Here is a 57671-nt window from a genome sequence, read left to right as displayed (position 1 = left end):
TGACCTCGGAGACGAAGCGCAGCAGCCGCCGCCGGTCGTAGGACTCGGGGAAGCCCTTGCGGTTCATCAGCCCGCGGCGGTTGAGCACCTCGTTGGGGTAGAGGAAGCCGTCGGTGGTGATGAGCTCCACATTGGGGGTGTCCGGCCAGCGGCGCAGCATCTCCTGCAGCACGCGGGCGGTGGTGGACTTGCCGACCGCCACCGAGCCGGCGACGCCGATCACGAACGGCGTGCGCTGGGTGCTCTCCCCGAGGAAGGTGTTGGTGGCCTGGTGGAGCTGGCCCGCGCCTTGGACGTAGAGGTTCAGCAGCCGGGACAGGGGGAGGTAGACGTCGCTGATCTCCGCCAGATCCAGCTGTTCGCCGAGCCCGCTGAGGCGCGCGAGGTCCTCCTCGTCCAGCGGCTGCTCGATTTCGTTGGCCAGCCGCGCCCACGTCTGCCGGTCCAGCTCGACATAAGGTGAGACTCCGGTGTCGTTTACCTTGTGTCCGTTCACCCATGCATTCTGTCAACACCGCGGCGCGTTTCCCAAAACCCCGGCGGGGATCGCGTGTCACGGGTCACACCATGTCAGGCGCGAGCGCACGGTAACCTTGGGCGTATGTGTGGAATCGTTGGCTATGTAGGCCGTCAGAACAAGACCTCGGGCGCGCACGGTGCCCTCGACGTCGTCCTCGAGGGATTGCGCCGCCTGGAGTACCGCGGCTACGACTCCGCCGGCGTCGCCGTCCTCACCGACACCGGCGTCGAGTCCCGCAAGAAGGCGGGCAAGCTGACCAACCTCATCGACGTGCTGCAGGCGGACCCGCTGCCCGAGTCGCTGACCGGCATCGGCCACACCCGCTGGGCCACCCACGGCGGCCCGACGGACCGCAACGCGCACCCGCACCTGGCCGACGGCGGCAACCTCGCCGTGATCCACAACGGCATCATCGAGAACTTCGCGGAGATCAAGAAGGAGCTGCTGGCCAAGGGCCACACGTTCCTGTCGGAGACGGACACCGAGGTCGCCGCCGCGCTGCTCGGCGACATCTTCCGCACCACCGGCCGCGGCGACCTGACCCTGAGCATGCAGGAGGCCGCCCGCCGCCTCGAGGGCGCGTTCACGCTCCTCGCCATCCACCGGGACCAGCCCGGCGTCGTGGTGGCCGCGCGCCGCAACTCGCCGCTCGTCGTCGGACTCGGCGACGGGGAGAACTTCCTCGGCTCGGACGTCTCCGGCTTCATCGACTTCACGCGCCGCGCCGTCGAGCTCGGGCAGGACCAGATCGTCACGATCACCCCCGAGTCCCACGAGATCACCGACTTCTTCGGGAACCCGGCCGAGGGCAAGGAGTTCCACGTCGACTGGGACGCCGCCGCGGCCGAGAAGGGCGGCTACCCGTCCTTCATGGAGAAGGAGATCCACGACCAGCCCGCCGCCGTCGCCGACACCCTGCTGGGCCGCGCCGACGCCCAGGGCCGCCTGACGCTCGACGAGCTGCGCATCGACGCCGCCGAGCTGAAGGACGTCACGAAGATCATCGTCCTGGCGTGCGGCACGTCGGCCTACGCCGGGTCCGTGGCCAAGTACGCGATCGAGCACTGGTGCCGCATCCCGGTGGAGGTCGAGCTCTCCCACGAGTTCCGCTACCGCGACCCGATCGTGGACGCCAACACCCTGATCGTCTCCATCTCCCAGTCCGGCGAGACCATGGACACGCTGATGGCCGTGCGCTACGCCAAGGAGCAGGGCGCCAAGACGCTCTCCATCTGCAACACCAACGGGTCCACCATCCCGCGCGAGTCCGACGCCGTGCTCTACACGCACGCCGGCCCGGAGATCGCGGTCGCGTCCACGAAGGCGTTCCTGGCGCAGATCACCGCCACCTACCTGCTGGGGCTCTACCTCGCCCAGCTGCGCGGGAACCTGTTCACCGGCCAGATCAAGGACATCCTCGCGGACCTGCACGAGATCCCGGCGCAGATCCAGGAGGTGCTGGACCGCGAGGGCGAGATCAAGGACCTCGCGCGGTCGATGTCCGACGCCGAGTCCGTGCTGTTCCTGGGCCGCCACGTGGGCTACCCGGTGGCGATGGAGGGCGCGCTGAAGCTCAAGGAGATCGCCTACATCCACGCCGAGGGCTTCGCCGCCGGCGAGCTCAAGCACGGGCCGATCGCCCTGATCGACGACGGCCAGCCGGTCTTCGTCGTGGTCCCGTCCCCGCGCGGGCGCCACTCGCTGCACTCCAAGGTGGTCTCCAACATCCAGGAGGTCCGCGCCCGCGGCGCCAAGACCCTGGTCATCGCCGAGGCCGGGGACGACGCCGTGCGCGACTACGCGGAGTTCGTCTTCTACGTGCCGCAGACCCCGACGCTGCTGATGCCGCTGCTGGCCACCGTGCCGCTGCAGATCTTCGCCTGCGAGCTGGCCACGGCCAAGGGCTTCGACGTCGACCAGCCGCGCAACCTGGCGAAGTCCGTCACGGTCGAGTAGTACCCCGGGGTCTCGACAGGCTCGACCGGCGAAGGCTGGTCGAGCCCGTCGAGACCCCCATCGTTGGTCGAGCCTGTCGAGACCCCGCTAAGCTATGGGCAATTGTTAGCAATCTCCACCCGAGAGGACGGCGGTGAGTCCCATGAGCCCGGACCAGTCCACCGCGCGCGTGGCGTCGGCGCGCGAGGTCGCCGACCGCATCCGCGAGGCGATCGTCCAGGGCGAGCTGGTTCCGCGCCAGCGGCTCGTGGAGGCGGACCTCGCCGACGACTACGGGTCCAGCCGCGGCAACGTCCGCGCCGCGCTGTCCGAGCTGACCGTCGAGGGCCTGATCGAACGGATCCAGAACCGCGGCGCCCGCGTGCGCGCGGTGTCGGTCGACGAGGCCGTGGAGATCACCGAGGTGCGGTCCGCGCTCGAGGCCCTCTGCGCGCGCAAGGCCGCCGAGCGCATCGGCGACCGCGACGTCGACGAACTGCGCGGCCTCGCGCGGCGCATGGAGGACGCCGTCCTGCGCGGCGACCGGGACGCCTACGCGCAGGGAAACAAGCGCCTGCACGCGCGCATCATCGAGATCAGCGGCCAGCACACGGCGGCGGCCATGATCGACCGCCTGCACGGCCAGGTCATCAGCCACCAGTTCCGGCTCTCCCGGCAGCCCGGGCGGCCCGCGGTCTCGCTCCCCGAGCACCTGGCTATCATCGACGCCGTCTGCCGGCACGATCCCGACGAAGCCGCCGAGGCCATGCGCCGGCACCTGGAGAGCGTCGCCGGGGCCATCCGCGCCGCGTCGGGCACCGCGGCGGACGCCGAGGACGACGGCGCCGCACTCTAGGCGCGCCGCGGTGGCGTCCGCGCCTCCACCGTTGACACCCACCTGAGATATTGCTAACAATCTAACTAGCAATAGATCAGGAGAGTGCCATGGCGCAACACCCCCAACCGTCCGAGCGGGCACGCGACCTTGTCCGCGGGGCGTACGACGTCCACGTCCACATCGCCCCGGACGTGATGAAGCGCCGGATCGACGACGTCGGGCTCGCCGCCCGCTTCGCCGAGCTGGGCATGGCGGGCTTCGTCATCAAGTCCCACTACGTGCCGACCGCCGAGCGCGCCGAGATCGTGCGGAAGCTCCAGCCCGGCGTCGACGCGCTCGGAGCCATCACCCTCAACGCCTCTGTCGGCGGCCTGAACCCCGTGGCGGTGGAAATCGCGGCCCGCGGCGGCGCGCAATTCGTCTGGCTGCCCACCGTGGACAGCACCAATCAGCGCAGCTGCCTGGCGGAGGAGCCCGAGGGCGCCGCGCCCCCGATGTGGGCGCAACTGCAGGAGGACCTGCGGGACGCCGGCATGGAGGCCCGCGCCGTCGACCTGTTCGACGCCGAAGGCGCCCTGCTGGCGCCGGCCCGCCAGGTGCTGGAGGTCGTCGCGAAGCACGACATGACGCTGGCGACCGGCCACCTGCACGCCGACGAGTCCGCGAACCTCATCCCGCACGCCGCGGACGCCGGGGTGCGCCGGATGGTCATCACGCATCCGGAGTTCACCTCGCAGCGCATGGTCCTGGACCAGCAGCGGGAGCTGGCCGCCCGCGGGGCCCTGCTGGAGCGGTGCCTCACCACGCCGCTCACCGGGAAGGTCGCCTGGGACGTGTGGTTCGGGCACATCCGCGACGCGGGCCCGGAGAACTCGGTGGTCAGCTCCGACCTGGGCCAGCCGTTCAACCCGCCCGTCGAGGACGGGATGGCCATCGCCGCGGACCTGCTGCTCGGACGCGGCTTCACCGAGGAGGAGGTCCGGCTCATGACCGTCCACAACAGCCGGTGGCTGGCCGGCGCCGAGCCGCTCGACGGCGCGCCGGCCCACCAAGCGGCCAAGCGCCCCGCCGTCGTCGGGGGGAAGGCGTGAGCGCCCCCGGCCAGCGGCTGCTGGTGGTCGGCGCGCATAGTGCCGACTTCGTCTGGCGCAGCGCCGGCGCGGTGGCCAAGTTCGTCCGGGGCGGTGGCGAGGCGCTCGTCGTCGCGCTGACCTATGGCGAGCGCGGGGAGTCCGGCGAGCTCTGGAAGGAGCCGGGACAGACGGAGGAGAAGGTCAAGGAGATCCGGCACGGCGAGGCGTCGCGGGCCGCGGAGATCCTCGGCGCGGGCTTCCGGGCGTTCGACCTCGGCGACTATCCGCTGGAGCCCACGGGTGCGGACACGGCCCGCCTGGCCGAGCTGATGCGCGACTTCGCCCCGACGGTGGTCCTGACGCACCCGGAGAAGGATCCGTTCAACCCGGACCACCCCGTCGCGTACCAGATGGTCCAGAAGGCGCGGCTCATGACCTCCGGCGCCGGCGTCGAGAGCGGGTTCAAGACCGCCCCGCCGTCGGAGTTCCTGGTGTTCGAGCCGCACCAGCCGGAGCTGTGCGGGTTCGTGCCGAGCGTGTTCGTGGACATCACCGACGTCTTCGAGCTGAAGAAGGCGGCCATGGCGGAGATGCGGGCGCAGCGCTACCTGCAGGGCTACTACGCCGAGCGGGCCGAGCACCGCGGCAACCACGCGCGCAAGGTCACGGCCAACAAGGACATCCGGCAGGCCGAGGCGTTCATGCGGCTGGTGCCGAACGTCGTCGGGTCGCTGTGACGGCCGCGGGGGAGTCCGTCGTCCCGGCGGAGCCCGGCGCCCCCGAGGACGACGCCGCGGCGGACCTGGTGCGCCGCCTCGCCGCGCTGCCCACCCCGAACATTGGCGACGCGATGGAGCGGCTCAACGTGGTCGACGGCGACATCCACCCGGTGTGGCGCGGGGCCCGGATGGCGGGCCGCGCGTTCACGGTCTACGTCGCCGGCGGGGACAACCGCGGCATCCACGAGGCCATCCCGCGGCTGGCGCCGGGGGACGTCCTGGTGGTCAACGGGCAGGGGATCGCCAACCGCGCGCTCATCGGGGAGCTGATCGCCGGCCGCGCGGCGGCCCGCGGCTGCGCCGGGTTCGTGATCGACGGCGCGGTGCGCGACGTCCGCGACCTGGAGGCGATGGGCTTCCCCGTCTTCGCGCGCGGGCTCAGCCCCGCGGGGCCGTACCGGAACGGACCCGCCCGGCTCGGTGTCCCGGTGGCGGTCGGCTCGGTCGTCGTCCGGCCGGGCGACATCGTCGTGGGGGACGACGACGGCGTCGTGGTGGTCCCGTTCGAGGAGGCGGCGGCCGTCGCGCGCGCCGCCGAGGACAAGCGCGACGCCGAGGCCAAGCAGAGGGCGGACATCGGCTCTTGACAGGTGGTTGAGCTTGTCGAAACCGAGCCTGTCGAAACCGGGCCTCGACAAGCTCGACCAGCGGCAGGCCGACCAGCTCGACCAGCGATAGCCCGACCCGCTTCCACCACCCAACCCGCACCACCGAAGGAAGGACCATCATGGAACCGAGCAACCTGCAGGAGATCCTGGACGCCGCGCCGCGCGGGCCGGTCGACCTGCTCCGCAACTCCCGGATCGGCGCCTACATCTACCCCGTCGTGGCGTCGGAGTTCACCAACTGGCGCACGGAGGTGCGCGCCTGGCGAGAGACCGCCGTCCTGTTCGACCAGTCGCACCACATGGACAACCTGTTCCTCAAGGGGCCCGGCGCGCTGAAGCTGATCTCCGACACCGCCATCAACTCGGTGGCCAACTTCCCGGTGAACCGGGCCAAGCAATACGTCCCGACGACGCCGTCGGGCCACGTGATCGGCGACGGCATCCTGTTCCGCGAGGCGGAGGAGGAGTTCGTGTACGTGGGGCGCGCCCCGGCGGCCAACTGGCTGCGCTTCCACGCCGAGACCGGGGGCTACGACGTCGAGGTGGAGGTCGACCGGCGCTCGCCGTCCCGCCCCATGGGCAAGCCCGTCAGCCGCAAGTACTGGCGGCTCCAGATCCAGGGGCCCAACGCCTGGCAGGTCATCGAGAAGGTCAACGGCGGCCCGGTGGACCAGCTGAGGTTCTTCCACATGTCCACCCTCGACGTCGGCGGCGAGACCGTGCGCACGCTCCGGCACGGCATGGCCGGCGCGCCCGGGCTGGAGCTGTGGGGCCCCTACGAGTCCTACGACCGGGTGCGGGAGACGATCCTCGCGGCCGGTGCCGAGTTCGGCCTGGAGCCCGTGGGGGCGCGCGCGTACTCCTCCAACACGCTGGAGTCCGGCTGGATCCCGTCGCCGCTCCCGGCGATCTACTCCGGCGAGGAGCTGCGCCCCTACCGCGAGTGGCTGGGCACCGACAGCTACGAGGCCAACAACGCCGTGGCCGGAAGCTTCGCCTCCGCGAACATCGAGGACTACTACACGACGCCGCACGCGCTGGGGTACGGCGGCTTCATCAAGGACGACCACGACTTCATCGGCCGCGACGCGCTGCTGGCGATGGATCCGGCGGCGCAGCGGCACAAGGTCACGCTGGCCTGGGACGACGCCGACATGGCCCGGATCCACGCGTCGATGTACGACCGCGCGAACCTGCCGTACAAGTTCTTCGACCTCCCGAACGCGAACTACGGCTCGTCGAACTTCGACTCCGTCATCGACGACGACGGCAAGGTCGTGGGGCTGTCCATGTTCACCGGCTACAGCGCCAACGAGCGCCGCGCGCTGTCCCTTGCGGTCGTGGACCCGGGCATCGAGGCCGGCCGCCGCCTGCGGGTGGTCTGGGGGGAGCCCGACGGCGGCACGCGCAAGACCACGGTCGAGCCGCACCGCCAGCTCGCCGTCGGCGTGGAGGTGTCCCCGGTGCCGTACTCCTCCGAGGTCCGGCACAACTACGAGGGCGCCTGGCGCCACGCGGGGTCGGTCTAACCGGGCCGGTCGCGGAGGGAAACGCCTCGGGCGCCCCGGTCCTCGCCGGGGCGCCGACCGGTTCGGGCGGGCGCGATGCAAAGGAGAACCCGCGCCCGCCCGCTTGGGGCGGCGGGCGCGGGCTCCCCGGTCCCTAGTGCCGCGGCTGCTCCTGCAGGATGCCGACGGTGTGCGTGTCCATGAACTCGCGCAGGCCCTCGAGCCCCATCTCGCGGCCGAACCCGGAGGACTTCACGCCGCCGAACGGGGCGCGTTGGTCCAGGTGCGCGGCGCCGTGGGTGTTGTGGAAGACGTACCCGGCGCGGAGCCGCGAGCCCACCGCGTGCGCCGTCGCGGGGTCCGCGGTCCACACGGACGCGCAGAGCCCGGCCCACGTGTCGTTGGCCGCCTCCACCGCCTCGTCCACGTCGTCGAACGCGATGATCGGGATGGCCGGACCGAACTGCTCCTCTGTGACGATCCTCAGCGCCGGATCTGGATCGAGCACCAGCGCGGGCCGCACGAAGTTCCCCGACGCCAGCTCCCCGTCGGGCAGCTCGCCGAACTCGCGGACCTCGGCGCCGGCCGCGCGGGCCTCCTCGATGAGGTCCACGACGTAGCGGGCCTGGTCCGGGGAGTTCAGCGGGCCCATCGTGGTGCCTGGGTCGGTGCCGCGGCCCAGGACCACCTTCTTCAGCCGCGCGGAAAGGCCCGCGACGAGCTCGTCGCGCCGGGAGCGGTGGACGTAGATCCGCTTGGCGTTCATGCAGATCTGGCCAGTCGTGTCGAAGACGCCGTGGAAGATGTTGTCCAGAGAGTCGTCGTCCATCGGGGCGTCGGGCAGGAACACGGCCGGGTCGTTGCCGCCGAGTTCGAGCGTCACGCGCGTGAGGTTCCGCGCGGCCATCCCCATGATGCGCCGGCCGCCGCCCACGCTGCCGGTGAAGCAGACCTTGTCGACGTCGGGGTTGTCCACGAGCGCCTCGCCGATGTCCGCGTCGCGCCCGGTGACCACGTTCACGACGCCGGGCGGCAGCTTCTCCGCGAAGCGCCGCACCATGCGCGCCGTCGCCAGCGGGGCGCTGGGCGGCGGCTTGACGACCGTGGTGTTCCCCGCAACGAGGGCGTAGGGGAGCGAGGCGCCGAGGATCGCGGCGGGCCAGTTGAACGGGACGATGATGCTGACCACGCCCAGCGGCTGGTACCGGACGGTGGACTCGACGGGCGGTCCCTCCAGAACGGTCGCCTCGTCCACCTGCGCGGCCAGGTCGCAGGCGAGACCGACCCGGTGGGCGAAGACGAAGAGGTCGATCGCGCACTCCTGCACGATCTTGCCGTTCTCGGCGGACAGCACGGCCGCGTCCTCCTCGACGGAGGCCAGGACCGCGGCGGCCGCTTCCCGGAGCAGCGCCGCCCGCTCGGCGGCGGGACGGGCGGACCAGGCGGGGAACGCCTCCCGCGCCGCGGTGACGGCGTCGAGCGCCTGCTCGCGGGTGGCTGCCGCCGCCCGGCCGGCCAGCGCGCCGGCGCGGGAGGGGTCCGGGACGTCGAACGTCTCCCCGGCGTCGTGGTCCGCGCCGCCGTAGTACAGGCCGGTGGTGGTCGCGGTGTCGGTGGGCGCTTGCTTGGTCATGACTGCTCCTTGTGGTGGATGGCGGTGGACCCCATGGCTTTAGCGCCGCGCGCCGTCGGGGACGGCGGCGGTGCTTTCCGAGGACGCGTCGTAGCCGCCGACCCGCAGCATCAGGATGGCGCCGAGGCTCAGCGCGCCGAGCGCCATCACGTAGACGGAGATCGGCGTCGAGGACCCGTACTGGGCGTAGAGGCTGGTGGCGATCAACGGGGCGAACCCGCCGCCGGCGATGGCCCCGATCTGGTAGGCGACGGACGTCCCGGAGTAGCGCACGTTGGTGGGGAACAGCTCGGCGATGAGGGCGGCCTGCGGGCCGGCCATCAGCGACTGTCCCAGCAGCACCAGCCCGAAGGCGAGCAGGATCAGCTCGCCGCTCCCGGTGTTGACGAGCCAGAAGAACGGGAAGGCGGAGAGCACCACCACCGCGGCTCCCGCGGCGAAGACCGGCTTCTGCGCGTACCGGTCCGCCAGCAGCGCGCCCATCAGCACGGTGACCAGGTGGATGATGGCGCCCCCGACGATGAGCCAGAGCATGGTCGGCTGCGGGATCCCCAGCACGCGGGTGCCGTAGGAGAGCATGTAGACGGAGTAGAGGTAGCCGATGGCGGGCGGGGCCACGGAGGCGAGCCCGGCCAGGACCACCGGCTTCCAGTGCCGCCGGAACAGCGTGCCCAGCGGGAAGCGTTCGACGGCGGCGGAGTCCCGTGCTGCTTCGAAGACCGGCGAGTCCTCCACACGCAGCCGCAGGTACAGCGCGACGACGATCAGCACCGCCGAGAACAGGAACGGGACCCGCCAGCCCCAGGAACGGAACGCGTCGGGGGCGAGGGTCGCGGTGACCGCGATGAAGACGAGGTTGGAGACGATGATGCCGACCGGCAGGCCCATCTGCGGGAACGAGCCGTAGAAGGCACGTTGCCGGCGGGGTGCGTACTCGACGGCCATGAGGACGGCGCCTCCCCACTCGCCGCCGACGCCCAGGCCCTGCAGAAACCGGAAGACCACCAGCAGCAGGGGCGCCCAGAAGCCGATCGCCGCGTAGTTCGGCAGCAGGCCGATCGCGACCGTGGCGCCGCCCATGACGAGCATCGTCAGGAGCAGCATCTTCTTGCGGCCCAGCCGGTCGCCGAAGTGCCCGGTCAGGAGTCCGCCGATGGGCCGGGCGATGAATCCCACCGCGAACGTGGCGAAGGCCGCGAGCGTCCCCGCGAGCGGATCCTCCGTCGGGAAGAACTGCGGGCCGAAGATCAGCGCCGCGGCCGCGCCGTAGATGAAGAAGTCGTACCATTCGATCGCGGTGCCGACGAAGCTGGCGCCGAGGACCTTGCGGCGCTCCGCCGCGGTCGGGATCCGGCCCCCGGGGGACGCGGGGGATTCGGGCGAGGCCTCCATGGCAAACCACCTTCCGCAGGAATCGCGATCAACGTATCTCCGCCCCCGGTGATTGTCAACAACTTTGATGGCAATCTGGCGGGCGGTGCGGGCTGGTGGGCTCCGGCGTCGTACCGGGTCCTAGTCCACCGGCGGGGTGCCGTGCGTGTGGAAGGTCTCGATGGTCTTCATGCCCCAGGCCTGGCCCTTGGCGCGCTCGGCCTCCGACCATTCGATGGGCCGCCAGTCGGGCGCCAGGATGAGCCGCGCGCCGGGGTTGCAGAACTCGATCCGATTGCCGCCGGGCTCGTAGACGTAGAGGAAGAACGTCTGCTGGATGGCGTGCTTGTGCGGGCCGGACTCGATGTGGATGCCGTTCTCGAGGAAGATGTCCGCCGCCTTGAGGATGTCCTCCCGGGTGTCCGTGGCCAGCGCGATGTGGTGCAGGCGGCCGCGGCTGCCGGTCCGGTCAGCCGAGTAGACCAGGTCGTAGCTCTTGTTCGTGAAGTTGAACCAGTGCCCGGCGATGTCCCCGCTGTCCAGCCGGATGTACTCCGTGGTCCGGGCGCCGAGCGTCTCCTGGGCGAAGGCGGCGATCCCCTCCATGTCGGAGGCCAGGTAGTTGACGTGGTCCAGCCGGCGGGCGTTGACGCCGCGCCCCGGGAACCTGTCCGCCTGGTTCTTCAGGGCCGGCCTGGCGTCGGGGTCCGGCTCGAACCACGCGGTGTCGTAGTAGAGGTCCATGGGATGGCCGTCGGGGTCCGTGAACGCGTAGGTGCGCCCGCGGCCGAGCTCGCCGTCGCGCCAGCCCTCGCCCAGGCCGGTGGCCTCGATGGCCGCGACGCGGCGCTGCAGCGCCTCCTCGCTGGCGGCGCGGAAGGCCACGCGGCCGACGCCGGCCTTCTCGCGCGCGGTGATCTTCAGCGTGTAGGGCTCATAGTCGTCCCAGGAGTGGACGTAGACGGAGTCGCCGGTGCGCCCCACCTCCCGCATGGCCAGCAGCTCCGTGAAGAACCAAAGCGTCTTTTCCGGCACCGGTGTGAAGAGCTCGATGGTGGAGAGGTGGGCGATGTCGCGCGGGTGCTCGGTCATGGTGACTCCTCGTCGAGATAGGTAGCTCGATTGCTAACCAAATCATAGACAATGCCCGGATCGGGTCACTAGAGGGGATTGGGCTCGTCGAGCGGGGAGGCGAGTTGAGCTTGTCGAAACCGAGCTTGTCGAAACCGAGCTTGTCGAAACCGGGTCTCGACAAGCTCGACCAGCAGTAGGTGGTTGAGCCTGTCGAAACCGAGCCTGCCGAAACCGGGTCTCGACAAGCTCGACCAGCGGATCGGCGCGGGTCTCGACCAGCTCGACCGGCATTAGGTGGTTGAGCCTGTCGAAACCGGGTCTCGACCAGCTCGACCAACGAGCGGGGTCTCGACCTGCCGGAGGGTTAGCCCATCAACGCGTCGAGCCCCGGGCCGTCGGACGGCGGCAGGATCGAGGCGTAGCGGTCGTAGATCGCCTGACGCGCTCGTCGGCCCGCCTCGGCGGCTTCCCCGGCGGCGATGGCTTCGAAGATCCCGCGGTCCAGCGCGGCCGATTCGGCCTCGGTGCGCTCGGTGGCGCCGGAGTCCTTGAGTTGCCTGGTGATCAGTTCCAGAATGGCCCCGGCCACGGCCCGCCCGCACATGGCCAGGAGGGCGTTGCCGCTGGCCTCCCACACCGTCAGGTGGAAGTCCATATCGGCGCGCGCGAAGGCCTCCGCGTCCTTGCCGACCTCGGCCTCCATGCGTTCCACGCAGGAGCGCATCTGTTCCAGCTGCTCGGCGGTGTGCAGCGTGGAGGCCAGGCGGCAGGCGGAGGAATCGAGGACCAGCCGGAACTGGACCAGCTCGGTCATCGACAGCGAGTCGAGCCGCACCATGGTGGCGAACGAGCGCGTCAGGGAGGCCGGCGAGGGCTCCAGGACCTTGGGCCCGCCGCGCCCGCCCGGCTTGGACTCGACGAGTCCCATGGACTGCAGGACACGCAGCGCCTCGCGGATGGTGGGGCGGGACACCGAGAATTGGACCATGAGTTCGCGTTCGGAGGGCAGGTGTTCGCCGGGCCGCACGGTGCCGGAGGTGATGGCGGACTCGATCTGCTCCACGACCCGCTCGTAGGTGCGGACCGGGACGGCCGGGGTGAACTGAGTCGTCAAGGTGCTCCCTCGGGATGGGGCTGATGCGGCTTTAGCCCACAGCATACGCGCCCGCAATTCGGTGCACTGGTCTTACCATCCCACTTGGTAGAAATATGCTCGCCTTTTGCTGTCGCATGAATCACAATGGGACGAGCGGTGGCCGGCATGTGAACGGAAACCCCGACAATGCAGCACTTGGACTTCGTACGAGCAAAGGACCGGACATGCCACTGGGAAGCCTCAGCAAGAAGAAACTGACTGTCCCGGCACTCGCCGCGGCCGCCGCGCTGGCGCTTGCCGGCTGCAACGCCGGCGCGGGAGCGGAGCCCGGCGCCGCCGAGGGCGAGGCCCAGACCGACATCGTCGTGGCCCTCACCGGCGAGCCGGTGAACCTCGACTTCACGACGACGGCCGGCGCCGCGATTCCGCAGGCCCTGATGTCGAATGTCTACGAGGGACTCGTGGAGGTCGACCAGGAGGGCGAGATCCAGCCGCTGCTCGCGGAGTCCTGGGAGCAGTCCGAGGACCGCAAGGACTACACGTTCAAGCTGCGCGAGGGCGTGACGTTCTCCAACGGCGAGGCCTTCGACGCCGAGGACGTCAAGTTCTCGATCGAACGCGTCCAGTCCGATGCGTGGGTCTCCGGCATGAAGGCCAAGATGGACATCGTCGACAAGGTCACGGTGGAATCACCCACGTCCGTCACGGTGTCCCTCAAGCAGCCGTCCAACGCCTGGCTGTTCAACATGACCACGCTCGTGGGAGCGATGTTCGACCCCTCCGGCGTGGAGGACCTGGCCAACGAGGCGATCGGGACCGGGCCGTTCAGCCTCGAGTCGTGGACCCGCGGCGACTCCATCAAGTTCGCGGCGCGCGACGACTACTGGGGCACGGCCCCGAAGGTGCAGAACGCGACGCTGCGGTACTTCGGCGACGCCGTGGCGACCACCAACGCGCTCCGCTCCGGCGACGTGGACGTCGTCTACAACATGCAGGCTCCCGAGCTGGTCAACTCCTTCCAGTCCGACGACGCGTTCCAGGTGCTCGAGGGCACGTCGAACGGCGAGATCGTCCTCTCGATGAACAACAAGGCCGCACCCTTCGACGACGTGCGGGTTCGCCAGGCGGTCATGCACGCCATCGACCGCCAGGCCGTCGTCGACACGGCCTGGAACGGCCTGGGCACCGTGGTCGGAGGACCGGTCCCGCCGACCGACCCGTACTACGAGGACCTCAACGGCGTGTACCCGTACGATCCGGAGAAGGCGAAGTCCCTCCTGAAGGAGGCCGGCGTCGAGAACCTCGACATCACCTTCACCGTCCCCACGCGCCCCTACGCCTCGGCCATCTCGGAGATCGTCGTTTCGCAGCTGAGCGACGTGGGCATCAACGCGACGATCGAAACCGCGGAGTTCCCGGCGGTCTGGCTGGACAAGGTGTTCACGCAGCACGACTACCAGATGTCCGTGGTGCTGGCCGTGGAGGCCCGCGACGTGCTGACCATGTTCAACAACCCCGACTACTACCTGGGATTCGACAACGAGGCCATCGCACCGCTGGCCGCCGAGGCCGACCGCGCCGACGAGGACGGCTACGTGGAGGGGATGCAGGAGGTCGTGCGCACCATCGTCGACGAGGCCGGGGCCGACACGCTCTTCATCTTCCCGAACGTCGTCGTCGCGAAGGCCGGCGTGACCGGCATCCCGGAGAACTCCGTGACGGAAGCCCTGGACCTGACCGACATCGGCTGGCAATAGGCGCACGGGAGGACCGCCCGCATGATTCCCAGAATCCTTAACAACGTGCTCAGGTTCGTCGTGACCTTCGTCGTCGCGACGGTCATGGTCTTCCTGCTGCTGCGGGCCGTGCCCGGCGACCCGGCGAAGATCGCCCTCGGCGAGCATGCGACGCCGGAGCTCCTGGCACAGATGCAGCGGGAATTCGGCACCGACAGGCCGCTGATCGTCCAGTACTTCGAATGGGCGGCGGGCCTGCCGTTCGGCGACTTCGGGATCTCCTACGTCACCCGCAGCGACATTTCCCCGCTCATCGCCGACCGCGTCCAGGTGTCGCTGATCCTGGTCGTGCTGGCGATGCTCCTGGCGCTGGTCATCTCCATCCCCTTCGGAACGCTGGCGGCGGTGCGCCACCGCCGCGCTTCCGGCGCCATCATCAGCGCCGTCAGCCAGCTGGGGATCGCGATCCCCGGGTTCCTGGCCGGCATCATGCTGGTGGTCGTCTTCGCCCTGGGGCTGGGGTGGTTCCCGGCCAACGGCTGGACACCGCCCGGACGGGACTTCGCCGACTTCCTGTCGCGCGTCACGCTCCCGGTCGTGGCCCTGGCATCCGTCCAATCGGCCATCCTCACGCGGTACGTCCGGTCCGCGGTCCTGGAGGTGATGAGCGAGGACTACCTGCGCACCGCGCGCGCCAAGGGCCTGTCTCCGATGAAGGCGCTGGTCAAGCACGGGCTGCGGAACGCGGCGATCCCGGTCATCACCGTCACGTCCGTGCAGCTCGCCGCGCTGATCATCGGCGCCGTGGTGATCGAGAAGGTCTTCGCGATCCCGGGCCTCGGCTCGATGCTGCTCGACTCGGTCGCCAACCGGGACATGCTCGCCGTCCAGTCGATCGTCATGGTGCTGGTCGGCATCACCTTGATCATCAACCTATTCGTCGACGTGCTCTACACGGTCGTTGACCCGCGTATCCGGAAATCGGCCTAGGGGGAAAGCTCGTGACGACTACGTCCACGCAAGCGATACCGACGAAGAAACGACGCCCCTGGGGCGGCAGCATGATCGCGGGCGCGGTCCTGGTGGGACTGGTGGTCGTGGCCGCCATCGTGTCCGTGTTCTGGACGCCGTTCGATCCGGTCCAGGCGATGCCGGCCGACCGGCTCCAGGGATCCAGCCCCGAGCACCTCATGGGCACGGACAAGTTCGGCCGCGACACGTTCTCCGCGATCCTCGCCGGCGCTCAGATCACGCTGCTCGTCGGGATCGTCGCCGTCGCCATCGCCCTCCTGGTCGGCACCCCGCTGGGCATCCTGGCCGGGATGAAGCGCGGCGCCACGGAAGAGGTCACCATGCGGTTCGCCGACGTCCTGCTGGCGTTCCCCGCGCTGCTGGTGGCCATCGTCTTCTCGGCCGTGTTCGGCGCCAGCACCGTGACCGCCATGGTGGCCATCGGCATCGGCTCGATTCCCGGGTTCGCCCGGGTGGCGCGCTCCGGCACCCTGCAGGTGATGAGCACCGAATACGTGCAGGCGGCGCGCGCCTCCTCGCAGCCCGGGCTGCGCATCGCGCTGCGCCACGTCATGCCCAACATCGTCGGGATGGTGGTCGTCCAGTGCTCCGTGACGTTCGGCCTGGCCGTCCTGGCCGAGGCGGCGCTCTCGTTCCTCGGCCTCGGCACCCCGCCGCCGATCCCCTCCTGGGGACGCATGCTGCAGACCTCGCAGGAGTTCTGGGGCACGCACCCCATGCTGGCCGTCTGGCCCGGCCTGGCCATCGCCGTCGCCGTCATGGGCTTCAACATGCTGGGCGACGGCCTGCGCGACCGGTTCGACCCGAAACTGAATGGAGAAGGCCGATGAGCACGCCATCGAGCGCCCCCGGCGAAAACCCGCCGAGTGGCGAGAACCTGCTCAGCGTCGAGAATCTGAGCATCGGCACCCGTGGATTCACCCTGGTCGAGGACGTGAACTTCGCGATGGCCAAGGGCGAGCGGATCGGACTGATCGGTGAATCCGGTTCCGGCAAGTCGCTGACCAGCACGGCGGTCATGGGCCTGTTGCCCGAGGGGCTGGAGGCCACCGGGTCGGTGACGCTCGCCGGGCACGACGCGAACTTCATCGGCGCGCCGGATGCGACGCTGCGGAAGATCCGGGGCCGGGACATGGCCATGGTCTTCCAGGAGCCGCTGACCGCGCTGAACCCGCTCATGCGCGCCGGCGCCCAGGTTGCGGAGATCATGCTGCAGCACAAGACGGTCGCCTCGCGCCGCGAGGCGCACGCGAAGGCCGTCGCCATGCTGGCCTCCGTGAAGCTGCCGGATCCCGCCGAGGCCGCGCGCGCCTACCCCCACCAGCTGTCCGGCGGGCAGCGCCAGCGCGTGATGCTGGCCATGGCGCTCGCGAACGATCCGTCCCTGCTGCTCTGTGACGAGCCGACCACGGCCCTCGACGTCACCGTTCAGCGCCAGGTCCTGGACCTCGTCCTGGAGTCGGTGATCCTGCGCGGCACCGGGCTCCTGTTCATCACGCACGATCTGGCCGTCGTGGCCAACATGTGCACGCGCGTCCTGGTGATGAACCACGGGCGCATCGTCGAGGAGGGGTCCACCGAGGACATCTTCTCCCGGCCGCAGCACGCCTACACCCGCGGGCTCCTGGCCGCGAGCGACCTGGAGGCCACGGACCGCGAGGGCAGGCTCTTCACCGTCGCCTCCTCGGCCGCGTACATCCCCCCGACGGTCGAGGAGGCCCGCGAACGGGCCGCCGCCGACGCGGCGACCGCGGCCGCGGCGCCGCCGGAGAACACGGGACCGGCCGTCATCAGCGTGCGCAACCTGGACCGGACCTACACGCGCGGCCGGGCATCGCTCTTCGGCAAGCCCACCGAGGTGCACGCGCTCAAGGACGTGACCTTCGAGGTCCCGGCCGGCGGACGCCTGGGCGTCGTCGGGGAGTCGGGGTCCGGCAAGACGACGCTGCTGCGGATCCTTGCGGGCCTGGACCGGCCGACGGACGGGTCCGTGGTCGTGGCCGGCAACGAGGTCGCCGGGGCGCGCGAGGCCGATCTCGTCCAGCTGCGCCAGGAACTGCAGATCGTGTTCCAGGACCCGATGGGTTCGCTGGATCCGCGCATGAAGGTCCTGGACATCGTGACCGAGCCCCTCCTGGTGCCGGGCCGCAGGGAGACCGCGGCGCAGCGCCGGCAGATGGCGGTCGAGATGCTGGAGGCCGTGGGGTTGGGCGCGGAGACCCTGGAACGGTACCCCCACCAGTTCTCGGGCGGGCAGCGGCAGCGCATCTCGATCGCCCGTGCGCTCATCTGCCGTCCCCGCGTCCTGGTCGCCGACGAGCCCGTCTCCGCGCTGGACGTCTCGGTGCGCGCTCAGGTGCTCAATCTCCTGGCCGACCTCGTCGAGCAGTACCAGCTGACCCTGGTGTTCGTCTCACACGACCTCGCCGTCGTCCGGCACCTGTGCGACCGCGTCGTCGTCATGCGCAGCGGCGAGATCGTGGAGGAGGGCGACACGGAAAGCGTCTACGCCGACCCGCAGCACCCGTACACCCAGAAGCTCGTCGCCAGTTCGCTGAACCTGCGCACGGAGGTTCTCGCCAAGGAATTGGTCGCCAACCGGCCAGAATGACCCGCGCCGCAGGGCGCACGAAGGAGTTCCCATGACCAAGCAGACGCTTGACCTTCCCGCGGCGGCCCTGGCCGAGCGCTTCGGCCACGGGCTCGACCCGCGCGAAGTCGCCGAGACGGCGCTTGCGAGGATCGCCGAGCGCGAACCCGTGCTCAACGCGCTCTACCACCACGACCCGGAGCAGGTGCGCCGCGACGCCGAGGCCTCCGCCCAGCGCTGGGCGTCCGGCACGCAGCTCTCGCCGTGCGACGGGATTCCGGTCACGGTGAAGGAGAACATCCCCCGCGCCGGCATACCCGTCCCCTCCGGAACCGCGGTGCCGAACCCGCCCGTCGCGGCCTCCAACGCGCCGGTCACGGACCGCTTGCTGGAGGCGGGAATGGTCATCCTCGGCTCCACGACGATGCCCGACTGGGGCATGCTCTCGTCCGGCGTCTCCTCGCTGCACGGCATCACGCGCAACGCCTGGGACCCCAGGCTCACGACCGGCGGATCGAGCGCGGGCGCCGGTGCCGCCGCCGCCGCGGGCTACGGACCGCTCCACGTGGGGACGGACATCGGCGGATCCATCCGCCTGCCCGGCACGTGGGCCGGCCTGGCCACCCTCAAGCCCAGCGTGGGGCTCGTGCCGCTGCACGCCCCGTACACGGGGCGCGCCGCCGGCCCGCTGGCGCGCTCGGTCGCCGACGCCGCGCTCCTGATGAGCGTCATCGCCCGTCCGGACGCCCGCGACTACACCGCCCGCCCCTATCCGGCCATGGACTGGTTCTCCGGACCGGCCGACCCCGCGGGGCTGCGCGTCGGCCTGCAGCTCGACGCCGGTTCCGGCGCCCCGGTGGATCCGGAGGTGGCCGCGGCCGTCGAGCGGGCCGCCGGACTCTTCGCCCAGGGGGGCGCCGCCGTCGTTCCCCTGGCCCCGTTCATGACCGCGGAGCAGCTGGCGGGCATCGACGCCTTCTGGCGCACCCGCTCGTGGGCCGACTACAGCGCCCTCGACGAGGCGGCGCGGGCCCTCGTGCTGCCGTACATCGCGCGCTGGTGCGCGGGGGGCAAGGACTACGACGGGATCCAGACCGTGCGGCACTTCCACCGCTTCGCCGAGGTGCAGGAGGCCACGCGCGCCGCCACCGAGCCCTTCGACCTGGTGCTGTCGCCGGTCGCGCCCATGGCGGCCTTCCCGGCGGAGGACCCGATGCCGGTCAACGACCCCGACCTGCCGATGGCGCACATCTCCTTCACCGTGCCCTACAACATGTCGGGTCAGCCGGCGGCGACCGTCAACTGCGGGTTCACGGGCGACGGGCGCACGATCGGGCTGCAGATCGCGGGCCGGATCGGCGAGGACGACCGCGTGCTGGCGGCCGCCGCATGGTTCGAGTCGGTCCGCGGGGACGCGGCGCCGGACTGGTCGCAGGTGGCGTAACCGGCGCGCCGGACGTATCGCGGGTGGCGTAGCGGGCTACGCCGCCCGCGCTAGGCCGGCGGCGTGAAGCGTCCGTCGATGGCGGTCCAGCCGCCGTCCACGGTCAGCGTCGAGCCCGTGACGAAGCTGGAGGCGTCCGAGCACAGGTAGACGACGGCGCCGGCGAGCTCCTCGGGGCGCGACCACCGGCCGAGCGCGCTCTTGCTGGCGTAGGCCTGGTACCACTCGGGGTCCGACTTGATCTGGGCCGTCAGCGGCGTCTCGACGACGCCCGGGGCGATCGCGTTCACCCGCACCCCCTGCGGGCCGAACTCCGCGGCCGCGGTCTTCAGGAGCTGCACGAGGCCCGCCTTGGTCGCGGCGTACACCCCCTGGCCGGGTTCCACCACCGTGGCGCGGATCGAGGCGAACCCCGTGATCGTGCCGCCGCCGCGCGCCGCCATCGCGGGGGCGAACGCGCGGATCAGGCTGAAGGAGGCCCGCAGGTTCAGGTTCACGACCCGGTCGAACTCCTCCATGGTGTAGTCCGCGATGCGCTTGCGCACGTTCGTCGCGGCGGTGAAGACCAGGGAATCGAGGTCGGTGTTCGCCGCGGCCGCTGCGGCGACCGATTCGACGTCGGTGACGTCGAGCCCATAGGCGCTGGCCAGGGAGCCGGCCAGCCGCGCGGTCTCGGCGGCGGCGTCGACGTTGCGGTCCGCGCACACGACGGCCGCGCCGTGCGCGGCCAGGGCCAGGGCCGATTCCCGGCCGATCCCGCTGCCGGCGCCGATGACCATGATCTTGCGTCCGTCGAGGCGGAACAGTGTGCTGTAGTCGATGCCGGTGTCCACGGCGGTCCTTTCCAGGGGTTGGGTGCTCTGCGTGCGCCGGGTCAGGCCGGGCGGATCATGGCCATGCGCGAGACGGTGAATTCCTCGATGGCCCAGCGGGGGCCTTCGCGGCCGACGCCGGAGTCCTTGACGCCGCCGTAGGGCATGATGTCGGACCTGAAGCCCGGGATCTCGTTCACGACGACCCCGCCCACGTCGAGGCGGTTGACGGCGGCGAACGCGTTGGCCAGCGATCGCGTGTAGACCGCGGCCTGGAGCCCGTAGCGGGAATCGTTGACCAGGTCGATCGCCTCGTCCATGTCGGCGACCGTGTCCAGGCAGACAACGGGTCCGAAGATCTCCTCGCACCAGAGCGGGGACTGGCGCGACACGCCCGTGAGTACCGTCGGGCGCACCAGCGCGTCCTCCCGTCCGGCCGGATCCCCGGGGACCCCGCCGGCCAGCTCGCGCGCGCCGTCGGCCAGCGCCTCGTCGACCCAGGCGTTGATCCGCGCGGCGGAGGCGGCGTTGATGACCGGGGCCACGCGGGTGGCCGGGTCGCGGGGGTCCCCGACGACCACTTCGGGGAGACGGGCGGCGAGTTTCTCGGCGAATTCGCCGGCGATGGCCTCCACGAGGACGACCCGCTGCACCGAGATGCATGCCTGGCCGTTGGCGTAGAACGCGCCGCGGATCACGGCGTCGACCGCGGCGTCGAGGTCCGCGTCGGCGTCCACGATCAGCCCGGTGTTGGAGCCGAGCTCCAGCACGGCCTTCCGCGGCGCCGCCGCGCGCGCGATCCGGTGACCGACGGCGGCCGAGCCGGTGAAGGAGACGACGGCCGTGCGGGGATCGTCGACGAGCGCCTCGCCCACCTCCGTGTCCCCGTTGACCAGCTGCACCGCCGCGCGGGGCAGGCCGTGCGCCGCCAGCACGTCGCGGATGACGTCGACCATCCACAGCGTGGCCAGGGGGGTGTCGGGGGAGGGCTTGAGGACGATCGGGCAGCCCGCGGCCAGGGCCGGCGCGATCTTGTGGCTGGCCAGCAGGACGGGGTAGTTGAACCCCGCGATGCCCACGACGACGCCGGCCGGGCGTCGGGTGAAGTAGCCCAGCATGCCGGTGCCCAGCGGCTGCAGGTCCAGCGGGACGGTCTCCCCGGTCATGCGGGTGACCTCGTCCGCGGCGGCCTGCCACGTGGTGAGCGTGCGCGCCACCTCGACCGCGCAGTCCACGGCCGGCTTTCCGGTCTCGAGCACCAGGAGCTCCTGGAGGCCGGCGGAGCGTTCGGCCAGGGCGGCCTGGATGTCGGTCAGGACCGCGCGACGCGTTCCGCTGCTGGCCGCCGCCACCGCGGGAGCCGCCGCGGCGGCGGCGTCCAGGGCCCGGCGGGCCATGGCCGCGTCGGCCACGGGGGCCCGGCCAATGACCGATCCGTCATAGGGGAAGAAGACATCCGACTGGGCCACGCACGGGGCGCCCGATTCGCCGACCGGCAGCGTCTCGGCCAGGTGGGCGGGAAAGGGGGAGCTGCTGCCCATCGGGCTTCTCCTGTTCCGGGCGCTGCCTTGGGCCCCTGTTGAACGAGTGGTCTTACCAGTAATATAAGCAGACTACTAGCGAATCAATCGTGGAGGCAATGACCATGACTATCCCCGACGGCTCCGCGTCGAAACGGCGAACCTATGCCCTGGGCATCGTGCCCGGGGACGGGATTGGCCCCGAGGTCACGGCCTGCGCCGTCGGGGTGCTGGACGCGGCCGAACGGCTCTTCGGTTTCTCCACCACCCGCGAGACGATCCCCGCCGGCGCGCGGCACTACCTGGCCACGGGGGAGCTCTTCGAGGGTGCGGTTCGCGAGAAGCTCCAGGCGAAGGACGCGATCCTCTTCGGGGCGATGGGCGACCCGGCGGTGGCGCCCGGGATCCTGGAACGCGGCTTCATCCTGGCGATGCGCCAGGCCTTCGACCAGGCGGTGAACCTGCGGCCCGTTCGGCTGTATCCGGGGGTGAGGACACCGATCGCCGACCTGGAACCCGAGCGCTGCGATCTGGTGATCGTTCGCGAGAACACCGAAGGCGCCTACGTGGGGCGCGGCTCCACGGTGCACGCCGGCACGGCGAACGCGGTGGCGGTGCAGGAGTCCGTCAACACGCGCGCCGGCGTCGAACGCGTGGTCGACTACGCCTTCAGGCTGGCCGCAGGGCGCCGGAACAAGGTCACGCTGTGCCATAAGACCAACATCCTGGTGGAAGCCGGGAAACTGTGGCAGGAAACCTTCGACGCCGTGGCGGCGCGGTACCCCGGCGTCGAGACGGACTATGTGCACGTGGACGCCATGTGCTTCCACCTGCCCGTGTCGCCGGAACGCTTCGACGTCGTCGTGACGGACAACCTCTTCGGCGACATCATCACCGACCTGGGCGCGGTGATCCAGGGCGGACTCGGCGTGGCCGCGAGCGCGAACCTCAACCTCGACGGGAGCGCGCCGAGCATGTTCGAGGCGATCCACGGCTCGGCCCCGGACATCGCCGGCCGCGGCCTGGCGAACCCGGCCGGGGCGGTGCTCTCGCTCGCGATGTGCCTGGCCCATCTCGGGGAAGCGGCCGCCGCGAAGGCCGTGGAGACCGCGGTTGTCGCCGTCCTGGGGCAGATGGACGGACTCAGCGGCGCGGACATGGGCGGATCCACGGACGAGGTGGGACGCCGCATCGTCGACGCCTTGGAGAGCGCCGCCAGCGGTTCGCTTCCCCCGCTGGCGGGACGGTCGGTCATGGACGCGATGGCCGCCGCGGAGCGCTGAGTTCCGGAAGTTGGTTGAGCCTGTCGAAACCGTGTCTCGACAAGCTCGACCAACTAGACATGCTCGACCGGCGGGAAAAGGTCGAGCCTGCCGAAACCCCCGCGGGGTCTCGACAGGCTCGACCAACTCGTCGGGTCTCGACAGGCTCGACCAACTCGTCGGGTCTCGACGAGCTCGACCTACTCAGGGTGCGTCGACGAAGCCGTCCGCCACGTCCAGCGCCCGGTCCAGGATCGCCAGGCCCTCGCGCAGGTCCTCCTCGCTGATGTTCAGCGCCGGCACCACGTGCAGGCGGTTGAAGTTCGCGAACGGCAGCAGTCCGTTCTCCTTGCAGAACGCGACGACGGCGTCCATCGCCTGGCTGGACGACCCGTACGGGGCCAGCGGCTCGCGCGTCCCGCGGTCCTTGACCAGCTCGATCGCCCAGAACATCCCGACGCCGCGGACCTCGCCGACGGACGGATGCCGGGCCGCGAAATCCTCGAGCGCGGGCCGGACCACGCGCTCGCCGAGATCGGCGGCGTTCTCGATCATGCCCTCGTCGGCCATGGCGTTGATCGTCGCCACCGCCGCCGCGCACGCCAGCGGGTGCCCCGAGTACGTCAGCCCGCCCGGGTACGCGCGCTCGCGGAAGGTGTCGAACACCGCGCCGGAGATCGCCACGCCTCCGAGCGGCACGTAGCCCGAGTTCACGCCCTTCGCGAAGGCCAGCAGGTCCGGGACCACGTCCCAGTGGTCGACGGCGAACCACTTGCCCGTGCGCCCGAAGCCGGCCATGACCTCGTCGGCGATGTACATGATCCCGTACTTGCGGGTCAGCTCCCGCACCCCGGCCATGTACCCGGCGGGCGGGACCATGATGCCGGCCGTGCCCGGCACCGACTCGAGGAGCAGTGCCGCGATGTTGGCCGCGCCCTCCAGCTGGATGACGTCCTCGAGGTGGCGCAGCGCCCGCTCCGTCTCCTCGGCCTCCGTGGCCGCGTGGAAGTACGAGCGGTAGAGGAACGGCGCGAAGAAGTGCACGACGCCGGAATCGCCGTAGTCGTTGGGGATGCGCCGCGGGTCGCCGGTCGCGTTGATGGCCAGGTGCGTGCCGCCGTGGTAGCTGCGGTACGCCGAGAGCACCTTCTTGCGCCCGGTGTGCAGGCGCGCCATGCGGATCGCGTGCTCGACGGCGTCCGCCCCGCCGTTGGTGAAGAACACGTGGTCCAGGTCCCCGGGGGTCAGCCCGGCGATCAGCCGCGCGGCCTCGGAGCGGGCGTCGTTCGCGTGCTGCGGCGCGATCGTGCACAGCTTCCCGGCCTGCTCCTGGATCGCCGCGACGACCTTCGGGTGCTGGTGGCCGATGTTCGTGTTCACCAGCTGCGAGGAGAAGTCCAGCAGGCGCCGGCCCTCGCCGTCCCAGAGGCGCGTGCCCTCCGCCTTGACCACGGTCATCGGGTTGATCTTGTCCTGGGCGGACCAGGAGTGGAACACGTGCGCGCGGTCCAGCTCGTGGGCGCGGCGCCCGGCGGCCAGCTCCGCCTCGGTGGGCGCGGTGCCGGCACCCGCCCCGGAGGCGCCCGAGGGCCCGGGGTTGCCGGCGGTGCCGGTGGTGGAGGTCAGTGTCTCGGTCATGGTGCTCCTTCGGGGCGCGGTGTCGGTGGTCGCGGTGTCGGTGGGCGTGGTGGCGGTGCGACGGCTAGTCGTTCTGCGGGAAGCCCAGGTTCAGGCCGCCGTGGCTGGGGTCCTGCCAGCGCGTGGTGACGACCTTGCCGCGGGTGAAGAAGTGCACGCCCTCGGTGCCGTGGGCGTGGGTGTCGCCGAAGAGCGAGTTCTTCCAGCCGCCGAAGGAGTAGTACGCCATGGGCACCGGCACGGGCACGTTGATGCCGACCATGCCCACCTGGATCTCGTTCTGGTAGCGCCGGGCGGCGCCGCCGTCGTTCGTGAAGATCGCGGTGCCGTTGCCGTACGGGCTGTCGTTGACCAGCTGCACGGCGTCGTCGTACGCGTCCACGCGCAGGACCGAGAGCACCGGGCCGAAGATCTCGTCCGTGTAGATCGGCATCTCCGTGGTGACGTGGTCGAACAGCGTGGGGCCGAGGAAGAAGCCCGACGGGCCCTCGGGGGTGGACTCGGCGTCGAACTGGTCGGTCGCCGAGGTGTTCACGCGGCCGTCGAGGACCACCGTGGCCCCGGCGGCCTCGCCGGCGTCGATGTAGCCGGCCACGCGGTCGCGGTGCGCCGCGGTGACCAACGGGCCCATATCGCAGCCGCGCAGGCCGTCGCCGGTGCGCAGGGAGCGGGTGCGGTCGGCGATCTTGGAGACCAGCTCGTCGGCGATGTCGCCCACGGCGACCAGCGCGGAGACGGCCATGCAGCGCTCGCCCGCGGAGCCGAAGCCGGCGTTGACCGCGGCGTCGGCGGCGAGGTCCAGGTCGGCGTCGGGCAGCACCACCATGTGGTTCTTGGCGCCGCCGAGGGCCTGCACGCGCTTGCCGTTGGCGGTGCCGCGGGAGTAGACGTACTGGGCGATCGGGGTGGAGCCGACGAAGGAGACGGCCTTGATGGACGGGTTGTCCAGCAGTGCGTCGACGGCCTCCTTGTCGCCGTTCACGACGTTGAAGACGCCGTCCGGCAGTCCGGCTTCCTTCCACAGCTCGGCCATCCACACGGTGGCGGTGGGGACCTTCTCGCTGGGCTTGACGACGACGGTGTTGCCGGCCGCGATCGCCAGCGGGAAGAACCACATGGGCACCATGGCCGGGAAGTTGAAGGGGGAGATGATGGCCACCGGGCCCAGCGGCTGGCGCATGGAGTGCACGTCGACCTTGGTGGACGCGCCCTCGCTGAAGCCGCCCTTGAGCAGGTGCGGCATGCCGCAGGCGAACTCGACGACCTCCTGGCCGCGGGTGACCTCGCCGAGCGCGTCGTCGAGGACCTTGCCGTGCTCGGCCGTGATGATGGCCGCGAGCTCGTGCTTGCGGGAGTTCAGCAGCTCGCGGAAGGAGAAGAGGACCTGCGCGCGGCGGGCCAGCGAGGTGTCGCGCCAGGCCGGGAAGGCGGCGGCCGCGGCGGCGACGGCGGCGTCCACGTCCTGGGTGCGGGCCAGCGCCACGCGGCCGGAGACCTCTCCGGTGGCCGGGTTGGTGACGGGCGCGGTGCGCTCGGAGCCGGCCGCGGTGGACTCGCCGCCGATCCAGTGGAGGATGGTGGGCTCGCCGGAGGCGGACTCGGGGCGGGCGGACTGCTGGGTGATGGTCATCGTCACTCCTGATGGGTCGGGGGAGGGTTTCGGCCGTGGGGCCCTGCACCCATCCTGCCCCCGGGTCCCCAGCCGCACAACGGGCAACCTGTCGGAAATCCATCCCGAATGATTACACTGTGTCAATGCACCTCAGCGTCCGCACCCTCCTCGCCCTCCCCGAGCTCCGGGCCGCGGACCCCGAGCTCCTCGCCGGGGCCGAGGGCCTCGACGCCCCTGTGCGCTGGGTCCACGTCTCCGAGCAGGCCGGCGCGTCTGTCCTCCTGCAGGGCGGGGAGTTCGTCCTCAGCACCGGTCAGGCGTTCGACGGCGGCGCCCCGCTGGGCGCGGACGCGGTGGCCGCGCACCTGCGCGGCTTCCGCGAGGCCGGGGCGGCGGGCATCGCCTTCGAGATCCTCGGGGACCGGCCGGCGACGGCGGCGCTGCTGCGCGGCGTCGCGGACGCGGCCGGCCTGCCCGTGGTGCTCCTGCGCCGCCGGATCAGGTTCGTCGGCGTCACCGAGACCGTCCACCGCATGATCGTCGCGGACCAGGTGCGCCAGCTGGAGGCCTCGCGCCGGGTGCACGAGGCCTTCACCGCGCTCAGCGTGGAGAACGCCGGGGCCCAGGAGATCGTCGCCGCCGCGGCCGGGCTGGCCGGGCGGACCGTGCTGTTCGAGTCCCCGGATGGCACGGTGCTGCACGCGGGGACAGGGCTGCACGCGGGGGCAGGGCCGCACGCCGGGGAGGGGCCGCGCGCGGGGGAGGGCTCCGGTGCGCTGGCCGCAGACTGGGCGCGCCGCCGCGCCGGGACCGCCGCGGAGGACACGCTGACCGCGCCGGTCGCGGGGGCCGGCCAGGACTGGGGCCGCCTCGCCGCCCCCGGGACCCCGCCGGACGACGACGCCGCGGCCATGGTCCTCCAGCGCGCCGCGCAGGCCCTGGCCATCCACCACATGGCCGAGCGGGACCAGCGCGAGGTGGCCCGCCAGGCCGAGGCCGTGCTGGTCAACGAGCTGCGCCAGCCCGGGACGCTGACCGAGGAGCAGGCGCTGGACCGCGCCGCGGCCATGGGGTTCGACGCCGGGGTCGCGTACGTCCCGGTGGTGCTGGCCCTCGACGCCGGACGCGGAGGCCCGCTCGACGCGCAGCGCCGCGGGCGGCTGGTCATGGACGCGCTCGCCCGGGTGGTGTCCGCCGCGCGGGCCTCGGCGCTGGTCGCCCGGCTGCACTCGGACCAGGTCGGTTTGCTGCTGGCCCTGCCGGCCCGGCAGCTCGAGGACCCGCTGCTGGCCCGCGTCTGCGCCGGCCTGGCGCGGACCGCCCTCGACGGAGGCAGCACGCAGTCCGGCACGGGGCAGTCCGGAACCGCGCCCGGAACTCCGACGTCCGGAACCGCGCCCGGAACTGCGACATCCGGATCGGCGCCCTGGTGGACCGTGGGCGTGGGCCGCGCCCAGGCCTCGCTGCTGGACGCGGCCCTCGGGCTCGACGAGGCCGGGCACGTCGCGCAGGGTGCCGCCTCGCTGCCCGCCGCCGAGCGCGCCCGCCGCCCGTACCACCGCTCCGCCGACGTGCGGCTGCGCGGGCTGCTCGCCGTCCTGCGGGAGGACCCGCGCGTGCGGGCGTTCGCCGACTCCGAGCTCGCCGGACTGGCCCCGGTCGAGCTGGGCCTGCTCGAGCGGTTCCTGGCCGCCGGCGGCAACAAGGCGGCGCTGGCGCGCGGCGAGCTGGTCAGCCGCCCGGCGCTCTACGCCCGCCTGGACCGGCTGGAGCGCCGGCTCGGCGTGCCCCTGGACGACGCCGAGTCCCGCGCCTCCCTGCACGTCGCCGTCCTCGTGTGGCGGCTCGGCGCGCGGTGACGGGCACAATGGGGGAGTGACCAAGCCCTTCACGCTCGTCCAGCTCCGCTACTTCGCCGCCGTCGCCGAGACGCAGAACATGACCGAGGCCGCGGTGCGCCTGAACGTCACCCAGTCCACGCTGTCCTCCGCGATCGCGCAGCTCGAGGGCGAGGTGGGCGCGTCCCTGTTCGTGCGGATGCCGCGGCGCGGGCTGCGCCTGACCGACGCCGGCCGGCGGCTGGCCCGCGAGCTCGGCCCGTTCCTCGAGGAGGCCGACCGGATCAACGCGCTGGTCGCGGGGGAGGCGGACGCGCTCGACGGCGAGCTGCGCGTGGGCCTGTTCGCCCCGCTGGCGCCGTTCCGCGCCCCGGTGATCCTCTCCGCGTTCGAGCGCAGCCATCCAAAGGTGCACGTCTCCTTCCTCGAGGGCGACCAGCAGTTCGTCCAGCGGGCCCTCGCCGAGGGGCGCTGCGACGTCGCGCTGATGTACGACATCGGGCTGGAGGCGGGGTTCACCACGCACGTCGTCGAGCGCGTCCCGCCGCACGTGATCGTCCACGCCGGTCACCCGCTGGCCGCCGCCGCGGACCGCGAGGTGTGGCTGGCCGAGCTGGCCGCCGAGCCGCTGATCCTGCTGGACCTGCCGCACACTCGCGAGTACTTCCTGCACCTGTTCCGCCTGGCCGGGATCGAGCCGCGGATCCGCCACCGGGCCACGGGGTACGAGACCGTGCGGGCGTTCGTCGGGAAGGGGCACGGCTACTCCGTGCTCAACCAGCGCATCCACCACCAGCTGACCTACGTCGGGGACCGGATCGTCCCGCTCACCCTCGCCGACGACCTGCCGTCGATCGCCGTGGTCCTGGTCCGGCCCGACGGCGTCCGCCCCACCCGCCGCGCCCTCGCCTTCGAGGAGGTGTGCCTCCGGCTCTACGGGGCCACCCGCGACTGAGGCGGACGTCGTGCACACATCGATTTCCTCGATGCGAAACAGCGAAAGAATCAATTAGACACCTGTGACGGCGGTCACGCAGACTGGAACGACAGAAGACCTCCCTTCCCGGACCCGGCGCCTCCACGCGCCGCGCGGACGCCGCAACGGCGCGGATCCCGTCCCGGGAAGGGCCACCACCCCACCAGGAGACCACGATGCCCGAGCAGGACCACCGTTTCCACGGTGTTTCGCGCACCCCAGGCCCCCGGGCCGGAACGCGAAACAACAACGCACCGACGCATTCACCGTCCCGAAACACCGCGGGCGTCCCCGGTAACCGCGCCTCCCTACGGTTGATGCCATGACCACCACACAGCAGCCAGCCCCCGTTCCGGGCCCGGGCACCGAGACCGCCGTCGAATTCAACACCGGACGCAAGTCCACCGGCCTGCAGAAGCGCGTCCTCGCCGGCGGCAGCGTCGGGCAGTTCATCGAGTTCTACGACTTCTCGCTCTACGGCCTCTCCGCCGTCGTGCTCTCCCAACTCTTCTTCCCGAGCCAGAGCCCCGTCGTCGCCCTGCTCTCCGTCTTCGCGACGTTCGGCGTCGCGTTCTTCATCCGCCCGCTCGGCGGTCTGTTCTTCGGCGCCCTCGGCGACAAGATCGGGCGCCGCAAGGTCCTGTACGTCACGCTGCTGACCATCGGCGTCGCCACCGCGGCCATCGGCCTGCTCCCGACGTACGCCACGGTCGGCGCGCTCGCCCCGGTCCTCCTGGTCACCTGCCGCCTGATGCAGGGCTTCTCCGCTGGCGGCGAGTCCGTCGGCGCCCCGGCGTTCGTGTTCGAGCACGCCCCCGTGGACCGCCGCGGCTTCTGGCTGAACATCACGCTCGCCGCCACCGCGCTGCCCTCCGTGGTCGCCGGCACGCTGATCCTGGTGCTGAGCCAGTCGATGAGCGACGAGGCGTTCATGAGCTGGGGCTGGCGCGTGCCGTTCCTGCTGGCCCTGCCGCTGGCCGTGTTCGGCCTCTGGATCCGCTCCCGCACCGAGGAGTCGCAGGCGTTCAAGCAGGTCGCCGCCGCCGAGCAGACCAAGGAGTACAGCCCGGTCCGCGAGGCCTTCCGCGAGAACCGCCTGCGCATGGTGCAGGTCGTGTTCGTCATGGGCCTGACCGCCATGGGCTTCTACTTCCTGGTCGGCTACTTCGTCCCGTTCGTGCAGACCAGCGGCAACCTGACCCGCGAGCAGTCGCTCATGGCCAACGCCGCGGCGCTGCTGTTCTACGCGATCCTGCTGCCGATCGGCGGCATCATCGGCGACAAGGTGGGCCGCAAGCCCATGCTGATCGCCGGAGCCGCGGCCATCGCCGTCTTCGCGGTCCCGTGCTTCATGCTGGTCACCAGCGGCTCGCTGATGCTGGCGATCCTCGGCCAGCTGCTGTTCGTGGTCCCGCTCTGCATCTACGGCGGCGGCTGCTACACCTTCTTCGTCGAGATCTTCACGACGCGGACCCGCTTCACCTCCGCGGCCGTGAGCTACAACCTGGCCTACGCCCTGTTCGGCGGCACCGCGCCGTTCATCGGCACGGCGCTGATCGGCGCCACCGGCAACAGCATCGCCCCGGGCATCTACCTGGCCGTGGCCGCCGTGATCGTCCTGCTGCTGCTGACGCTGACCAAGGTCCCCGAGACCCGCGGCAACCTGCACTAGCCGCGGACGGCCGCGGGTCCCCGGGGACCCGCGGCCAACCGCACCCTCCCGCACGCACCCCCCGCACTAGGAGCACCACCGTGAACGCCCAAGCCTTCCTGACCGACTTCCACTACGTCGCCACCTTCGGGGCCACCGACAACAACGGCGTCGACCGCCAGGCCGCCACCGCCGAGGACAAGATCAGCCGCGACTGGTTCGCAGCCTTCGCCCGGCAGCGGAACTGGGAGACCCGGGTGGACGGGATCGGCAACATGTTCGCGCTCGTCGAGTTCACCCCCGGCGCGCCGTACATCCTCATCGGCTCGCACCTGGACTCGCAGCCCCTCGGCGGCCGGTTCGACGGCGCGTACGGCGTGATCGCCGGGCTGCACGCCGCCGAGCGGGTGGCGGAGCGCGTCCGGGAGGAGGGCGCCCGGCCGCCGTTCAACCTCGCGGTCGTCAACTGGTTCAACGAGGAGGGCGGCCGGTTCGCCCCCTCGATCATGGGCAGCTCCGTCTTCGCCGGGCTGATGGACCAGGACCGCATGCTCGCGGTCCGCGACCTCCAGGGCACCAGCGTCCGCGAGGCGCTGGAGGGCATCGGCTACCTCGGCGCGGACGAGCGCCCCGAGGTCGCCGGCTACGCGGAGATCCACATCGAGCAGGGCCGGATCCTGGAGCGCGAGGGCTACACGATCGGCGCCGTCGACTACTCCTGGCACACGCAGAAGCTGGACATCGAGGTGCTCGGCGAGCAGTCGCACACCGGCGCCACCGCCATGGCGGACCGGCACGACGCGCTGGTCGCGGCGTCGAAAGTCGTGCTCATGGTCCACGACGTCACGAAGGACTTCGAGGAGGAGGCACTGGTCTCCTCCGTGGGGCAGCTGACCCTGGAGCCCAACTCCCCGATCGTGGTCCCCCGCCGCGTGCACCTGGTCGCGGACCTGCGCTCGGCCAGCCCGGAGACCGTCGCGGCGGCCCGCGCCACGCTCCTGGAGCAGATCGCCGCCCTCGCGGTGGAGCACGACATCCGCATCAACGTGAAGGACTTCGACGTCCGCGGCATCCAGCGCTACCCGGAGGACGGCCTCGAGCTCGCGGAGAAGGTCGCCGCGGACCTCGGCCTGGGCGCGCGCCGCATCCGCACCATGGCCGGCCACGACTCGGTGGCCCTGAACCGGATCGTGCCCACCGTCATGATGTTCATCCCGTCCGTGGACGGCGTCTCCCACTGCGAGCGCGAGTTCACCACCGACGAGGACATGGTGGCCGGCGTCGACGCGCTGGCCGGCGTCGCGTGGGAGATGGTCCGCGGCGCGCTCGCCGGGGACCGCGAGCCCGCCGCGGCCGCGAGCGGGGCCGGCGCGTAGTGGGGGAGCTCCACTACCTCGACGCCGCGACCGCGCTGCGCCTCTTCCGGGCCCGCGAGCTCTCGCCCGTGGAGCTCATGAACGCGGTGATCGCCCGGACCGCGGAGGTCAACGGCGAGGTCAACGCGCTCACCGAGACCCTCTTCGACGATGCGCTCGCCGCCGCCCGGCTGGCCGAGGCGCGCTACGCGCGGCCCGCGGACGACGCCGGCGCCCCGCCCGCGCTGTTGGGACTGCCGGTGGCGACGAAGGAGAAGCACGCGCTCGCCGGCCGGACGATCGAGCAGGGCCTGGGCTCCCACCGCGGACGGACCGCCGCCGCCGACCACCCCGTGGTCGCGCGCATCCGGGCCGCGGGCGGGATCGTGCACGCGAGGACCGCGTCCCCCGAGTTCAGCTGCGCCACCGTCACGCACAGTCCGATGTGGGGCGTGACCCGCAACCCCTGGAACCTGGACCGTTCGCCGGGCGGCTCCTCGGGCGGCGCGGGCGCCGCGCTGGCCGCGGGCCTCGCGCCGCTGGCCACCGCCAGCGACATCGCCGGCTCCACCCGCATCCCCGCCGGCTTCACCGGCACGGTCGGCTACAAGGCGCCCTACGGCCGGGTGCCCGGCGCCCCGCCGCTGTCCGCGGACTGGTACCGCGGGGACGGGCCGATGGCGCGCACCGTCGCCGACACCGCGCTGCTGGCCAACGTCATGTCCGGGCCCGACGCCGTGGACCACAACACGGTCCCGGCCGGGGAACCGATCCCGCTGGCCCACGCGCCCGTCGCCGGGATGCGGATCGCGCTGAGCGTGACGCTCAGCGACTTCCCGGTGGACCCGGCGGTGGAGGCCAACACCCGCGCCGTGGCCGCGGCCCTGCGCGACGCCGGCGCCGACGTCGTCGAGGTGTCGCTGCCGTGGACCACGGACCGGGTCCGGGAAACCATCTTCACGCACTTCGGCCACATTCTGGGCCCGGCCATGGCGGCGGAGATCGCCGGCGGGGACGCCCCGCTGGCCGCCTACACCACCCGGTTCATCGCCGACGCCGCGGCCGCCGCGGCGCGGAACACGCTGGCGGAGGGCCTGGCGATGGACGCGCGGATCCAGGCGGAGCTCGCCGCCGCGATGTCCGGCTTCGACGCGCTGCTGTGCCCGACGTCGGGCGTCTCGTCGCTGGACGCGGCGGGGGACTACCTGGACGGGATCGACGTCGGCGGCCGCCACCTGGAGCACTACTGGGAGGCCCACCTGACCAGCCCATTCAACGTGGCCAACCGGTGCCCGGTGCTCGCGGTGCCCAGCGGCTTCGCGGCCGACGGCGTGCCGACGGGCGTCCAGGTGGTCGGGCACCCGTTCGCCGAGGCGTCGGTCTTCCGGATCGGCGCGGCCATCGAGGCCCTGCTTCCCTGGGCCCACCACCGCCCGTCCTTCAGCGGGAAGCTCGCCGTTTAGGTAGGTCGAGCTTGTCGAGACCCGGTGGTCGAGCTGTCCTCAAAGTAGGTCGAGCCTGTCGAGACCGAGCCCCTTCACATAGGCCGCCTGCCCCACGTGCTGCGCGGTGTCGTTAAGCACGCTGACCAGCCGGACGGCCGCCGTCACGGGCGGGCCGAACCGCAGGTCCACGACCGTCCGGTAGCCGTCGGCATCCAGCGAGCGCAGCACCTCCAGCGTCCGTTCGTGCACGGCGGCGTGGTACCCGTCCAACAGGGCCGGGTCGCCGACGCCGAACCGCGCGACGTCGTCCGCGCCATGCCCGTAGCCCGTGTCCTCGTCGGGGTACGGCAGCGCGAACCGCTCCCGCCAGCCGGCGTCGAGCCACAGCTGGCCGCGGCGCTCGTGCCCCCAGTCCGACGGCGGCTCCTCGCCGCCGAGCACCGCGGCCAGACCGGCGAGGTGGTCGTCCTGGATCCGGGTGAGGTGCCACGCCAGCCAGCCGATCGAGTTGGCCCCCGCGGCGGGGCGGTGGAGGACCGTTGCGGGCGACGCGCCCGCCAGCACCGCGTGCAGGTCCTCCCGCACCCGCTCGAACCCGTCGATCAAAACGTCCCGCACCAGTTCCGCATCCATGACCAGATGCTAGCCGCCACGCGATACGCCGCAGAAGACCGGAAGACGTGCCGGCCGGCATCCGGCGTGGGCGAAGAGAAATCCACCATCTTCTCTGGCGCTCGGTGCGGGCCTGTTCTAAGGTTCGGCTCAACCGGTTTCCGGGGGAAAACCACGATCGTTGGGGGCGATATATAGGGATAGCTGGACGGACCAGATGTAGGGATCGCCATGACCGTGGACCAAGGCAGACAAGCCTCCGGATCGAACGGAGGCCCCTACGGCTCCGGCGGGGCAGGGGGGACCTCGCCGCCCGTGTCCCGCCGCACGCTCATTGCGGGAGGCATCGCTTCCGTGTTGGCCGCAGGCAGCGCCCTCGGGGACACCGTCCTCCGGAACGAATCGCAGGCCGCCGCCCGGAAGCCCCGGACGGTCTTCGTCTCCTCTTCGCTGGGTTCCGACACATGGAGCGGTACGCGCGCCCGACCCTGGGCCACGTTGGGACGCGTCGAATCGGCGCTGCGTTCCGGGGCACTGCGACGGACTGACCGGGCCCTCCTCCGTCGCGGAGACACCTTCTTCGGGTCGCTCGCATTCCCCGCACTCCGGGGCTCGGCGGGGGTCTTCACCCTCGGCGCGTACGGAGCGGGCGCCAAGCCCGTGGTCTCCGGGTACAAGGTGAGCCGCGACAAGTGGCGACGCCACGCCTCCGGCATCTGGAAGCTGGACCTGCGCCCCGGATCCGGGCACTTCGGGGGGAACACCGGATCCGCCAGCACCGACGTCGCCTTCCTCAAGGTGGGGCGGTCGATCAAGGGGCGGAAACGCTGGACAATCGGGGCCGTGGCCAACGAGTGGGATTTCTACAGCGGCGGCGGATTCGTCTACGTCAGGAAGGCCACGTCGCCGGGCGCCGGCGTCCGCGTCTGCGTCAAGCAGACGGGCATCACGCCGACGTCCAACACGGTCGTGACAAACCTGGACATCGTGGGGCACGGAGCCCACGGCATCGCCGTCGTCTCCATGAACAACGTCCTGATCAGGGGAAACACGATCCGCGAAATCGGCGGGGCCAGGCTGCGGCCGGACACCAGATACGGCAATGGCGTGGAGATCTGGATCGGCTCGGCGAACGTCAGGGCGGAACGGAACGTGGTGAAGGATGTCTACGACGTCGCCTTCACCCTGCAGGGGGAAGCGGTCGGCGGCAGGTCCGGATGGCGCAACGTCCACATCACGCGCAATGTGTCCGACCGGTGCAACATGTCGTTCGAGCTCTGGTCCATCGGTCCACGCAAGAAGGGGACCGGGTTCGTCAACTGCTCCTTCACGGGGAATACCTGCAGGAACGCCGGCTATTCCTGGGGACAGGCCGTCAGGCCGGACCGCGCGGGAAAGGGGACGCACCTACTCCTGTATCGGATGGACCTCCCGACCGACGTCGAGGTCACCGGCAACGTCTTCGGCCGGGCCTACAGCAACTACGCGTACATCCACGACAAGACTGCCCCCGCGGGGTTCTCCAGCCACCACAACACCATTTCGCTGCGCAGGGGCCAGAAGATCGTCCACCAGGGACCCCACACGCTAGAAACGGCCAAGGCGTACGTGCGGGTCACCGGCGCGGAGGTGGGGACGGCGTTCCGGAGGGTATAGCACGTCCGCCCCTCCGCCGGGGAAGGGGCGCCCCGGACCGGCGCCACCGGCGAACTCGGCCCGCCAACGCCTGCGGATAGACTCGCAACCATGATCGTCGGCATTGGTGTGGACGTTGTCCAAGTCTCCCGTTTCAGGCAGCAGCTCGAGCGCACGCCCGCCCTGCGCGAGCGCCTCTTCGTCCCGGCCGAGCGCGAACTGAACATCCGCTCGCTCGCGGCGCGGTTCGCCGCCAAGGAGGCCGTCGCGAAGGCCCTCGGCGCGCCGGTGGGCATGAACTGGCAGCACTGCCAGGTGGTGGTCGACGCCGCCGGGGACCCGCACGTGATGGTCGACGGGACCGTGGCCGAGGCCGCGACGAAGAAGGGCGTGCTGTTTTGGCACCTGTCCCTGAGCCACGACGGCGACCTGGCCACGGCCATGGTCGTCGCGGAGCGCTAGCCGTGATCCCCGCCTACACCGGCGCGCAGGTCCGGGCCGCCGAGCAGCCGCTGCTCGACGCCGGGGCGGGGCCCGGGCTGATGCGCCGCGCCGCCCACGGGCTCGCCCGGCACACCGCGGAACTCCTGCGGCGCGAGCGCGGCCGGGTCTACGGCACGCGGGCCGCCGCGCTGGTTGGCACCGGGAACAACGGGGGAGACGCGCTCTTCGCAATGGCGTTCCTGACTAGGCGCGGCGTTGCCTGCACCGCCGTCCTGCTCGGGGAGAAGGCGCACGACGCCGGCCTCGCCGCGTTCCGCCGGGCCGGCGGCCGCGTCGTGGACGGACGTCCCGGGAACAACGCCGGGGCGCAGCCTCGGGAGGACGAAGACACCGACGACGGTGGAACGGATGACGGGTCCCCGCGCTGGCGCGCCGCGGTCGCCGCACTGGCGGGCGCGGACGTCGTCATCGACGCGGTGCTCGGCACCGGCGCCCGCGGCGGGATCGAGCTGCCGCTGCTGCCGAACGGCGCGCTGGTCGTCGCCTGCGATCTGCCCTCCGGCGTGGACGCCGACACCGGCAACGCCGCTGACTCAGCTCTTGAGGCGGACCTGACTGTCACGTTCGGCGCGCTCAAGACCGGCCTGGCCGTCGGCCGGGGCCACCTGCTCGCGGGGCGGGTCGAGGTCGTCGACATCGGGCTGGGACCGCACCTCGGGGACCCCGACCTCTACGTCATAGAGCGGTCGGACGTGGCCCGGCTCCTGCCGCGCCCGGCGCGCGACGCGCACAAGTACTCCCGCGGCGTGCTGGGGCTGGTCGCCGGGTGCGACCGGTACCCGGGGGCGGCGGTCCTGAGCGCCACGGCGGCCGTCAACGCCGGGCTGGGCATGCTGCGCACCGTGGCCCTCGGCCGCGCGGCGGAGCTCCTGGCGCACGCCGTGCCGGAGGCCGTGCCCGCCGAGGACACGGACGTCCGCGTGCAGGCCTGGGCCGTGGGGCCGGGGATCGGGGACGACGCCGGACAGTTGGCCGCCGCCAAGCGGGCCATCGCCTCGGGCCTGCCCTGCGTGGTGGACGCGAGCGCGCTGCGCCGTTTTGAACCGTCAGACGGCCGCGGAAACATCGTCCTGACGCCACACGCGGGGGAGTTGCAGGACCTGCTGACCCGGGCAGGCCTGGACGTGGAGGCGGGGGACATCGCCGCGGATCCGGTGAGGTGGGCGCGCCGAGCGGCGTCCACCTATTCGTCGGTGGTGCTGCTCAAGGGCCCGGCGACGGTGTGCGCGGCGCCGGACGGTTACACGGTGGTCTGCAACGCGGGCGGCCCGGAGCTGGCGACCGCTGGCAGCGGCGACGTGCTCACGGGCATCATCGGAAAGTTCCTGGCCACGGGCAACCAGCTCGGGGACACCCGTTCCTTAGTCCAGGTCGCGGCGACCGCGGCCGCGGTGCACGGGCTAACGGTCCACACGATCGGGTCCGCTGCCACGCCCCAGAGCGCGCGGGCCTTGGCCGAGCGGGTGTCCGCCGCGGTGGACACCGTAGGAAACTAGTAGGCGCCGTCCTTGCCGACCACGGCCTTGGCCGTGCGGAAGAGGATGACGAAGTCCTGCATCATCGACCAGTTCTCCACGTAGTAGAGATCCAGACGCACGCTGTCGTCCCACGAGAGGTCGGACCGGCCACTGACCTGCCACAGCCCGGTGATGCCCGGCTGCACCATCAGGCGACGGTGCACGTAGTCCTCGTAGGTGGCGACCTCGCCGGGCAGCGGGGGACGGGGTCCCACCATGCTCATCTCGCCGACGAACACGTTCCAGAGCTGCGGCAGCTCGTCGATGCTGAACCGGCGGATGAACGCACCCAGGCGGGTGATGCGCGGATCGTTCTTCAGCTTAAACAGGACGCCGTTGCCCTCGCTCTGCGCGCGGAGCGCCTCCAAACGAGCTTCGGCGTCGACGACCATCGAGCGGAACTTGTGCATCTTGAACGGCGCGCCGTCCTTACCCACGCGGTCCTGGTGGAAGAACGCGGGGCCGGGGGAATCGAGCTTGACGGCGATCGCGACGGCAATCAGCAGTGGAGACAGCAGCAACATGGCCAGCCCGGAGGACAGGATGTCGAAGGTGCGCTTGGCGACACCCTTCGTGCCCTCGAGTTTTGGCGTCGTCACGTGGATCATCGGCAGGCCGGCCACGGGTTGCGTGTGGATGCGGGGCCCGGCGACGTCGGTCAGCGCGGGCGCCATGATCATGCTGATACCGCGGGCTTGAAGTTCCCAACCCAGTTCCCGGATGAGCCGGGGCTTGAGCGCGGATCCGCTGGAGATGGCGATGGCGTCCGCATCGCCCTGTTCAATGGCTCCGAGGATGCCCTCGAGGTTCGTGGACACACTGAGAACTGGAACGGGCAGTTCTTGACCGTTGGGAGCCTCCATGCGGAACCCGGGCATCACCGCGGCGACCGGAACGTAGCCCGCCTCCGGCGCCGACATCAGACCGCGGCACAGGTGTTCCACGGCACCAGGGCCGCCCAAGATGACGATGCGGCGAGTGAACTTTCCCTGGCGGCGCCCGGCTGCCAACCTGCGACGGAACAGCCAACGGCCAATTAAAATCAGGGCGAGGCCGAGGGGAAGAGCCAGGCCTACGTAACCCCGTGCCGTGTCTACATCAGCCGCGTAAGACAAGATGGCTATGCCACCGAATAGGTACAGGGAGGCGGCAGTGACACGCTTGTATTCTTCGGTGCCAGCACCCAAGATTCGGATTTCTCGACTGTTCCAAGCAGTGAGGAAGAGCCACCACAGCACGGCTATCGCGACGCTCACAACCCAGTAGTTGGGCTGCACACGTTGTGTGACGATGACGTCGTCGCTTTGAAACCCAAATCTCAGAAGTTGCGCCGCGCCAATGGCAACACTAATGCACGCGGCATCGAGCAGCGCTAGACGGTTGGGCAGCAAGACGCGCCAATGATAGCGATTCGGACTCAACCGTGTTCCCCCACGTTGTTGATGCATTGAGTGATGCTCGGGCGCCCGAGGTTCAGGTGCGACCCCACAATGCTACAGCCCGCATTGTCGCGCACAGATGCGGACACTGTCGCAAGTACAGACACTGGCCCCTGTTCTAATCCCAGAAGAGGGGCGTCGGCCATAGCAGCCGACGCCCACCCTGTTAGCCGCGGAAGCTGTCCCGATGGTCACGGAACCAATCGACGGTTTGGCGAATGCCATCCTCCAAAGAAACCGAAGCGGTCCAGCCAGCCGCGGCGAGCTTGGAAACATCCATGAGCTTGCGCGGCGTCCCATCGGGCTGACTAGCGTCCCACTCCATGCGGCCGGTGTAGCCGACGGTAGACGCCACCGTTTCAGCCAGCTCTTTGATGCTTACATCACTTCCCACGCCGACGTTGACCTGTTCCGGTCCGTCGTAATTCTCGAGAAGGAAGAGGCACGCCGAAGCCATGTCATCCACGTGGAGGAATTCACGGAGCGGTGAACCGGTGCCCCAGTTGACCACTGTCTCGGTCCCGTCTCGAACCGCCTCATCGTAGCGGCGGATCAATGCCGGCATGACGTGTGAACCCGTCGGCGAGAAATTGTCACCTGGGCCATACAGGTTGGTGGGCATGGCCGAGATCCACGGTTTTCCGTACTGCCGGCGCACCGCCTGAACCTGCAGGATGCCTGCGATCTTCGCGATGGCGTAGGCATCGTTGGTGGGTTCCAGATGCCCGGTGAGGAGGTACTCCTCCTTCAGCGGCTGTGGCGCCAGCTTGGGGTAGATGCACGACGACCCGAGGAACAGGAGGCGCTCCACATCGTTCTCAAGCGCGGCGTCCATGGTGTTGACCTGAATCTGCAAGTTCTCGCTCAGGAAGTCCACCGGGTACGAATTGTTGGCCATGATGCCGCCGACCTTGGCGGCAGCGAGAACAACGTACTGGGGCTTCTCCTCGGAGAAGAAACCGAAAACATCGTCCCGGTTCTTGAGGTCCAGCTCGGTGGACGTTCGTCCGATCAGATTCGTGAAGCCCTCCGACTCCAGCTTCCGCCAGATCGCGGAACCAACTAGACCCCGGTGTCCAGCGACGTAGACCTTCGCGTCCCGGTCCAGAGACTGTGGTTTGAAAGCAGCGGGATCCATCTAGACGCGGACTTTCCAGCTGTCGAGGTCCACGGAGTCGATCCAGTGGTGGCCGGCGTTCTTCAGCGTTTCGATGTCCGCGTCCACCATGATCCGTGCAAGCTCTGGGGTCTTGACGGTCGGTTCCCACTCGAGCTTGTCCTTGGCCTTGGAGTAGTCGCCAATGAGGGCATCGACCTCCGTGGGGCGAAGGTAGCGTTCGTCGAACTTGACGTAGTCCTCCCAGTTCAGTCCAACGTGCTCGAAGGAGTAGGCGAGGAAATCCTTGACGGTATAGCCCTCGCCTGTCGCCAGCACGAAGTCTTCGGGCTCATCAACCTGGAGCATCCTCCACATGCCTTCCACGTACTCAGCGGCATAGCCCCAGTCGCGGACAGAGTCGAGGTTGCCCATGTAGAGCTCATGCTGCCTACCCGCCTTGATAGCTGCAACTGCACGCGTGATCTTGCGGGTCACGAACGTTTCGCCACGGCGGGGAGACTCATGGTTGAACAGAATGCCGTTGACGGCGAACATGCCATATGCCTCGCGATAGTTCTTGGTGATCCAGTAGCTGTAGACCTTTGCAGCGCCGTATGGAGACCTAGGGTAGAAAGGTGTCTCCTCGTTCTGTGGTGGCGGAGTGGCGCCAAACATTTCCGATGAAGATGCCTGATAAAAGCGCGCGTCGACATTCGCCATTCGCATGGCCTCTAGCAGTCGCACAGTGCCTATGCCTGTGGTGTTGGCTGTGTGTTCAGGCTCGTCAAATGAGACCCTCACATGTGATTGCGCTGCCAAGTTGTAAACTTCGTCTGGCTTGATCTCGGCCAGGAGAGTGACTAGTCGCGCACCGTCTGACAAGTCGCCATAGTGCAGAAATAGTTTGGCCCCCGATTGGTGTGGATCCACGTAAAGATGATCGATCCGTGCCGTATTAAAGGTCGATGCTCGTCGTATAAGTCCATGGACTTCATAGCCCTTTGCTAGGAGCAGTTCTGTTAAGTACGAGCCATCTTGACCAGTAATTCCAGTGATAAGTGCGCGTTTCAATTATTTTCCTTGATCTACGATAAAGCTGGTTCTCGCTCTTTGCATAGTGACTTGCGGCTCTACTCACTAAAGTCGCTGTGAGCTCGTTAGCGACTCGGTCGATAGGGGTCTAAGGTCTCCAACGCCGCACTCGAGCTCCTCCTGCGATTCTAAGACGGCGGTAAGCCCCCATGGCGGCGGCGAAAGTCTTATCCAGATTCTTCGTCCCGAAGAGCAGCTCGCCGTTCTTTTCACGCATGGCGTGGTACAGCATCTCGCGATCCAGCATAGTGGTCTGACTGTGGGCACCACCAAGTAAGAACCGGGACAGGGGACGATGCCACGTTACCGGGAGGCTTACCTGACTAGCCCGAATAGCCAGTTCTTGGTCGCATGCGAACATGAATTTCTCATCAAAGCCGCCGAGTTCTCGAAAAAACTTGGTCTGCATGTAGGTGGACTGGTGCGGGGCGAAAGCTAAACCCAATGCGCGATGCCGCGCGGATGATGCTGTCTGATTCGTCGCACCCTGGTGCCTTCCCGCGCCGTCAACGTAGTTCATCTCACCGAAAGCCCATGTCCAAGCGGTTCGGTTCCAATCACTGGCGACAAACGCCAGATCATCGTCGCCTTGGAATACATCTCCCGAGTTCATGAATACGAGAAGTCGGCCCCGCGCCAACTTCGCACCCTTGTTCATTGCATTAAAAATTCCTGTGTCGTGTTCGGATTTCCACGACACCTTCGGGTTGAGCGACAGATTCTGAGAGAGCCACTCGACCGTTCCGTCCTCGGATGCACCATCGACGACAATATGTTCGAAATCCTGGAGTGACTGTCGGTGTACTGAATCAGTTGTCGTTCGCAGTCCCGCAAGATCATTTCTCGTGATGGTTATTACGCTGAAAAGTGGCTGTTGTTTTTGGGTCATTTTTCTCCCGATTCGCGGTTGTAGATTTGTGCAAGAGGGAAAGACACGCCAGGCCGACGGCGATCTTCGTTACCGAAAAAGGGCTGAACAGAATGTCGAGGACCATGGAGAGCACAACGACACTGACACCGATGACGGCGGGAACGGAGGCAATTCTGCGGGCGGACGCATCAAGAAGGGCGGCGTAGCAAGCGAACAGTAGTGATATTGCGATCAGTAATCCTGCAACGCCGAAATGGCTCCAGCTCCCCCAAAGAATGGAATGAAACTCGAAATATCCGGATCTAAAATACTGGGCAATCGTCGTCAACTCCGTGAGCCTAGGATCTGCCACGGGTATCGCTGACACCGCAATTTGGTAGTCAGTTGTTGATGGAACAATCCCTAATCCATGGCCCCAGGGTTCGCGCTGGAACAGCGATAGCGCTGACAGCCACTCGGGTCGACCACCGATGAAGACGTTGCCACCGAGATCGGCCTGCGTTTGCGAACGTTCCGCTATCCCTCGCCCGAAAAGGCCAGAGGCAAGGATCTCGGAAAGGAAGAATAGTGGAGTAGCTAGGAGAATAGAACCGATGGCTATTAAGCTGCCTCTTCTTAGGCGTCGTCTTGGGGACTGCGTGAGGCGCGCACGAACGACGAGGTAGATAAGAGTGATGATAAGCAGCAGGGCGATCCAGGATCGATAGTCTGAGCGAATCGAAATTACGGCCAGCAGGCACATTGCCGGGAGAAACACTCCAGATCCAAGTTTTGTCGAAATTAGGGAAACTATAAGGGTCGCCGGGAGCGCGAGGCCGAATTTCCAAGGATTTTCTTCAAATCGTCCTGGTGCAAGTGGGATTGCGAGAATCAGACCAATGGACCACAGCGCAAGGAAAGTCGTAATCCGAATCGACTTGGTACACCAAATGACGGCTGCTCCAAGTGCAAGGGTGGAGAGTATCTGCGCAGTCTGGGCTAAGGCCATAGTCACGCTGAAATCGCGACCGGAATCAGCTTGGAGCGCCAACATGCTCAGCAGCGGTGCCGTGGCCAATGCCAACGCGGTCAACGGAAGCGCCCGCCGATACACGGAATACTGCGAGTAAGCGAAGCGGATTGCACGAGGTAACACCGGCAGCGCCAACAAGAGTCCCCAAGTCAAGGCCGATATGGGGGTGAATGTTACGCCGGATAACAAGGCCACGAGACCCGCATAGATGCGTGTGCCGGTAGGTACCTTAAGTGCGAGTATCTGGTTGCGCTGATCACTCAGAGTCACGACTGCTCATCACCAAGGATGTTCGAAATTCCTGCGTATGCGGAGTCCTGCGTGAAGTTGTTGAGCCACGGTGACAAGTCGGGCACCTCGAGTCGCATTGCCTCTACAACACCTTTCGCGTACGACATTGGCGTGTCGTCCAGACTCAGTATTCCCGACACGCCATCAATGCAAGCGTCAGCAACTCCAAGCGCTTTCGATGAAGCCACTGACGGTATCCTCCGGGAGGCGGCTTCCACGAGTACGTTCCCCAGCCCCTCGAGAGGTGAGGAAATCAGTACCACTCCATTTGGTGGGCACTCATCCAACCAGTGGTCTACCCAGCCACGATGCACGGCCTGGACCCCCAACTCAGTGGATAGTGACTCTAGGTGGGGCTTCTCGGGCCCGTCGCCGAAGTATGTGACGACCACTTCTTTGCCCGTCATACGTCGCACAAGCTTTGCAACGTGTAGCGCCATTTCCGGTCGCTTTGCAGGCATAAGACGCCCAGGGACAACGATACCAATTGAATCGAACGTCGAAACGGGCGGCCTCGCTGCAACAGAGGGGGGCAGATTTGGGAAGATGCTGTTGAGCACTACCCATGTCTTGTCGCGGCGTACTCCTAGTCTCGCCAGACTCGCGGCCACGGGATGGGAAACCGCTATGGCGTCATCCGCCATCCGGTAAGTCAATCGGGCAAGCAACCATTGAATCCTGGGTCCCAAACCGACCCCGACCGTGTAACGACTGTGAATAGTGTGTTCGCTGATGATCACGCGGGGGGCTAGGCGGCGCGGAAGCACCGCGGATGCGAATATGGCGACCAGATTCGCGTACGGCATGACGCCCAAAACGGCGTCATACTGGCGACGCCGAATTCCGCGCTGGAGATTGAGGATGGACCGGACGAATCCAGCGCGAGAATTCAGTGACGTCACCGGAAAGTCAAAGGTTGCATCATTTGTGTCATCGAAGTGATGGGTCGTGAGGATCTCGCACTCGTGGCCATGTTGGATTAACGTCGCAACCCACTGTCGTGCTACTGACTCTGCTCCGCCGCCTCTGAGCCGTGGAACTATGATGGCGATTTGCACTATGCCTTCTTCCCCTTATGTTCTTTCCGCATGACGACCAGCTCGGGTGCAATCTGCCCTAGAGCAACGCCGGCACAACTGGCCCAAAAGGGCGCACTTGCCCCGAAAATGGGTATGAGATATATGGATAGGGGCACTGCGATCACGCAGAGCAAAAAGGTACACCGGGCCTGCAACCAAAGCCCCGCACGAGTAGTGAAGTACATTCCCGGCACCTGCTGGATGGCCTGTATGAGCAAGAAGAAGCCGCCAGCCATGGCTGTCATTGGGTGAACGACAATGCTACCGCCTGAAAGGATTGATGCCGCCGGCGGCACCAGGGTCCCGAAGGCCAAGCCTGATGCACCACCTATAATGCCGAAGGCAACAAATGCGTGACCAAGCGACTTCCCGATGACATCGGACCCACGATTGTTCGCGAATTGGGACCACATTGCGCCTGCGCCAGCAACGATCACAGACCATACGGGCAAATAAAGTTGCATCGCTAGGCTGTACTCGCTGAGGTCCTCGACAGTCCCCAAGTGCGCAAGCTGCAGCCTGTGACTCTGCAAGGCAATGGGTAGCCCGATCATGATCAGCAGCATGGGTGCGGCTTGAGCGAAAAGCTTGCCAATCGGATACCTTAGTTCACCCAAAACGGAGCTCTTGGGAACACGTAGTGCTTGTAGCGCTTGATATGTGCACGCCAGCCCAGTCAACAGCATGCCAAGTGGCTGACCGACAACGAGCCAAGCTGGCGGGAGTTCGCCGATGGTCCAGAAGAGAGTGAATACCAGCGCCACGATACTCGTGGTGACAGATAGCGTTACGGCCTTGTGGTTCTGATTTAGACCCATTAATGCCCGTTGGCCAACTCCCAAGGGCACACTAAGTGCAAATAGAACGAGGGCTAGGGCTGTCGCCAAATCGAGTTGTGCTTGAGGAAGCCCGGAAAGTCCGAGCACGCCTGTCCAAGAAAACAGGTGTGTACCCGCGCCGGCCAACAAAATTAGGATCGTTGCTGGCAGACAGAGGACAAATCCTGCCGTCAACACTGCGGAACGCTGGACTGCCTGGACCTTTTCCGTGGCCACAGCGTTCACCACACCCGCTCCCAGTCCCAAGTCTGAGAACGGCAACAAAGAGAACAGTGTAGCAACGAGTGCAATAGTTCCATACGCAACAGACCCGCTGTATCCGATGATCAGGCTCGTCGTCAGAAGTCCGCAGACTAGGGTAACGGGAAGTGTCAGGCCTCGAGCCAAGAGGCTTTTGAAAATGAGCTGAATCACCGCTAACGACGCCTATGGATAGATTTCAAGGGGCCATGCCTGTGCTCTGGTGAATGAGTGCGGATTTTCGCGGTATTTCTGCAGACGCGATCCAAGCTGAAATCATTGCGTCATGCCGCTGTCGTCTTTTTGTGATCTAGGAAGTAGTCGACCTAGGGGCGCTACTACAACTGAATGTTCTGGCAAACTCGCGATGACGATGGCGTTAGCTCCCACCTGACAACCGTTTCCGATTTCGACTGCGCCTAGAATCTTCGCGCCCGGAAAGATACTCACGTTGTCATGGACAACTGGGACGCCATTTTGACCTGCTCGTCCCCCAATGACGACACCGGGGGAAAGGAGGCAATCTTTTCCAATTCGAGCGCGGGCATGCACGACGAGACCAGAGCCCCCATACGCGATTTTTGTTCCCTGTCCAATAGAACAAGACGAGGGTATGTGGGCTCCAAAGATCAGCTGCGTAAGTACCGTGCACACCCTCGGTGCGATCGGTATTTTGCGACGATATGACCAGTGGCCAATTCTGTAAAAAAACAGTGTCATTCGATTCGAGCTCCACGTGGTCGCCGGAACATGGATCGCAGAATCAGGAGAACCATTTTGGAGTTACCAACGAAGTAGCGCCTAGCCATTCGTCTGGGCTCTTGAGCAAGACGGAAAAGCCATTCCAGACCGAGTCGCTGGAGAACTCGAGGGGCCCGCGAAGTCTTCCCCGCTACAACGTCAAATGATCCGCCAACACCCACAGCCAGACCGACATTGAGAGTATCAAGATATCTTTGCAGAAAAATCTCTTTAGCAGGCGAGGGAATTGCAACGAACAGGACATCCACGTTCAGCGCGGCTATTTCCTCTGCAACAAGTCGATCCGATGTAGATCCACCCCAATAGCCGTTGCGGTAACCAACAACATTGGCTCCGCGTCGCTCGAACTCCGTCGCGACCTTCTCAACGACGTCACTGGACGCCCCAAGGAGGTAGATCCTTAGATTGTTCTCGTGCGCGCGTTCGATGAGCTCATTCATGAAGTCTATGCCAGCCACCCGCTCCGGCAGTGGATCTCGCAACAGCCGACTGGCCCAAACCACAGACTGACCATCAGCGTTGATGAGCGAGCAACCATTCAGAATCTCCATAAGGGCGGGGTCGTTCTGTGCGGCTACGAGTTTGGCTGCATTTACCACTACATGCTGATGCGGAGTACCGGACTCTATGAGGTCGAGCGCCGCTCGAACAGATGCCTGCATGTCCATGCGGTCAATACGGACTCCCGCGATCCAAGCGGTATCCCTACTCTTCATCTTGGGCTCCTAGCGCCAGCGCTAGGTACGCGTGCCCCTGATTCCAGCGCAGAAATGCCTGTGACGTGGATGAATTTCGATAGCCGCCGTCTCTACCTTGCCGAGCCATGAGTTGCGCATATACACGATCTTGCAAGTGCGCATGGTGTCCGTCGACTTTATGTCGGATCAGGGCACCAGCGACCGTCGCAAGATTGTGCACGTCGTTTGAGGGTCGTTTTCCGTCCGCGAAGTACGTGGCGCGACCATCTGGTAGGAAGAAGTGATCCAGCCAATACCGGCGTCCTGCTTCATAGGCTTCCCCGATATTAAACCCCCGCTGCCCGAGATATTGAAGACTATCCAGAACATACACAGTATGGAAACTGTCGCGCCACGCCAGGCTTTCGCTCGATCCGTAGGCCCAAGCTCCGCCCGGTGCTTGGTGAGCAACTGTCGTGTCAATGGCCGTCTGGCAATACGTCGACGAGTATCCCAACCGGGTTAGGGCTTCGGCGGCCAAAAGACTCCCATTGTGAATTAGGGAGTCAGAGGTCGGTGTGTAGTGGAAATACCCGCGCGCATCATAGAGGCTATTAAGCCATTCTGAGGTCCGAGCTGAGACGTCATTTATCCGTCCCGCCGCATCAATGGCCCGCAAGGCGAAAGCAGTGGCTACTACGTTAGGTACTCCCTTCGGATAGTAGGACCACCGAGTCTGGACATCGAATTCGTATCCCCACGGACCACCGTCGCTTTCCGCCAACAGAGTGTCGACGAGTCTCTGAGCGAGTTGTTCATCGCCCTGCAACCCGGCCGCCAAGGAAAACAACGCGAGTGTCTTACCCATGCGGACAGGGGGGACGCGCAGGATTGCTCTCGAGATGGCCCCTCCTCGCTTATTGGCTTGTACAAGCAGTTGCCGAGCCTTGGGTCCGGGGAGGTGTGCCGCTATGGGGGATAGCAGACCGTCGTACGGATCAGGGCCGGCAAAATCGTGCCTGAGCGCAAACGCTAGTGCTTCATCTGCAGACGCCTGAATCTCTTCGCGTAAGCTGCTTCGGATCATTGCATCGGTTCTTTCTCTGCTATTTCGAGGTACACCTGATCCATCTGGATCCTGTACATATCGAGACTGAATCTTTTTTGCCACTCCAAGCGTGCGCTGGCGCCCAGGTCAGACGCCAGCTTCGGGCTCTGCAATAGATCTACGATCGTGGCAGTAAGCGCCGTAATGTCTCCTGGGGCAACTAGCCGGCCAACTCGTCCGTCCAAAAGAACTTCCGGGATAGCACCAACATGGCTTGCTATGCATGGCAAGCCGTGTGACATGGCCTCCAGGAGTGACATGGGCAAACCTTCAGCGTATGACGGTAGAACGAAGAGATCGGACTCGTTAAACATTTGCGATGTCGCTGCCGGCGAAAGCCAGCCTGTCTTGAATACTCGAGAATCGTGCAGGTGGGGTATTGACTGTGCCGACTGAGGTTCGTCTCCCACCAGATGCAGTGTCCAAGGAATCTCGGCTGGAATTGCGCGACAAGCCAATATCAAGTCGGCTACACCTTTCGCCTCCGACAGCCTCCCAACGAATATGATGCGGTTGGAGCCGGGGCGCGGAAGTCCGCAATACAGGTCGGGCACGGCGTTCGGAATGACCTTTAGCCGGTGATCGTCCACTAGGCGCAGGCTTGACAAAGACTGCTTCCAGCGCTCACCTAGGACTACCACCCTCTCAGCGCTCTGGAACATCCCGTATATCAGCTTGTGAGCAACGGGGCCGCACGCTCCAAGAAACTCCAAGTAGTTGCCGCTGTGCAGATGCAACAGGTACGGAACCCGAAGTCCACGTAGGGCCAGAGTGACAATCAACTTTCTCCAGGTTGAACCCTTTTTGGATAGATTTACGTGTACGACGTTTATGGAGTGCCGCTCCTTGGCGATCTTCAGCAACAGCGCAGTTAGTCGGGCAATGCGGTGGCGTCCGGTCGCGCCGGAATCTGCGAACGATAGATGCGTGTGGTATGACACTGATTCGGATAGATGTCCCATCATGGTGCCGATGCCGCCGGCGGTATTTGGCAATGGGCCAACCACCAAGATGTGAATCTTGCTTTCATCCGTACTGGACTTTTTTGTCATGTACCCCCCCAGCCACTCTTGTAACTATCGTATGTGATTTGCGTACTCGAGCTACGCATCCTTTACGGCATGCTTGATTCGAGCCTATGGACTCGCGCTCTTGTTGTGGATGAGTATTTGAGGCGTTGAGCACCACCCAATCGTGCGGCTCAGCACCACCGATCGTGTGCGAGACCACCAGTCGTGGTGTGGCTCAGCACCACCGGTGCTCCCCGACACGGACTACGCGCTGGTGAGGGCCGTGTGCCCGCGCAAGTTGTAGTCGCCGGTCTTAACCCAGACGGTGTTGTGGATGATCCGGTCCATGATCGCGTCCGCGTGGACACCGGAGCCGAGGCGCTGGTGCCAGTCCTTCTGCGAATACTGGGTGCAGAACACCGTCGACGTTTTGCCGTAGCGGCGCTCCATCAACTCCAGCAGCATGCCGCGCATCGACTCCGTGGGCCGGCCCAGCAACCACTCGTCGATGACAAGCAGGGTGAACGCGGCGTATTTGCGCAGGAACTTCCCGGCCCGCCGGGGCTGTATTGGGCGGCGACCCAGGCTTCCTCGAGGTCGGGCATGCGGACGTAGTGGGCGCGGATGCGGTGCTCGCAGGCCCGTTTGGCGATCGCGCAGTCCTCATACGACTTCCCTGATCCGGTGAACCCATGGAAGACGATGTTCTGTTGTCGGTCCATGAACGAGCAGGTGCCGAGCTGGGTCAGCAGCGGCCGGTTCAGACCGCGTTCGTCGAGCGGGTCGATGCGCCGCAAATCCGCGTTTGGGTAGCGCAGCCCCGCCCGTCGGATGAGCCCGGCGACCTTGGAGTGGGTGAAGGTCGAATAGGCGTCGTCGACGACGAGCCGGACCCGTTCCTCGAACGACAAGCTGATCGAGGGTGTTTCGTCTTGGGTGTCGATCGCCTCGGGCAGCTCTCCGGCGTTCATCTCCCGGAGCTTGGGCTTGGTCTCGCCGTCCAGGCGGCTCAACGGGTCCTTCCCGCATAGTAGGCGCCGCCGCGGACCTATCCGCCACCATCACCCTCGGGTTCCTCCGGGACGTGGCCGGTTTTGTCCTGCTCGGTATCCAGGGTCGGCCGCGGGTGAGCGTAGCGCGCGGGGAGCGGATCGGCTCCGGCAGCGCCATCGCGCAGGTTGCTTCGACCCGGGCCGGGGAGAAACGACGCGAGAGGCGCAGCACTGCCAACGCCGGGTCGATCCCGGCCTCCTCGATGGAGGCGGCTTCGAAGATCCGGCCGATCACCGTCACCGTGGCCGAGCCCATCTGGCCGGGTGAACACGCTCAGTCGGGAGCCCTCGCGTTTCTGGAACGGCTGCCGGTTGTGGGCGTCGATCTGCTCCCGGATCCGTGCTCGCAACCGCGCCAGGGACGTGAACCGTTCGTGTCGGAGCCCGGCGATGACCCAGGTAGCTACGTGGGATGCCATGTTCTCGACGCTCGCCTTGTCCCTCGGATGCCGGCCCCTGCCCGGCAAGACCGCGGCCGAGTAGTGCGCCGCCATCTCGCGGTAGGCGTCGTTGACGATCGTTTCGCCCTCGCGTGGATGGGAGACCCCCTGTCTTCAGGTTGCCCGGCGCCAGGCGCGGGACGCTGCCGCCGAAGAAGGCGAACGTCGCCGCATGAGCGCGCAGCGACGACTCCTGCCGCATATCCAGGCTCGCTTCCACGAACGCATACCGGCTGACATGGTGGAAGGAGCATCCCAGGTGGTGTTCACAAAAGCCAATCTTCATTCTGGACAAATGGACGCGAGTTTCTCGAGAGTCGTCTCGCGATACCTCGCAGCTCCTCAGACAGGGATGACTAGTGTCAAGAGGCAAAGACTTCGCTGTGGTCAGTTGCCGGGTGCCTGCATCACATTGGCGCCGATTTAGCGCGCTCCCTAGGCCATCTTTTTTAAAGGACTCACCGTCAACCTCAACGTTCAGCAATCTCAGAAAACCGTCATATATCGAACCTCGTGCATTTAGTCCCGGGCTAGCGAGCTACCCGCCGAGAGGCTGGATCTCTAGTTCGCTTTCAATGACATGTCATTGCCTATCGCATGTCTCGGTAGGCGATGGGCCGCAACGAGGGTTCGCATGCTTAGCGACGTCGGATCGATAACGAGCGACAATGCTCGGTGGCGGATATTGGGACAGCTTCATTGCCCGATGGGCATTCGCTCTTCAACCCATCTGCCGGGCGATCCACTCGCGACACACCTAAAGCCCTGAACGACATAATGACTGCCAAGCGGCCCCAGTTCTCGCGGACCGCTATTTCGAATGTAGTCACCTAGGTCCCAGGTACCCCAGTTAGGAGCGGATGCCCGCGCATAGCCAATGATGCGCACTACGAAAGACTCGCCCAAGATTATGTGACTATCAAGATCGAATGGTGCGTTCTCGCTATAGTGCAGTAGCGCGATGGGGTGATTCCCTCCCGTAATCTGCAGCAAAGCTACAATCCCAATTGATCCGATCCTTTTGCTCAGATTCCCGGTTACCCGCATGGACTGGATGGCGAGTGAAGTTACGTCCACACGGATGATGGCAGGTTTTGGACTTCCGGCTTTAGAAGTGCCGGCAAATGTGTTGTAGCTCATATCTAAGATTTCGATCGTCGCTGTGCCAGACCCCGCGGCTAGTGCGCGGCATCCCCAATCGGAACAATCACGGATGGCGTTACGCGACATGGTGAGCAGCCGAATATTCTTGCCGCCAAGCACGCTGACAATGGGGCCGCCAAGAAAATCCGTTATGTCGTTGTCCGCGATCTCGATCTTCCGACCCGCCATTTGTGTGGCGCTGATCCCGTAGGTGTCTGTCCTGAGAATTCCTCTGTTGTCTATAGTGTTACGGATGATCGAGAGATCCTGAGCCACAGGTCCGCTAACCACGATCGGGCCGTCCGCATGGTTCTCGCTAATCTCGAGGCGCCCCAGAGGGTCGCCCCCCACCGATGTATTAGTGACTCGGATTGCAGCTGCATCTGCCGCGAAGACGGAGTTTCGATGGATGGATATGTCGGTGAGAGGGCTAATGGAGCTCCTCACGCATCTGATGGAATCCGCGCGGCGCGTTCCCCCGCCCTCCAGCCGATTGTCAGATACGTTCGCTCGTTCAACACTGTCCAATAACAACAGGGCGGCCCCGTCGGAACGCCAGGCGTTGATACGTTTCACCGTGTTGCCTGTAATGGTTGCCCGCTTAACCGTCGGGAAGTCGGTTCCGTAGGGCTGAACCTTAAGGCCGTCTTTTCCAGAATCGACAACTACGTTATCCACATAAGTTACGTATGGGCAGCCCTCCGCCTTGGTGCCGGTGTCCGCCATATTGTGTATCGTATTACTCGCTATCTCGGCTTCTTCGACGCGAGTAACCAGGATACCAATACCACCCTTGGTCGGACTCGCCCCCTGGTCACCGCGACCCGAGATTGTGTTACCCGAAACTCGGACGACCCCAGTTTTCGCGCCGGACCCGCCGCCGATGGAGATGCCATGAAACATTCCATTGCTGATGGTATTTTGCGCTACTAGGACCTCGGCTCCGCCAGAGATATGTATACCCGATTCGGGGAAATCCAATATGGTGTTACCCACTACGGATACCAATCCGCCTTCGGGCGAGTTTATTGCGATGGCCGTTATCCCGTTAGACGAATCAGGGAACCCAAGACCGCCATTGAGTGCTCGGCTGCTTCCATCGAACGTGAGCCCCGAGATTAATACGTAATCTGTCTGTGCGAGCCGGAGCATCTCGCGATTCTGGCCCGATTCGTAGGTAGCGCTCGCCTTGATAACAGACCCCGAGGCCCCCGTCATCTGGACTCGGCCGAAATTGCGTCCGATGGGACTCGTGATCATATAAACACCAGCTGGAAACCATAGGTTGATCTCGTCCGCGGATGTGAAGGCGTTGTTCAGTGCCATGGTGTCATCCGAGATACCGTCGCCGACTGCGCCGAAATCGCGAACGCTGATGAGAGGCTTCGCCTGCGAGGGTTCGTCGAGAGTCCTGCTCGCGAGCACCGTTTGCTGTTGTGGCTCCAAACTTCGCACAAACGGCGAAGCTGGCAGACCGCTATTCGGCGACTGGCGAACCAATGCCGTGGCAATAGACAGGGCGCTTCCACCCACTGATAGGCCGAGAAGATTTCTTCGCGTGCGGTTGACCATGCTTTGCTCCTGGCGTTTGTCGCGGTCGTCTACATTCCGGGCGGATGTGAAAGACAAGGTTTGTGTCTCAATGAGATGATGACAACTTAGTCCGAATTGGTTCTAGACATGTCATGTGTAGGTGAAGGCTTGGCGTCCATTGGTCGCGGCACACTTGAATTGAGGAGCTGCAATTGGGCGAAATGCAGACCGCAAATGACACGGGGTGCCTTTCCAAAGAACGCTGCGTGCGCTCCTATCATCAGCTGATGAAACAGGGAATGGGCAATTCCGAAGCGTGCCGGATCGTGGGGATCAGTCGTAATTCCGGCATACAGCGACCACACAGCCGCACGGTGGTTCAGGAATCCGGAGACATCAAGAGGTACGCTCCCATCTCCCGTCAGAAGCCGGCCGTGGTCTCCGCCGGGTTTCTCTCGGAGTCCGAACGGATCACGATCGCGGACCTCTTGCAGACCCGTCGCAGCATCCGAGCCATTGCCATGGAGCTGGCGCGCAATCCATCGACCGTGAGCAGGGAGATCCGCCGGAACGATCATGAATCCTCCGGCAACTACCGTCCCCGGACGGGTCAGCGCAATGCCGAGCGCAGACGGAGCCGAACGCGAACGGGGAGGATGGCCGGCAACCTGGAGCTGAAGGAGTTTGTGCGCGAGCAGCTGAAACAGCGGTGGAGCCCCCGCCAGATCAGCACCGTCGCGCCGACTTCATGGGGCAACCGGAAAAGCACATTGTGCCTGATACGGAATAGCAGACGCTATACGGGGCGAAGGCCTGGAGCTTTTCGTGGATCCGGTCATTTCCCTGTGCGGCGGACGGACGGGTCTTAGGCCACGCCGCCGGAAGGACTACCGGGTTGTCGACGACGCTTGAAAAGTGGACACTCGACGATTGGAGAGTGATTACTTTGGAGGATTGGGCGCTGATCACGAGGCTGGCTGCCGAGGGGCGGATCGCCGCGCGTTTGGGGATCTCCCGCACCACGGTGGCCAAGGCGGTGAATTCCCAGGGCCCGCCGCAATACCGGCGCAGGACGGTGGCGACGTCCTTCACCCCGTTCGAGGCGCGGGTGCGGGAGCTCCTGCGGACGGATCCGGACATCCCGGCGACGGTGCTCGCCGAGCGCGTCGGCTGGGAAGGCTCGGTGACGGGGTTCCGCGAGAACGTGCGTGCCGTGCGGCCGGAGCACCGCAGGATCGATCCGGCCGATCGCCTGGTCTGGGACCCCGGGGACGCGGCGCAATGCGATTTGTGGTCCCCCCAACGAAGATCCCACTCGAGGACGGGACCGCGGGGTCGTTGCCGGTGCTGGTGCTCACGGCCGCGCACTCGCGCTTCATGCTCGCCCGCATGCTTCCGACACGGACAACGGAGGATCCGCTGCTGGGTTCGTGGGAGCTGATCCGGCGCCTGGGGAGGGTTCCGCGCCGGCTCATCTGGGACAACGAGAAAACCGGCATCAGGCGGGGAAGGCGCCACGCCGAGGGCGTGGACGCGTTCATGGGAACCCTCGCGACCCGCCTGGTGCTGCTGCCGCCGAACGATCCCGAGTCCAAGGGCGTGGTGGAGCGTCGCAACGGCTGGTTCGAGACCTCGTTCATGCCCGCGCACTCCTTCGCCTCGCCGGCCGACTTCGACGCCCAGCCCGCCGTGTTGTGCACGAAGTCCTGAACTCCGGCGTCTCAGAGGTCGGGAGATCTAGCGTCCACGATGTGACGAGATCACACACCAACTCGCCGGACTGGCGCCACCAGCTGGAGCCACGCGGCAAGGGAACCATCTATAAGGGCTGGGACCATGCAGGTCCCGTGGCGGATTGACGAACACCAAAAGGGAGCCGCGACATCTGGAGTGGAAGGAGGCAGCAGAACAAAAAATACCGAGCCTATGGATGGCGTCTCTTTACTTGGCGGAGCTCAGAGCGCGCACGGTGCTCATTCAGTGGGAGCGCCAATCTTAGTGGTCCCTCGATATGGCTCAATTTGTGATCATTTCGCGGATCGTGACGATGATATGAGACAACGTAGGTACGGAAATGAACTCATTCATCCCTCATATGAGACTGACCCAAAATCAGTCTCGCCCTATTGGATCGGCTTAGGTTTTGCGATTCGGGAGCGGAGCGAGGCGGTACCGACTTCAACATTCGCATAGTGGACTGTTATCGCCTTCCGCCCCGGATTTTTCGCACGGTAAATGCCGAACTTCCAGTAGGGGCCGATTCGGTCATTACATCCCAGGGGTCCGGTTGCGTTTACTACCTGCTTTCCTCCGATCCAAGCCTGAATTCGGCCGCTCCCGTTGCGTTCAAATCTTAGGCGGTAGACGAAATTTACCCATTGGCCACGCGGAAACGCAGGATTTATGTAGTGAATACGTTGCTTGATTGTTGTAGATCGCGTGATCTTCCCGGCGTCTCCACGCGTGACTATCTGGAAACGCCCGTTGTTCAGCTCCTGCGCAAAGACTGGCGAGGTGCCGGGCTCACCTTTGTCTTCCGTCTGGTGAAACTGACCAACCAGTACCCAAGGGGGCGTAGGTGCCTTATCCACTTTGAGACTGAACGCGACCCAGACGTCTTTACTGAAAGGCATCTTGGCTGCGCCCGCGTATTCCACGCGTTGGCTCGAGGGCTCTGTGCGGTTTAGATCCTTGGCTCGGAGCTGGAACTTATGTATAGACTTGCGATTGGTCGCAACTTTCGCGTTGTGGCCATTTCCAGGTGTCTGAAGCACATATGCATCGCCGCCAACAATCGCGACGGCTGGCGCCGATTTGTACGTAATGGGTTTCTCGCCGACTAATGTGGTTACCATCATGGCTGCCGTCAATATCCCTCCGATGACCCGGAGGGAAGCTCTGATCCGTATTTTCATGTCACCAATCTCCAGCGAATGGGACAGACGGCCGCAGTGCCCTGAGGCCGACCTATATGGGAGTACCTCATATTGATTTATGCGCACATCGTACGTTGCAGCCAATTTTGGTGATAGGTCGCGCCGGCCCCATTCTGGAAGCTCACAGGAACGGGGCATCGCCCGTCCGGCGAACGTCGTCGGCAACGACACGTGTACCCCTGGTAGGAGACCTGCCGGTTTTCCGGGCTGGCCTGCACGAGGATCTGGTTGGCAGCCTGCTTTACCCGTTCGCCGCCAAGGACGTCGCCTTCGATAATCATCCCGGACTTGGACATGGTCACCGCGGCAAGCCCCAGCTCGAGCTGCCTGAGCCTGCGCACCTGACGGTACTCGGCGGCTTTGCTTTCCAGAACAGCCAGCGCCAACGGCTCCGTCGCCGGCGTATGCGCGAGCAGCTCCCACGCGGTGTGTGGGTGGACTGATTCAGGGACCGGTGCGGTCGACGGTGGTTAGTGCTGCTTGTAGCGGGCGATCCGTTCGCGCGATTGTTCCAGGGAGCCGGGTCGGTCGGCTTCGAGAAACCGCTGCAGGGTTTGATGGGCGCGTTCGTTCTTGCCTTGGGTGGTGGGCTTGCCCGGCAGACCACTGATCGGCATGGTGCCCTTGAAAGCCAGGAAGATTTCCACGGATCCGATCGTGCCCAGGTGCAGTTGGTTGAACGCCAGCTCGTTGTCACTCAAGACCTCTTGCGGGGCTCGATGGGCGTCGATGGTCGTCGCGAGGACTCGTTGGGCGTCGGCGCTGCTTTCCTCCCGCCGGTATGCCCAGGCGTAGGGGGGGGCGTCAAGCAGCTGGTAGACCGTCATCGTCTGTCCGCTGGCTAAGCGGAATTCGAAGGCGTCGAGCTGCCACAGGACCATCGCCGTGGCACGCACGACGGGGATGTAGGAGGATTTTGGACGCTTGCGTGGTGAGTGCTCGACCTGTCCGACGCTGGCCAGAAGTCTGGCGATCGTCGCCACGGAGGGGACCTTGGGACCGGGGAAGGCGCCCTGGATGGTGGCTTCGTAGTAGATCGTGTGTGGCCCGTAGTCCACCCATCGGACTTCGACTGTTTGCGGATCCTGACCAGCTCGTTGACGACTTCTGGCCCGTAGCGGCGTGCCGGCTGTTTCGGTGCCCGGGATCGCGGATGCAGTGCGGCCGTTGATTCGGTGGCGGCACGGCCGCGGACCTTATAGAACACGCTGCGGGAGATTATCAGCGATTTGCAGAACTCGCTCGCCGTCAGGGAATGGGGTTGAGTCGGGTCGAGGTTGATGATTGCAACCGGTGTGCTGGGCGAAAGTAGGTTGGTCATGCCATTGACTGTCCACGTGCACCGCGCAAGGGACGGTGTCCACGATGTCATGAGATCGTGTGCCCACGATGATGTGATGAGGTTCTCCACCAACTCTCTGGACCACCGCTACC

General features: G+C 66.9%; 46 protein-coding genes and 2 pseudogenes (1 of these 48 cut by a window edge). 22 read left to right on the top strand and 26 right to left on the bottom strand.

Translation table 11 applies throughout. From position 1 onward, the window contains the following. Positions 1-496: the 5' portion of a type I pantothenate kinase gene (coaA, locus tag ACETWP_RS05275; protein ID WP_373971167.1), read on the bottom strand. The gene continues 464 nt to the left of window position 1, outside the view; the window shows 496 of its 960 coding nt (coding positions 1-496); the start codon lies at positions 494-496; its stop codon lies off the left edge, out of view. 105 nt (positions 497-601) lie between these two features. Between coaA and glmS the strand changes: the two genes are divergently transcribed. The 6 genes from glmS (at position 602) to ligM (ending at position 7282) form a co-directional block, all read left to right on the top strand. Then, positions 602-2476, top strand: coding sequence for a glutamine--fructose-6-phosphate transaminase (isomerizing) (gene glmS / locus ACETWP_RS05270; protein WP_373971166.1), 1875 nt, complete (start codon positions 602-604; stop codon positions 2474-2476). Between the two features lie 142 nt (positions 2477-2618). Then, entirely contained in the window at positions 2619-3311 is a 693-nt protein-coding gene (locus tag ACETWP_RS05265) for a GntR family transcriptional regulator (RefSeq protein WP_373971323.1), read from the top strand. Between the two features lie 89 nt (positions 3312-3400). Continuing rightward, positions 3401-4384 carry a DUF6282 family protein gene (locus ACETWP_RS05260; protein WP_373971165.1) on the top strand — a complete coding sequence of 328 codons (984 nt, stop codon included), beginning with the start codon at positions 3401-3403 and terminating at the stop codon, positions 4382-4384. Next, complete coding sequence (locus tag ACETWP_RS05255) at positions 4381-5103, top strand: PIG-L deacetylase family protein (RefSeq protein WP_373971164.1); 723 nt, start codon at positions 4381-4383, stop codon at positions 5101-5103. The genes ACETWP_RS05260 and ACETWP_RS05255 overlap by 4 nt, the downstream gene beginning before the upstream one ends. Further along, on the top strand, positions 5100-5732 hold the full coding sequence (locus ACETWP_RS05250) for an RraA family protein (protein WP_373971163.1): 633 nt from the start codon (positions 5100-5102) through the stop codon (positions 5730-5732). Before ACETWP_RS05255 ends, ACETWP_RS05250 begins: the two co-directional genes overlap by 4 nt. A gap of 140 nt (positions 5733-5872) precedes the next feature. Further along, on the top strand, positions 5873-7282 hold the full coding sequence (gene ligM, locus ACETWP_RS05245) for a vanillate/3-O-methylgallate O-demethylase (RefSeq protein WP_373971162.1): 1410 nt from the start codon (positions 5873-5875) through the stop codon (positions 7280-7282). A 133-nt stretch (positions 7283-7415) separates the two neighbouring features. Here the strand turns inward: ligM and ACETWP_RS05240 are convergent, their stop codons facing one another. The 4 genes from ACETWP_RS05240 to ACETWP_RS05225 form a co-directional block, all read right to left on the bottom strand. Then, positions 7416-8894 carry an aldehyde dehydrogenase family protein gene (locus ACETWP_RS05240; RefSeq protein WP_373971161.1) on the bottom strand — a complete coding sequence of 493 codons (1479 nt, stop codon included), beginning with the start codon at positions 8892-8894 and terminating at the stop codon, positions 7416-7418. 39 nt (positions 8895-8933) lie between these two features. Beyond that, positions 8934-10286, bottom strand: a complete 1353-nt coding sequence (locus ACETWP_RS05235) for an MFS transporter (RefSeq protein WP_373971160.1) — start codon at positions 10284-10286, stop codon at positions 8934-8936. Positions 10287-10406: 120 nt separating this feature from the next. Continuing rightward, a complete protein-coding gene (locus tag ACETWP_RS05230) occupies positions 10407-11357 on the bottom strand; it encodes a VOC family protein (protein ID WP_373971159.1) in 951 nt (316 codons plus the stop codon). Between the two features lie 346 nt (positions 11358-11703). Then, positions 11704-12453, bottom strand: a complete 750-nt coding sequence (locus ACETWP_RS05225) for a FadR/GntR family transcriptional regulator (protein WP_373971158.1) — start codon at positions 12451-12453, stop codon at positions 11704-11706. Positions 12454-12659: 206 nt separating this feature from the next. Between ACETWP_RS05225 and ACETWP_RS05220 the strand changes: the two genes are divergently transcribed. The 5 genes from ACETWP_RS05220 to ACETWP_RS05200 all read left to right on the top strand — a co-directional run bounded on the left by ACETWP_RS05220 (position 12660) and on the right by ACETWP_RS05200 (position 19237). Then, positions 12660-14192 carry an ABC transporter substrate-binding protein gene (locus ACETWP_RS05220; protein WP_373971157.1) on the top strand — a complete coding sequence of 511 codons (1533 nt, stop codon included), beginning with the start codon at positions 12660-12662 and terminating at the stop codon, positions 14190-14192. Positions 14193-14213: 21 nt separating this feature from the next. Next, on the top strand, positions 14214-15161 hold the full coding sequence (locus tag ACETWP_RS05215; protein ID WP_373971156.1) for an ABC transporter permease: 948 nt from the start codon (positions 14214-14216) through the stop codon (positions 15159-15161). A 71-nt stretch (positions 15162-15232) separates the two neighbouring features. After that, the gene (locus ACETWP_RS05210) at positions 15233-16033 is read left to right on the top strand and encodes an ABC transporter permease (RefSeq protein ID WP_373971155.1); all 801 of its coding nucleotides are present in this window, start codon (positions 15233-15235) and stop codon (positions 16031-16033) included. Beyond that, positions 16030-17814, top strand: a complete 1785-nt coding sequence (locus ACETWP_RS05205) for a dipeptide ABC transporter ATP-binding protein (protein ID WP_373971154.1) — start codon at positions 16030-16032, stop codon at positions 17812-17814. The genes ACETWP_RS05210 and ACETWP_RS05205 overlap by 4 nt, the downstream gene beginning before the upstream one ends. A 31-nt stretch (positions 17815-17845) precedes the next feature. Continuing rightward, positions 17846-19237 carry an amidase gene (locus tag ACETWP_RS05200; RefSeq protein WP_373971153.1) on the top strand — a complete coding sequence of 464 codons (1392 nt, stop codon included), beginning with the start codon at positions 17846-17848 and terminating at the stop codon, positions 19235-19237. A 50-nt stretch (positions 19238-19287) separates the two neighbouring features. On the opposite strand, the gene ACETWP_RS05195 is transcribed toward ACETWP_RS05200, so the two are convergent. Together ACETWP_RS05195 and ACETWP_RS05190 are read right to left on the bottom strand one after the other, a co-directional pair. Next, entirely contained in the window at positions 19288-20016 is a 729-nt protein-coding gene (locus tag ACETWP_RS05195; protein WP_373971322.1) for an SDR family NAD(P)-dependent oxidoreductase, read from the bottom strand. A 95-nt stretch (positions 20017-20111) separates the two neighbouring features. Then, the gene (locus ACETWP_RS05190; protein WP_373971152.1) at positions 20112-21590 is read right to left on the bottom strand and encodes an aldehyde dehydrogenase family protein; all 1479 of its coding nucleotides are present in this window, start codon (positions 21588-21590) and stop codon (positions 20112-20114) included. A gap of 104 nt (positions 21591-21694) precedes the next feature. Between ACETWP_RS05190 and ACETWP_RS05185 the strand changes: the two genes are divergently transcribed. Continuing rightward, entirely contained in the window at positions 21695-22852 is a 1158-nt protein-coding gene (locus ACETWP_RS05185; protein WP_373971151.1) for a 3-isopropylmalate dehydrogenase, read from the top strand. Between the two features lie 183 nt (positions 22853-23035). Here the strand turns inward: ACETWP_RS05185 and ACETWP_RS05180 are convergent, their stop codons facing one another. Both ACETWP_RS05180 and ACETWP_RS05175 read right to left on the bottom strand, forming a co-directional pair. Further along, complete coding sequence (locus ACETWP_RS05180; protein ID WP_373971150.1) at positions 23036-24469, bottom strand: aspartate aminotransferase family protein; 1434 nt, start codon at positions 24467-24469, stop codon at positions 23036-23038. Between the two features lie 64 nt (positions 24470-24533). Beyond that, positions 24534-26099, bottom strand: a complete 1566-nt coding sequence (locus ACETWP_RS05175) for a CoA-acylating methylmalonate-semialdehyde dehydrogenase (protein ID WP_373971149.1) — start codon at positions 26097-26099, stop codon at positions 24534-24536. A gap of 125 nt (positions 26100-26224) precedes the next feature. Between ACETWP_RS05175 and ACETWP_RS05170 the strand changes: the two genes are divergently transcribed. From ACETWP_RS05170 to ACETWP_RS05150, 5 genes are all read left to right on the top strand, one after another. After that, positions 26225-27940 carry a PucR family transcriptional regulator ligand-binding domain-containing protein gene (locus ACETWP_RS05170; RefSeq protein WP_373971321.1) on the top strand — a complete coding sequence of 572 codons (1716 nt, stop codon included), beginning with the start codon at positions 26225-26227 and terminating at the stop codon, positions 27938-27940. 16 nt (positions 27941-27956) lie between these two features. Continuing rightward, on the top strand, positions 27957-28874 hold the full coding sequence (locus tag ACETWP_RS05165; RefSeq protein ID WP_373971148.1) for a LysR family transcriptional regulator: 918 nt from the start codon (positions 27957-27959) through the stop codon (positions 28872-28874). Between the two features lie 343 nt (positions 28875-29217). Next, positions 29218-30567, top strand: a complete 1350-nt coding sequence (locus ACETWP_RS05160; protein ID WP_373971147.1) for an MFS transporter — start codon at positions 29218-29220, stop codon at positions 30565-30567. A gap of 80 nt (positions 30568-30647) precedes the next feature. Beyond that, positions 30648-31922, top strand: coding sequence for a M20 family metallo-hydrolase (locus ACETWP_RS05155; protein ID WP_373971146.1), 1275 nt, complete (start codon positions 30648-30650; stop codon positions 31920-31922). Further along, positions 31922-33364, top strand: coding sequence for an amidase (locus tag ACETWP_RS05150; protein ID WP_373971145.1), 1443 nt, complete (start codon positions 31922-31924; stop codon positions 33362-33364). The genes ACETWP_RS05155 and ACETWP_RS05150 overlap by 1 nt, the downstream gene beginning before the upstream one ends. Positions 33365-33403: 39 nt before the next feature. On the opposite strand, the gene ACETWP_RS05145 is transcribed toward ACETWP_RS05150, so the two are convergent. Then, positions 33404-33979: a mycothiol transferase gene (locus ACETWP_RS05145; protein ID WP_373971144.1), complete on the bottom strand. Its 576-nt coding sequence runs from the start codon at positions 33977-33979 to the stop codon at positions 33404-33406. 210 nt (positions 33980-34189) lie between these two features. Here ACETWP_RS05145 and ACETWP_RS05140 point away from each other — a divergent pair, with 210 nt between their 5' ends. From ACETWP_RS05140 to ACETWP_RS05130, 3 genes are all read left to right on the top strand, one after another. Beyond that, entirely contained in the window at positions 34190-35614 is a 1425-nt protein-coding gene (locus ACETWP_RS05140; protein ID WP_373971143.1) for a right-handed parallel beta-helix repeat-containing protein, read from the top strand. A gap of 90 nt (positions 35615-35704) precedes the next feature. Then, on the top strand, positions 35705-36055 hold the full coding sequence (locus ACETWP_RS05135) for a holo-ACP synthase (RefSeq protein ID WP_373971142.1): 351 nt from the start codon (positions 35705-35707) through the stop codon (positions 36053-36055). A gap of 2 nt (positions 36056-36057) precedes the next feature. After that, positions 36058-37593, top strand: a complete 1536-nt coding sequence (locus ACETWP_RS05130; RefSeq protein WP_373971141.1) for an NAD(P)H-hydrate dehydratase — start codon at positions 36058-36060, stop codon at positions 37591-37593. On the opposite strand, the gene ACETWP_RS05125 is transcribed toward ACETWP_RS05130, so the two are convergent. The 13 genes and pseudogenes from ACETWP_RS05125 to ACETWP_RS05065 form a co-directional block, all read right to left on the bottom strand. Continuing rightward, positions 37590-39005 (bottom strand): sugar transferase, encoded by a 1416-nt coding sequence (locus tag ACETWP_RS05125; protein ID WP_373971140.1) that lies wholly within the window; start codon positions 39003-39005, stop codon positions 37590-37592. The genes ACETWP_RS05130 and ACETWP_RS05125 overlap by 4 nt on opposite strands. 214 nt (positions 39006-39219) lie before the next feature. Then, positions 39220-40191 carry a GDP-L-fucose synthase family protein gene (locus ACETWP_RS05120; RefSeq protein ID WP_373971139.1) on the bottom strand — a complete coding sequence of 324 codons (972 nt, stop codon included), beginning with the start codon at positions 40189-40191 and terminating at the stop codon, positions 39220-39222. Next, positions 40192-41223: a GDP-mannose 4,6-dehydratase gene (gmd, locus tag ACETWP_RS05115; protein ID WP_373971138.1), complete on the bottom strand. Its 1032-nt coding sequence runs from the start codon at positions 41221-41223 to the stop codon at positions 40192-40194. Positions 41224-41332: 109 nt separating this feature from the next. After that, a complete protein-coding gene (locus ACETWP_RS05110; protein WP_373971137.1) occupies positions 41333-42133 on the bottom strand; it encodes a glycosyltransferase in 801 nt (266 codons plus the stop codon). After that, the gene (locus ACETWP_RS05105; protein ID WP_373971136.1) at positions 42081-43397 is read right to left on the bottom strand and encodes a hypothetical protein; all 1317 of its coding nucleotides are present in this window, start codon (positions 43395-43397) and stop codon (positions 42081-42083) included. Before ACETWP_RS05105 ends, ACETWP_RS05110 begins: the two co-directional genes overlap by 53 nt. Next, positions 43394-44476 carry a glycosyltransferase gene (locus ACETWP_RS05100; RefSeq protein ID WP_373971135.1) on the bottom strand — a complete coding sequence of 361 codons (1083 nt, stop codon included), beginning with the start codon at positions 44474-44476 and terminating at the stop codon, positions 43394-43396. The genes ACETWP_RS05105 and ACETWP_RS05100 overlap by 4 nt, the downstream gene beginning before the upstream one ends. Continuing rightward, positions 44476-45750 carry a lipopolysaccharide biosynthesis protein gene (locus ACETWP_RS05095; RefSeq protein WP_373971134.1) on the bottom strand — a complete coding sequence of 425 codons (1275 nt, stop codon included), beginning with the start codon at positions 45748-45750 and terminating at the stop codon, positions 44476-44478. The genes ACETWP_RS05100 and ACETWP_RS05095 overlap by 1 nt, the downstream gene beginning before the upstream one ends. Before the next feature lie 102 nt (positions 45751-45852). Next, entirely contained in the window at positions 45853-46296 is a 444-nt protein-coding gene (locus tag ACETWP_RS05090) for a serine O-acetyltransferase (RefSeq protein WP_373971133.1), read from the bottom strand. After that, the gene (locus tag ACETWP_RS05085) at positions 46293-47054 is read right to left on the bottom strand and encodes a WecB/TagA/CpsF family glycosyltransferase (RefSeq protein WP_373971132.1); all 762 of its coding nucleotides are present in this window, start codon (positions 47052-47054) and stop codon (positions 46293-46295) included. The genes ACETWP_RS05090 and ACETWP_RS05085 overlap by 4 nt, the downstream gene beginning before the upstream one ends. A 1044-nt stretch (positions 47055-48098) precedes the next feature. After that, a complete protein-coding gene (locus ACETWP_RS05080) occupies positions 48099-49175 on the bottom strand; it encodes a glycosyltransferase family 4 protein (RefSeq protein ID WP_373971131.1) in 1077 nt (358 codons plus the stop codon). Between the two features lie 222 nt (positions 49176-49397). Beyond that, positions 49398-50146 (bottom strand): annotated as a pseudogene (locus ACETWP_RS05070) (ATP-binding protein). Between the two features lie 80 nt (positions 50147-50226). Beyond that, a pseudogene (locus tag ACETWP_RS17415) lies at positions 50227-50860 on the bottom strand (IS21 family transposase); the annotation flags it as partial. A gap of 461 nt (positions 50861-51321) precedes the next feature. Further along, positions 51322-53340, bottom strand: coding sequence for a right-handed parallel beta-helix repeat-containing protein (locus ACETWP_RS05065; protein ID WP_373971128.1), 2019 nt, complete (start codon positions 53338-53340; stop codon positions 51322-51324). A gap of 182 nt (positions 53341-53522) precedes the next feature. Here ACETWP_RS05065 and ACETWP_RS05060 point away from each other — a divergent pair, with 182 nt between their 5' ends. Further along, positions 53523-54170, top strand: a complete 648-nt coding sequence (locus tag ACETWP_RS05060) for a helix-turn-helix domain-containing protein (RefSeq protein ID WP_373971320.1) — start codon at positions 53523-53525, stop codon at positions 54168-54170. 412 nt (positions 54171-54582) lie between these two features. Then, positions 54583-55011: a hypothetical protein gene (locus tag ACETWP_RS05055; protein ID WP_373971127.1), complete on the top strand. Its 429-nt coding sequence runs from the start codon at positions 54583-54585 to the stop codon at positions 55009-55011. A 413-nt stretch (positions 55012-55424) separates the two neighbouring features. On the opposite strand, the gene ACETWP_RS05050 is transcribed toward ACETWP_RS05055, so the two are convergent. From ACETWP_RS05050 to ACETWP_RS05040, 3 genes are all read right to left on the bottom strand, one after another. Continuing rightward, positions 55425-56216, bottom strand: coding sequence for a heparin lyase I family protein (locus tag ACETWP_RS05050; RefSeq protein WP_373971126.1), 792 nt, complete (start codon positions 56214-56216; stop codon positions 55425-55427). 77 nt (positions 56217-56293) lie between these two features. After that, complete coding sequence (locus ACETWP_RS05045) at positions 56294-56623, bottom strand: hypothetical protein (RefSeq protein WP_373971125.1); 330 nt, start codon at positions 56621-56623, stop codon at positions 56294-56296. An 84-nt stretch (positions 56624-56707) separates the two neighbouring features. After that, a complete protein-coding gene (locus ACETWP_RS05040) occupies positions 56708-57220 on the bottom strand; it encodes a hypothetical protein (protein WP_373971124.1) in 513 nt (170 codons plus the stop codon). Positions 57221-57671 lie beyond the last annotated feature (451 nt).

Source organism: Arthrobacter halodurans, assembly GCF_041877255.1.
Classification (GTDB): Bacteria; Actinomycetota; Actinomycetes; order Actinomycetales; family Micrococcaceae; genus Arthrobacter_N; species Arthrobacter_N halodurans.
The sequence above is the reverse complement of the archived record's forward strand: the minus strand, read 5'-3'. Positions and strand labels throughout refer to the sequence as shown.

What these genes read in the sequence shown, in the direction of transcription:
- glmS (WP_373971166.1), top strand. Translation starts at nt 602, where the DNA reads ATGTGTGGAATCGTTGGCTATGTAGGCCGTCAGAACAAGACCTCGGGC.
- ACETWP_RS05265 (WP_373971323.1), top strand. Translation starts at nt 2,619, where the DNA reads ATGAGCCCGGACCAGTCCACCGCGCGCGTGGCGTCGGCGCGCGAGGTC.
- ACETWP_RS05260 (WP_373971165.1), top strand. Translation starts at nt 3,401, where the DNA reads ATGGCGCAACACCCCCAACCGTCCGAGCGGGCACGCGACCTTGTCCGC.
- ligM (WP_373971162.1), top strand. Translation starts at nt 5,873, where the DNA reads ATGGAACCGAGCAACCTGCAGGAGATCCTGGACGCCGCGCCGCGCGGG.
- ACETWP_RS05240 (WP_373971161.1), bottom strand. Translation starts at nt 8,894, where the DNA reads ATGACCAAGCAAGCGCCCACCGACACCGCGACCACCACCGGCCTGTAC.
- ACETWP_RS05235 (WP_373971160.1), bottom strand. Translation starts at nt 10,286, where the DNA reads ATGGAGGCCTCGCCCGAATCCCCCGCGTCCCCCGGGGGCCGGATCCCG.
- ACETWP_RS05230 (WP_373971159.1), bottom strand. Translation starts at nt 11,357, where the DNA reads ATGACCGAGCACCCGCGCGACATCGCCCACCTCTCCACCATCGAGCTC.
- ACETWP_RS05220 (WP_373971157.1), top strand. Translation starts at nt 12,660, where the DNA reads ATGCCACTGGGAAGCCTCAGCAAGAAGAAACTGACTGTCCCGGCACTC.
- ACETWP_RS05215 (WP_373971156.1), top strand. Translation starts at nt 14,214, where the DNA reads ATGATTCCCAGAATCCTTAACAACGTGCTCAGGTTCGTCGTGACCTTC.
- ACETWP_RS05210 (WP_373971155.1), top strand. Translation starts at nt 15,233, where the DNA reads ATGATCGCGGGCGCGGTCCTGGTGGGACTGGTGGTCGTGGCCGCCATC.
- ACETWP_RS05205 (WP_373971154.1), top strand. Translation starts at nt 16,030, where the DNA reads ATGAGCACGCCATCGAGCGCCCCCGGCGAAAACCCGCCGAGTGGCGAG.
- ACETWP_RS05200 (WP_373971153.1), top strand. Translation starts at nt 17,846, where the DNA reads ATGACCAAGCAGACGCTTGACCTTCCCGCGGCGGCCCTGGCCGAGCGC.
- ACETWP_RS05195 (WP_373971322.1), bottom strand. Translation starts at nt 20,016, where the DNA reads ATGGTCATCGGCGCCGGCAGCGGGATCGGCCGGGAATCGGCCCTGGCC.
- ACETWP_RS05190 (WP_373971152.1), bottom strand. Translation starts at nt 21,590, where the DNA reads ATGGGCAGCAGCTCCCCCTTTCCCGCCCACCTGGCCGAGACGCTGCCG.
- ACETWP_RS05185 (WP_373971151.1), top strand. Translation starts at nt 21,695, where the DNA reads ATGACTATCCCCGACGGCTCCGCGTCGAAACGGCGAACCTATGCCCTG.
- ACETWP_RS05180 (WP_373971150.1), bottom strand. Translation starts at nt 24,469, where the DNA reads ATGACCGAGACACTGACCTCCACCACCGGCACCGCCGGCAACCCCGGG.
- ACETWP_RS05175 (WP_373971149.1), bottom strand. Translation starts at nt 26,099, where the DNA reads ATGACCATCACCCAGCAGTCCGCCCGCCCCGAGTCCGCCTCCGGCGAG.
- ACETWP_RS05170 (WP_373971321.1), top strand. Translation starts at nt 26,225, where the DNA reads ATGCACCTCAGCGTCCGCACCCTCCTCGCCCTCCCCGAGCTCCGGGCC.
- ACETWP_RS05160 (WP_373971147.1), top strand. Translation starts at nt 29,218, where the DNA reads ATGACCACCACACAGCAGCCAGCCCCCGTTCCGGGCCCGGGCACCGAG.
- ACETWP_RS05145 (WP_373971144.1), bottom strand. Translation starts at nt 33,979, where the DNA reads ATGGATGCGGAACTGGTGCGGGACGTTTTGATCGACGGGTTCGAGCGG.
- ACETWP_RS05140 (WP_373971143.1), top strand. Translation starts at nt 34,190, where the DNA reads ATGACCGTGGACCAAGGCAGACAAGCCTCCGGATCGAACGGAGGCCCC.
- ACETWP_RS05135 (WP_373971142.1), top strand. Translation starts at nt 35,705, where the DNA reads ATGATCGTCGGCATTGGTGTGGACGTTGTCCAAGTCTCCCGTTTCAGG.
- ACETWP_RS05120 (WP_373971139.1), bottom strand. Translation starts at nt 40,191, where the DNA reads ATGGATCCCGCTGCTTTCAAACCACAGTCTCTGGACCGGGACGCGAAG.
- ACETWP_RS05110 (WP_373971137.1), bottom strand. Translation starts at nt 42,133, where the DNA reads ATGACCCAAAAACAACAGCCACTTTTCAGCGTAATAACCATCACGAGA.
- ACETWP_RS05090 (WP_373971133.1), bottom strand. Translation starts at nt 46,296, where the DNA reads ATGACACTGTTTTTTTACAGAATTGGCCACTGGTCATATCGTCGCAAA.
- ACETWP_RS05085 (WP_373971132.1), bottom strand. Translation starts at nt 47,054, where the DNA reads ATGAAGAGTAGGGATACCGCTTGGATCGCGGGAGTCCGTATTGACCGC.
- ACETWP_RS05080 (WP_373971131.1), bottom strand. Translation starts at nt 49,175, where the DNA reads ATGACAAAAAAGTCCAGTACGGATGAAAGCAAGATTCACATCTTGGTG.
- ACETWP_RS05065 (WP_373971128.1), bottom strand. Translation starts at nt 53,340, where the DNA reads ATGGTCAACCGCACGCGAAGAAATCTTCTCGGCCTATCAGTGGGTGGA.
- ACETWP_RS05060 (WP_373971320.1), top strand. Translation starts at nt 53,523, where the DNA reads ATGCAGACCGCAAATGACACGGGGTGCCTTTCCAAAGAACGCTGCGTG.
- ACETWP_RS05055 (WP_373971127.1), top strand. Translation starts at nt 54,583, where the DNA reads ATGCGATTTGTGGTCCCCCCAACGAAGATCCCACTCGAGGACGGGACC.
- ACETWP_RS05050 (WP_373971126.1), bottom strand. Translation starts at nt 56,216, where the DNA reads ATGAAAATACGGATCAGAGCTTCCCTCCGGGTCATCGGAGGGATATTG.